51 protein-coding genes and 1 pseudogene (1 of these 52 running past the window's edge) are annotated in these 57,671 nt (G+C 52.3%); 39 read left to right on the top strand and 13 right to left on the bottom strand.

From position 1 onward, the window contains the following. The 3 genes from HMPREF9412_RS26505 to HMPREF9412_RS26495 form a co-directional block, all read left to right on the top strand. On the top strand, positions 1–627 hold the 3' portion of the coding sequence (locus tag HMPREF9412_RS26505) for a C40 family peptidase (RefSeq protein ID WP_254664119.1). It extends 81 nt beyond the left edge of the window; only the last 627 of its 708 coding nucleotides appear in the window; its start codon lies off the left edge, out of view; it ends in the stop codon at positions 625–627. Between the two features lie 189 nt (positions 628–816). Next, positions 817–1,014: a YwbE family protein gene (locus HMPREF9412_RS26500; protein ID WP_036673676.1), complete on the top strand. Its 198-nt coding sequence runs from the start codon at positions 817–819 to the stop codon at positions 1,012–1,014. 166 nt (positions 1,015–1,180) lie between these two features. Next, positions 1,181–1,786, top strand: coding sequence for a hypothetical protein (locus tag HMPREF9412_RS26495; RefSeq protein ID WP_036673675.1), 606 nt, complete (start codon positions 1,181–1,183; stop codon positions 1,784–1,786). 57 nt (positions 1,787–1,843) lie between these two features. On the opposite strand, the gene HMPREF9412_RS26490 is transcribed toward HMPREF9412_RS26495, so the two are convergent. Both HMPREF9412_RS26490 and HMPREF9412_RS26485 read right to left on the bottom strand, forming a co-directional pair. Then, the gene (locus HMPREF9412_RS26490) at positions 1,844–2,206 is read right to left on the bottom strand and encodes a hypothetical protein (RefSeq protein WP_036673673.1); all 363 of its coding nucleotides are present in this window, start codon (positions 2,204–2,206) and stop codon (positions 1,844–1,846) included. 75 nt (positions 2,207–2,281) lie between these two features. After that, positions 2,282–2,767, bottom strand: a complete 486-nt coding sequence (locus tag HMPREF9412_RS26485) for a GAF domain-containing protein (RefSeq protein ID WP_009594877.1) — start codon at positions 2,765–2,767, stop codon at positions 2,282–2,284. Positions 2,768–2,954: 187 nt separating this feature from the next. Here HMPREF9412_RS26485 and HMPREF9412_RS26480 point away from each other — a divergent pair, with 187 nt between their 5' ends. Further along, positions 2,955–3,260 carry a hypothetical protein gene (locus HMPREF9412_RS26480; protein ID WP_009594879.1) on the top strand — a complete coding sequence of 102 codons (306 nt, stop codon included), beginning with the start codon at positions 2,955–2,957 and terminating at the stop codon, positions 3,258–3,260. A gap of 84 nt (positions 3,261–3,344) precedes the next feature. Here HMPREF9412_RS26480 and HMPREF9412_RS26475 read toward each other — a convergent pair whose 3' ends face one another. Beyond that, on the bottom strand, positions 3,345–4,415 hold the full coding sequence (locus tag HMPREF9412_RS26475; protein ID WP_009594935.1) for an alpha/beta hydrolase: 1,071 nt from the start codon (positions 4,413–4,415) through the stop codon (positions 3,345–3,347). Positions 4,416–4,581: 166 nt separating this feature from the next. On the opposite strand from HMPREF9412_RS26475, the gene HMPREF9412_RS26470 reads away from it, so the two are divergent. From HMPREF9412_RS26470 to HMPREF9412_RS26415, 12 genes and pseudogenes are all read left to right on the top strand, one after another. Further along, a complete protein-coding gene (locus tag HMPREF9412_RS26470; protein WP_009594943.1) occupies positions 4,582–5,145 on the top strand; it encodes a GNAT family N-acetyltransferase in 564 nt (187 codons plus the stop codon). Between the two features lie 19 nt (positions 5,146–5,164). Beyond that, the gene (locus tag HMPREF9412_RS26465; protein WP_009594898.1) at positions 5,165–5,923 is read left to right on the top strand and encodes an energy-coupling factor transporter transmembrane component T family protein; all 759 of its coding nucleotides are present in this window, start codon (positions 5,165–5,167) and stop codon (positions 5,921–5,923) included. A gap of 125 nt (positions 5,924–6,048) precedes the next feature. Beyond that, positions 6,049–6,636, top strand: a complete 588-nt coding sequence (locus tag HMPREF9412_RS26460) for an ECF transporter S component (RefSeq protein WP_009594920.1) — start codon at positions 6,049–6,051, stop codon at positions 6,634–6,636. Positions 6,637–6,640: 4 nt separating this feature from the next. Beyond that, on the top strand, positions 6,641–8,275 hold the full coding sequence (locus HMPREF9412_RS26455; protein ID WP_009594917.1) for an ABC transporter ATP-binding protein: 1,635 nt from the start codon (positions 6,641–6,643) through the stop codon (positions 8,273–8,275). Between the two features lie 146 nt (positions 8,276–8,421). Further along, complete coding sequence (locus HMPREF9412_RS26450) at positions 8,422–9,936, top strand: MDR family MFS transporter (protein WP_009594909.1); 1,515 nt, start codon at positions 8,422–8,424, stop codon at positions 9,934–9,936. Positions 9,937–10,192: 256 nt separating this feature from the next. After that, positions 10,193–11,983: a sensor histidine kinase gene (locus HMPREF9412_RS26445; protein ID WP_009594938.1), complete on the top strand. Its 1,791-nt coding sequence runs from the start codon at positions 10,193–10,195 to the stop codon at positions 11,981–11,983. Beyond that, positions 11,964–13,601 (top strand): response regulator, encoded by a 1,638-nt coding sequence (locus tag HMPREF9412_RS26440; RefSeq protein ID WP_009594878.1) that lies wholly within the window; start codon positions 11,964–11,966, stop codon positions 13,599–13,601. Before HMPREF9412_RS26445 ends, HMPREF9412_RS26440 begins: the two co-directional genes overlap by 20 nt. 97 nt (positions 13,602–13,698) lie before the next feature. Then, complete coding sequence (locus tag HMPREF9412_RS26435) at positions 13,699–15,384, top strand: extracellular solute-binding protein (protein ID WP_009594933.1); 1,686 nt, start codon at positions 13,699–13,701, stop codon at positions 15,382–15,384. A gap of 173 nt (positions 15,385–15,557) precedes the next feature. Beyond that, positions 15,558–16,448: an ABC transporter permease gene (locus HMPREF9412_RS26430; protein WP_009594881.1), complete on the top strand. Its 891-nt coding sequence runs from the start codon at positions 15,558–15,560 to the stop codon at positions 16,446–16,448. Between the two features lie 21 nt (positions 16,449–16,469). Beyond that, positions 16,470–17,348 (top strand): carbohydrate ABC transporter permease, encoded by an 879-nt coding sequence (locus HMPREF9412_RS26425; protein ID WP_009594891.1) that lies wholly within the window; start codon positions 16,470–16,472, stop codon positions 17,346–17,348. A 40-nt stretch (positions 17,349–17,388) separates the two neighbouring features. Then, a complete protein-coding gene (locus tag HMPREF9412_RS26420; RefSeq protein WP_009594899.1) occupies positions 17,389–19,461 on the top strand; it encodes a beta-galactosidase in 2,073 nt (690 codons plus the stop codon). A 287-nt stretch (positions 19,462–19,748) separates the two neighbouring features. Next, positions 19,749–20,800: pseudogene (locus HMPREF9412_RS26415) on the top strand (glycoside hydrolase family 53 protein). A 73-nt stretch (positions 20,801–20,873) separates the two neighbouring features. On the opposite strand, the gene HMPREF9412_RS26410 reads toward HMPREF9412_RS26415, so the two are convergent. Further along, on the bottom strand, positions 20,874–21,344 hold the full coding sequence (locus HMPREF9412_RS26410) for a MarR family winged helix-turn-helix transcriptional regulator (RefSeq protein WP_009594890.1): 471 nt from the start codon (positions 21,342–21,344) through the stop codon (positions 20,874–20,876). Positions 21,345–21,556: 212 nt separating this feature from the next. Here HMPREF9412_RS26410 and HMPREF9412_RS26405 point away from each other — a divergent pair, with 212 nt between their 5' ends. From HMPREF9412_RS26405 to HMPREF9412_RS26395, 3 genes are read left to right on the top strand one after another with little or no spacing between them, the layout of a single operon-like run. Then, positions 21,557–21,745 carry a hypothetical protein gene (locus tag HMPREF9412_RS26405; RefSeq protein WP_009594888.1) on the top strand — a complete coding sequence of 63 codons (189 nt, stop codon included), beginning with the start codon at positions 21,557–21,559 and terminating at the stop codon, positions 21,743–21,745. Between the two features lie 34 nt (positions 21,746–21,779). Further along, complete coding sequence (locus HMPREF9412_RS26400; protein WP_009594934.1) at positions 21,780–22,511, top strand: ABC transporter ATP-binding protein; 732 nt, start codon at positions 21,780–21,782, stop codon at positions 22,509–22,511. 13 nt (positions 22,512–22,524) lie between these two features. Beyond that, positions 22,525–23,790, top strand: a complete 1,266-nt coding sequence (locus HMPREF9412_RS26395) for an ABC transporter permease (protein WP_036673670.1) — start codon at positions 22,525–22,527, stop codon at positions 23,788–23,790. 51 nt (positions 23,791–23,841) lie between these two features. On the opposite strand, the gene HMPREF9412_RS26390 is transcribed toward HMPREF9412_RS26395, so the two are convergent. Next, positions 23,842–25,119 (bottom strand): NAD(P)/FAD-dependent oxidoreductase, encoded by a 1,278-nt coding sequence (locus HMPREF9412_RS26390; protein ID WP_009594864.1) that lies wholly within the window; start codon positions 25,117–25,119, stop codon positions 23,842–23,844. A 210-nt stretch (positions 25,120–25,329) separates the two neighbouring features. On the opposite strand from HMPREF9412_RS26390, the gene HMPREF9412_RS26385 reads away from it, so the two are divergent. The 3 genes from HMPREF9412_RS26385 (at position 25,330) to nadE (ending at position 28,735) form a co-directional block, all read left to right on the top strand. After that, positions 25,330–27,054, top strand: coding sequence for a two-component system sensor histidine kinase NtrB (locus HMPREF9412_RS26385; RefSeq protein ID WP_009594865.1), 1,725 nt, complete (start codon positions 25,330–25,332; stop codon positions 27,052–27,054). A gap of 323 nt (positions 27,055–27,377) precedes the next feature. Beyond that, positions 27,378–27,812: a BrxA/BrxB family bacilliredoxin gene (locus HMPREF9412_RS26380; protein ID WP_009594942.1), complete on the top strand. Its 435-nt coding sequence runs from the start codon at positions 27,378–27,380 to the stop codon at positions 27,810–27,812. A 113-nt stretch (positions 27,813–27,925) separates the two neighbouring features. Beyond that, entirely contained in the window at positions 27,926–28,735 is an 810-nt protein-coding gene (gene nadE, locus HMPREF9412_RS26375; protein ID WP_009594931.1) for an ammonia-dependent NAD(+) synthetase, read from the top strand. 77 nt (positions 28,736–28,812) lie between these two features. Here nadE and HMPREF9412_RS26370 read toward each other — a convergent pair whose 3' ends face one another. Then, positions 28,813–29,364, bottom strand: coding sequence for a dihydrofolate reductase family protein (locus HMPREF9412_RS26370; RefSeq protein WP_009594901.1), 552 nt, complete (start codon positions 29,362–29,364; stop codon positions 28,813–28,815). 195 nt (positions 29,365–29,559) lie between these two features. Here HMPREF9412_RS26370 and acpS point away from each other — a divergent pair, with 195 nt between their 5' ends. The 3 genes from acpS (at position 29,560) to HMPREF9412_RS26355 (ending at position 32,426) form a co-directional block, all read left to right on the top strand. Next, a complete protein-coding gene (gene acpS, locus HMPREF9412_RS26365) occupies positions 29,560–29,955 on the top strand; it encodes a holo-ACP synthase (RefSeq protein WP_036673691.1) in 396 nt (131 codons plus the stop codon). Positions 29,956–29,980: 25 nt separating this feature from the next. Beyond that, on the top strand, positions 29,981–31,129 hold the full coding sequence (gene mutY / locus HMPREF9412_RS26360; protein WP_009594861.1) for an A/G-specific adenine glycosylase: 1,149 nt from the start codon (positions 29,981–29,983) through the stop codon (positions 31,127–31,129). Between the two features lie 61 nt (positions 31,130–31,190). After that, a complete protein-coding gene (locus tag HMPREF9412_RS26355; RefSeq protein WP_009594924.1) occupies positions 31,191–32,426 on the top strand; it encodes an MFS transporter in 1,236 nt (411 codons plus the stop codon). Between the two features lie 99 nt (positions 32,427–32,525). Here HMPREF9412_RS26355 and HMPREF9412_RS26350 read toward each other — a convergent pair whose 3' ends face one another. Beyond that, complete coding sequence (locus HMPREF9412_RS26350) at positions 32,526–33,134, bottom strand: superoxide dismutase (RefSeq protein ID WP_009594941.1); 609 nt, start codon at positions 33,132–33,134, stop codon at positions 32,526–32,528. 320 nt (positions 33,135–33,454) lie between these two features. Between HMPREF9412_RS26350 and HMPREF9412_RS26345 the strand changes: the two genes are divergently transcribed. From HMPREF9412_RS26345 to folE, 9 genes are all read left to right on the top strand, one after another. Continuing rightward, positions 33,455–36,022, top strand: coding sequence for a hypothetical protein (locus HMPREF9412_RS26345; RefSeq protein WP_009594937.1), 2,568 nt, complete (start codon positions 33,455–33,457; stop codon positions 36,020–36,022). 27 nt (positions 36,023–36,049) lie between these two features. Continuing rightward, the gene (locus tag HMPREF9412_RS26340) at positions 36,050–36,817 is read left to right on the top strand and encodes an ABC transporter ATP-binding protein (protein WP_009594875.1); all 768 of its coding nucleotides are present in this window, start codon (positions 36,050–36,052) and stop codon (positions 36,815–36,817) included. A gap of 50 nt (positions 36,818–36,867) precedes the next feature. After that, entirely contained in the window at positions 36,868–38,163 is a 1,296-nt protein-coding gene (locus tag HMPREF9412_RS26335; RefSeq protein ID WP_009594873.1) for an ABC transporter permease, read from the top strand. 33 nt (positions 38,164–38,196) lie between these two features. After that, positions 38,197–39,285, top strand: coding sequence for an efflux RND transporter periplasmic adaptor subunit (locus HMPREF9412_RS26330; protein WP_009594868.1), 1,089 nt, complete (start codon positions 38,197–38,199; stop codon positions 39,283–39,285). 446 nt (positions 39,286–39,731) lie between these two features. After that, complete coding sequence (locus HMPREF9412_RS26325; protein ID WP_012819018.1) at positions 39,732–40,154, top strand: GNAT family N-acetyltransferase; 423 nt, start codon at positions 39,732–39,734, stop codon at positions 40,152–40,154. A 206-nt stretch (positions 40,155–40,360) separates the two neighbouring features. Beyond that, entirely contained in the window at positions 40,361–40,963 is a 603-nt protein-coding gene (lepB, locus tag HMPREF9412_RS26315; RefSeq protein WP_009594926.1) for a signal peptidase I, read from the top strand. A gap of 41 nt (positions 40,964–41,004) precedes the next feature. Further along, entirely contained in the window at positions 41,005–42,849 is a 1,845-nt protein-coding gene (gene queG / locus HMPREF9412_RS26310) for a tRNA epoxyqueuosine(34) reductase QueG (RefSeq protein ID WP_009594918.1), read from the top strand. Between the two features lie 138 nt (positions 42,850–42,987). Then, positions 42,988–43,224, top strand: a complete 237-nt coding sequence (locus HMPREF9412_RS26305) for a YneF family protein (RefSeq protein ID WP_009594912.1) — start codon at positions 42,988–42,990, stop codon at positions 43,222–43,224. A gap of 124 nt (positions 43,225–43,348) precedes the next feature. Then, positions 43,349–43,942, top strand: a complete 594-nt coding sequence (gene folE / locus HMPREF9412_RS26300; RefSeq protein ID WP_009594904.1) for a GTP cyclohydrolase I FolE — start codon at positions 43,349–43,351, stop codon at positions 43,940–43,942. A gap of 97 nt (positions 43,943–44,039) precedes the next feature. Here folE and HMPREF9412_RS26295 read toward each other — a convergent pair whose 3' ends face one another. Further along, positions 44,040–44,942, bottom strand: a complete 903-nt coding sequence (locus HMPREF9412_RS26295; RefSeq protein ID WP_009594908.1) for an AraC family transcriptional regulator — start codon at positions 44,940–44,942, stop codon at positions 44,040–44,042. Between the two features lie 247 nt (positions 44,943–45,189). Between HMPREF9412_RS26295 and HMPREF9412_RS26290 the strand changes: the two genes are divergently transcribed. From HMPREF9412_RS26290 to HMPREF9412_RS26270, 5 genes are all read left to right on the top strand, one after another. Further along, the gene (locus HMPREF9412_RS26290) at positions 45,190–46,452 is read left to right on the top strand and encodes an ABC transporter substrate-binding protein (RefSeq protein ID WP_009594913.1); all 1,263 of its coding nucleotides are present in this window, start codon (positions 45,190–45,192) and stop codon (positions 46,450–46,452) included. Positions 46,453–46,550: 98 nt separating this feature from the next. Next, positions 46,551–47,399 (top strand): carbohydrate ABC transporter permease, encoded by an 849-nt coding sequence (locus HMPREF9412_RS26285; protein ID WP_009594893.1) that lies wholly within the window; start codon positions 46,551–46,553, stop codon positions 47,397–47,399. 7 nt (positions 47,400–47,406) lie between these two features. Continuing rightward, entirely contained in the window at positions 47,407–48,294 is an 888-nt protein-coding gene (locus tag HMPREF9412_RS26280; protein WP_254664117.1) for a carbohydrate ABC transporter permease, read from the top strand. A gap of 7 nt (positions 48,295–48,301) precedes the next feature. Further along, entirely contained in the window at positions 48,302–49,921 is a 1,620-nt protein-coding gene (locus HMPREF9412_RS26275) for a DUF4127 family protein (RefSeq protein WP_009594903.1), read from the top strand. A 194-nt stretch (positions 49,922–50,115) separates the two neighbouring features. After that, on the top strand, positions 50,116–52,728 hold the full coding sequence (locus HMPREF9412_RS26270) for a glycoside hydrolase family 10 protein (RefSeq protein ID WP_050802861.1): 2,613 nt from the start codon (positions 50,116–50,118) through the stop codon (positions 52,726–52,728). A 159-nt stretch (positions 52,729–52,887) separates the two neighbouring features. Here HMPREF9412_RS26270 and HMPREF9412_RS26265 read toward each other — a convergent pair whose 3' ends face one another. The 5 genes from HMPREF9412_RS26265 to HMPREF9412_RS26245 all read right to left on the bottom strand — a co-directional run bounded on the left by HMPREF9412_RS26265 (position 52,888) and on the right by HMPREF9412_RS26245 (position 57,588). Then, the gene (locus HMPREF9412_RS26265) at positions 52,888–53,160 is read right to left on the bottom strand and encodes a hypothetical protein (protein WP_009594866.1); all 273 of its coding nucleotides are present in this window, start codon (positions 53,158–53,160) and stop codon (positions 52,888–52,890) included. Between the two features lie 32 nt (positions 53,161–53,192). Beyond that, positions 53,193–54,473: a lipase family protein gene (locus HMPREF9412_RS26260; RefSeq protein ID WP_009594895.1), complete on the bottom strand. Its 1,281-nt coding sequence runs from the start codon at positions 54,471–54,473 to the stop codon at positions 53,193–53,195. Positions 54,474–54,544: 71 nt separating this feature from the next. Further along, entirely contained in the window at positions 54,545–54,829 is a 285-nt protein-coding gene (locus HMPREF9412_RS26255) for a hypothetical protein (protein WP_009594886.1), read from the bottom strand. Between the two features lie 424 nt (positions 54,830–55,253). Beyond that, the gene (locus HMPREF9412_RS26250; protein ID WP_009594876.1) at positions 55,254–56,432 is read right to left on the bottom strand and encodes a Fe-Mn family superoxide dismutase; all 1,179 of its coding nucleotides are present in this window, start codon (positions 56,430–56,432) and stop codon (positions 55,254–55,256) included. A 163-nt stretch (positions 56,433–56,595) separates the two neighbouring features. After that, a complete protein-coding gene (locus tag HMPREF9412_RS26245; RefSeq protein WP_009594930.1) occupies positions 56,596–57,588 on the bottom strand; it encodes an alpha/beta fold hydrolase in 993 nt (330 codons plus the stop codon). Positions 57,589–57,671: the final 83 nt, after the last annotated feature.

Below are 57,671 nucleotides of genomic sequence, written 5' to 3'. Positions count from 1 at the left end.
TCGACTTCGGGTAAAGTCGTTGACCGCGTGCATAAGGGTGAGCGCGTTCAAATTCTGGCTAAAAGCTCAAGCTGGTATAAGATCAAAACTTCGGACGGCAAGCAAGGATATGCTTCGTCTAAATATATTAACCAAAGCAGCGGATCTTCTAACACTTCCGGCAATTCGGGAAGCACGGCGCCTTCTGCGAGCGCAAGCGTTGAAAAAGTAATCAGTGCAGGCATGAAGTATCTGGGCACGCCGTACGAATTCGGTTCTAACCGCAATTCAACGAGCACCTTTGACTGCTCGGCATTTGTCCGCCGCGCATTCATGGACGGCGCTAACATTACGCTGCCAAGCGATTCCCGGAAGCAAGGGCAGTACGTCAAAGATAAAGGAACGGCTGTTTACAACGTCAATCAATTAAAGCGCGGGGATCTGGTATTCTTCATGAGTTACCGAGGTTCATCGGCATCCGCTTATGCCGGATTGGACAAGTCCAAACAGCGGATTACGCACGTAGCGATCTATCTGGGGGACAACAAGCTGCTGCATACGTACTCGAAACAATCGGGCGGCGTCCTCGTAGGTAACTTCGGCGATTCTTGGAAACACCGCTTCGTGCACGGCGGAAGCGTACTATAAAGCATCATTCCATGGATAAGATTGATCCATGCTTATTCTGAAAACAGAAGGACTGTCCGATTGGGAGATCTGAACGATCTTTAACGGGCAGTCCTTTGTGTTATGCGATTTGCATTTCGCTTTCGATTTCAGTAAGGTGGACAGTAGGAACGGGACAACAGCATGAAGATAGGAACAGGAGGGACGATGATGAACGGTGGGCAGCGTTCCAATATCAAACCGGGGCTTGAGGTTGATATCGTACTGAAGCAGGACCAGAGAACGGGCAAATTAACCCGCGGCGTGGTCAAAGATATTTTGACCAATTCGCCTAACCATCCGCACGGCATTAAAGTACGTCTTCAGGACGGCCAAGTGGGACGGGTAAAGAACATTTACGAGACATAACATTCGGGTGCAGTCCGAGACTGCGGCCATAGGCTGCGGGATATAGCAAACCATAAGCCGCATCCAAAACTTCGCAAATCTGAGGAGTTTTGGATGCGGCTTTTTTGCATTTCTATGCAACATTGCTCACAATCCATCCGTCTGGAGGTTGAGGTGAACAAAAAAGATGAGAAGATACCTTTATATGGGGTTTATCTTGGTGTTGATGTTAACGGGCTGCGCGAAGCAGGAGATGCAGGGGGCAGATCCGACTGGACCTTCATTGAATAAAGCTGCCAGGGGCAATCAGGCGGAAATGACCGACGGGGACTTCGTGTATCGACTCGTTAGCGAGAAAGAAGAGTATGAACAGGGAGATCAAGTTCAAGTATACGGGGAGCTGGAGTATATCGGCGAAGAGGATGAGATTACGATCGGCCATGCGGCCTCCGCTTTTTATTTCCCGATGAAAGAGCTCACAAGAGACTACAACATCAGTTATGCCATGAACGAGCCCTATATTACAACCAAGCTGAAAAAGGGCGAGCCGCTGCGCGAATATTACAAAATCGGCGGTGGATACGACAGTAGGGACGACAAGAAATTCAAAGATTTCATCCATTCGCTGAAGGATGGTTTTCCGGGCGGGCGCTACGTCGTCTACGGATCCGCGGATTTCGTGATTGATACCATGTCGCAGGACGCGAGTCATAGCGGCTCGAACGGGGAAGAGCCAAAGCGCTATAAGATACAAGCCGAGATCGAATTCGGCGTAAGCGAAGAGAAGAAATAAAACAAAAGGGGTAACCCGCAGATTCTATGAACCTGCGGGTTACCCCTCTTAGCATGCTTATTGGAAGCCTTGGCCTTGATGTGCGTTAGGAAAACCTTGTTGGCCGTAAGAAGGCTGAATATGCTGTGTTTGATTGTGGGCTTGTACGGAATACTCCACTTGTTTAACGATCTGGGAGATTTGCTGATACTGCTGCATCGCCTGTTGATGTCCTTGAAGGGCAGTTTGGATCATCTGCGCCGCTTGACGCTCACGCTGAGCGATTTCCTCGAGTCGGGCCGCATTTTGCTGCTCTTGCTGCATCAGCTGTTGGTACATAGCCGAACCCTGCTGCGTTTGCTGGGTCAGCTGCTGAAGAATTTGCTCGCACTGACGAATTTGCTGCGAAATTTGCGAGTTGTTGTTATTCATTGGATACATGGCGTGTATTCCTCCTAAGAATTGTGGTTTCAATCCTTGGTTAGTGTACGGAAGAATACGTCAAATCATCCTGAATTATAATGTGAGCTGGCCTTCCAATATATGGACAAATTCCTCCAAAAAGGCTTGATCCTCTTGGTCGAAGCGGTTCTTGAGCGGACTGTCGATATCCAGAACGCCATATAATGCGCCATCCACCATCATGGGCACCACAATCTCGCTGTTCGAAGCCGCATCGCAGGCAATGTGCCCCGGGAACTCATGTACGTCGGCTACAAGCAGTGTCTGCTGTTTAGCCGCAGCGGTTCCGCAAACTCCGCGATTCATGGGAATCCGGATGCAGGCGGGCAGTCCTTGGAATGGCCCGAGCACCAGCTCTTTGCCATCATAAAGATAGAAGCCGACCCAATTCGTATCGGACAGGAACTGCTTGAGCAGCGCAGATGCATTGGACAAGTTGGCAATGGCATTCGGCTCATCGTGGATAAGTGCTTTCAACTGATTCAGGACCTGGGCGTACTGCTCGCTCCTAGTGCCTTCATAGGGTGTGTTTTGAAACATTGGATATCCGCCCTTCCTTCATTTTTCGTTGATTCATTCACCTTAGTATAAGTATATGATATTCGTCAAGGGACAAGCCATGGGAAGAAAGGCTCCGGCGAATCCGGCTGATTCCTGACCATGTCGCAGGGGTAATGTATGACATGACCAGGTATCAATTCAATCAGGTGGAGGGAGAGAAGATCGAATGCGCGCAGACGTTCAGAATTTGTTTATCGGTATTCATATGCTCTATCACGCCCATGAGCGGGACCTTACGATCAGCGAGATGCAGCCCGAGCTGGAGCGTCATGGATATAAGGTCGGCGACCGGGAGGTTAAGCATGAACTCGAACGCTTGACCGAGGAGAACTTCCTGACGGCGCACGGTGAGGGGTACAGCCTCACGGGAGCCGGGATCGAGGAGTTCAAGGAAATCCAGATCAGGCTTAAGGAGCTTTGCGATGAAGTGCTTAAACCGGTGAACCCGAAAAAGGCCGATTCCATGGCGTAGGGCAGATAACAGCATAACAATTGAAAAAAGCCCCCGACTCACGCGGATTCAGCGTGCAGTTCGGGGGCTTTTTGAGCGGCCGTTCTATACTGTCTCAAGGGATCCGTCCAGCTCCAATTGGAAGGTGTTTTGGGCTGGCGCTGCTTCCGGCTGCGCTGCGCGGGCAGCTTCCGGCAGCGGTGCCTGGACGGGTTGATCTATATGTTCGCGAAGGAAAGAGTGCACGCCTTCCCGATATTGCTCGGGATCCACATGATAAGCGTTCGCATGGATTGCGCCTTCGATAAGAAGAAGTTTTTTCGGGTCCGGTTTGGCTTCGAACATCTCGATGCTCATTCGGGTAGGCACGTAATTATCCTTGGTGCCATGGATGAACATAACCGGAAGCATGCTGTTCCGAACAGCACGGATCGGGCTGACCTGATCGAGGCTGAACCCGGCTTTACGCCGAATTCTGGCGTTCACCCAGGACAGGAACGGCACGGAAGGGATTTTGTTGATGCGCGTGAGCTGATGCCGCATTAAATCCGTCAAATCGGAATACGGGCAATCCGCGATGACAAGCTTGACCTGCGGATCGGCAATGGATAAATACTCCAGCACGGTTCCGCCTCCCAGCGATTGTCCATGAAGCCCGATCGCCACGTCCTCGCCGTATTTGCGGGTAATCCAGCGCACCCACGCCTGCACGTCGTGTTTCTCATAATAACCGTAGGTGGTATAGCGACCTTCGCTTCGTCCATGCCGGCGCTGATCGATCAGTAGCACGTTGTAGCCCTCTTCCGTAAACAAATCAATGAATTGGGTGGATACGGCTCGCGAACCTGTATAGCCGTGGGCAAGAAGCATCCAGTGCTTGGAGCCGGGATTGTTTAGAATGGCTGCGCCGCACAGCTTCAACCCGTCAAAGCTGTTGATCGCCACCTCGTTCTTTTGAAGCGATTCATATTTCTCTCTGCTGTATAGTCCGGCTTTTTCCAGCACCGTGAACAGCTTGAGGTCATTCTTTACGCGCATCCGCGTAATCTGCAGATATCCGATTTGCGTAATGGCAGCGGCAATGACAACGACGGTGAACAGCAAGACAATCGCGATATACATACTCAGATGACTTCCTCCTTCTTCCGCACTGTACAAGGGAGCCGTGACAAGCATATTGACGGAAGCCTCCCGAATCCATCAATATATATACATCCAGCTCTAAGATGTTGATGGGGGACCAGGATACGGATTGATTTTCGCTATACTCTTTTATACACGCACATAGTATCACCGGAAACAGCCGATGCAAGTCAGTTTTTTTGCGAGGGGGTGGAATACCATGTTCAGATGCGAAGGAATCATTCCGGAAATGAAGGGGCGGCGGATCCGGCTGCGAAGGATGGAGACGGAGGATGCGGAAGCAATGCTGGGCTGTTGGTCCGATCCCGCCGTAACCGCCTTTCTGGATATGCCCGTCATGGATTCAGCCGAGGACGCAAAGGCACTGATTGAGTGGCTGCAACGGCTTGCCGAGCAGGACGAGGCCATTCGCTGGGGCATCGAGATCACCGAAACAGGCCAATTGATCGGCAGCTGCGGATTTAATATTTGGCAGCTGGAGGGTGCGTTCAAGGGCGAGTTTGGGTGTGAGCTGGCAAGCCGTTATTGGGGGAAGGGCTATATGACCGAGGCAGCCGAGCTGGTTGCGGCTTTCGGGTACGCGTCCATGGGACTAAACCGAATCGAGGCTTTCGTCGATTCGAGAAATGAGCGTGCATGCCGATGGTTTGCGATAAACGGTTATATGCGCGAAGGAGTGCTTCGCGATTATCGCCTTACGTCCGGCGGTTATGTCGATGCCGTCGTTTTTTCGCGATTGAGAAGAGATTGGAACACGCTATAAGAGAGGCAGTTGGTGGAATATGCTGATTCAATATGAGAAGGGCGGCACGCTTCTTCATCGATATGATCCTTTAAGCAAGTTGGTGATTCTGTTCTGTACAGCGGTAATCGCCATGCTGCTCGACCAAGCCTGGCAACAGGCATTGTTTCTCCTGTTATGCATCGGCCAAGCCCGATTCGCCGGCCGGGTGTCTTGCAAGCGTCTGTTGGGAGGGATCCGGCTCATTGCAATCGTTGCGGTACCCTACTTCATTCTGACCAGCTTGACGGTCCAAGGGGACACCGTATGGCTGCAGTGGGGGCCCATCACCCTGACGGTTGAGGCTCTGAACGCCGCGGGTGCCATGTCGCTCCGGATGTTTACGTTGTTTCTGACCTCGATGGCGTATATCTTGACGACGGATCCGAGAGAATTGGTTGCCGAGCTGACCAGACGTCTTCGAATCCCTTACCGGTTCGCGTTTGGCGTATCCGCTGCGCTGACCTTCATTCCGCTGTTGGAGGAGGAGGGTGCCCATATTCTGGCTGCCCAGCAGGTAAGGGGCCATCGACCGCCCAAGGGACTCGGAAGCCGCATCGGCTACGGATTGAAGTTTGTTTCGGCTGTCCTGCTTAATGCGCTGCGTCGTGTTCAGCAAACGGCGGGCGCAATGGAATCCAAAGGTTTTGGCGCATACCCGGACCGAACCTATCGCACAGAGGTTAACATTCCTTCATGGGCGGTCGCATCGGCAGTTATGTATGTACTGGCAACGGTTTTCGTGTGGTGGATTGCCTAAATTGTTAACCTAAATCAACAAGAAATGGGTTGACGTTATGAGCGGAAGTGTGCAAAATATGAAAAGAAGCGTTGACGAACGCTAGCACAGCCGCCGACGGCGGCTGGTATGAAGGAGGACTACCTTTGAATTCATCTACACAGAAAAAATGGTTTGCTTTTACGACCCAGGAGATTATCCTGATGGCAATGCTTGCTGCCGTTAATGCCGTTCTCACCGTATACATAGGGCCGGTTAACAAGCTGTTGAACAGTCTGGGCGGACCCATCGCCACTTCGACGACGACAGGAATCTACATGGTTTATGGACTCTTGGCTTACTACATCATTCGTAAACCGGGAACGGCGGTTGTCACGTTTGCCATCGGCGGCACGATTCAGGCTCTGACCGGTACGGTATACGGCATTGCTTCGTGTTTCGTGGCCGCAGGCTGCTACATGATCGTGGCGGAGACGATTTTCGCGATCTACCGATACAAAAAGTGGAGCGCCGGCGCTCTAATGCTGGTTGGCGGGGCGATGGTACCGCTCTGGTTCCTGTTCGCGGCCAACATGTTCGGGTATACGTCCTGGCCGATCGAAGTGCTTGGCATTGCGGTGGTGGTGCGTATTCTGAGCGGCGTTCTCCTCTGCGGCCTGTTAACCAAGGTTTTAGGAGAGGCGTTAGTGAAGACGGGCCTGCTTCGCCGTTTCGCCGTCGCCGTTAAGGGATAGCCCGATGTCGGGAACTAGGGTGTCATGCCGGGGACTGGGATTTTTATATGACGGAGAGGAACGTCCGGTTATCCACGATATGAATCTGGACATAGCGGAGAACGATTGGGTCGCGATTCTTGGTGCCAGCGGCAGCGGGAAGTCGACGCTGTGCCAGCTGCTATGCGGCCTTCTTCCGCGGAGCGGCGGAGGCGCAAGAACGGGGGAAGTGCTGCTGGACGGCATGGATCCTGCAGCGGCGCCGATAGCCGACGTAGCCGATGCGGTCGGGGTGCTGTTTCAGGATCCGGATGCCCAGCTCGTTCAAGGGATCGTCGAGGACGAAGCGGCCTTCGGTCCTGAAAATATGCGGGTTCCGCCCGCGGAAATCGAGGAGCGGGTGGTGCAGTCCCTTGCGGCGGTCGGGCTGCTTCACCGCCGGACCGATCCGGTGCGCAGCCTGTCTGGCGGACAGCGGCAGCGCACGGCCTTGGCCGCGGTGCTGGCGCTGCGCCCGCGGCTCTTCGTCTTCGACGACGCCTGCGCCAGCCTGGATGCCGCGGCGCAGGCGAACTTCCTGCAGCTGTGCCATAAGCTGCAGGCGGAGGGCCGGACGCTGATCACCGCGTCCGGCCGCTTTGACGATGTCGCGCGCGCCGCGGGGCGCGTCATCGTCCTGGACGGCGGGACCGTCGTGATCGACGGGCCGCCGGAGGAGCTGCTGCACCGCTGCGGGGAGCAGCTGGTGCAGCTGGGCTTGCTGCCTCGGCCCGCAGGCGAGGCAGCGGGTGCCGCCGCCGGGGACAAGCCTGTCCCGGCAACAATGCCCCCGCATCCGGCAGCGCGCCATGCGGAATTGCCGGTCCCCGCGGGTTCCGCGCCTGCGGCGGTATCCCATCATGCGGGCAAGCCGGTCCCTGCAGGTTCCGCGCCTGTGGCGGTCCCACCTGCGGAAGGCGCCAGGCTGTCTGCCGTCCCCCCGCTGCTCCGGATCGATTCGCTGACGTTTGCGTACCCCGGCGGCCGGGAGGCGCTGCGCGATATCGATGCGAAGATTGATCCCGGCGACTGGGTGCTCCTGACCGGCGAGAACGGGTCGGGCAAAACAACGCTCAGCCGCCTGATCATGGGCCTGCTGCCGGCTCCGGCAGGCAGCATACGCTGGCAAGGGGAGGATACGAAGGGAATGGCCGTCTACCGCAGGGCCGAGTTGATCGGCTACGTGTTCCAGCAGCCGGAATATATGTTTACGGCCCCGAATGTATGGGAGGAGCTGATCTACAGCCTCCATGGCGGGATGTCCGTGAAGAAGCGACCGGAGCTGACGGCCGGCCAGCAGCAGCGGGCGAGGTTTCTGTTAGAGATGGCGGGACTTACGGATCGGCTTCAAATGTCTCCTTATTTGCTTAGTCAGGGCGAGAAGCGTCTCTTAAGCATCATCAGCCAATTGATGCTGGAAAGACCGCTGTATATCCTGGACGAGCCGACCTCGGGAATGGACTATGCCGCCATCGATAAAGTAACCGAGCTGTGCCATTATGTCATCGGGGGAGGCTCGGCCGTCCTGATGATCACGCACGATCCCGAACTCATGAAGCGGCATGCCACTTCCCGTATTCATCTACGGAGCGGGAAAATGTCTGTGCAACCAACGCGGTAACCTTTATAATAGAAATGTTACATGATGTGAAAGCGCTCCTGGTATCGGGAGGCGCTTTTATGCTGTTGGCCCCGGTTTTATCCTAATAGGATCGGCAGGGACAGGAGTCATGCCGGGGCCGTCTAGAGTAAAGGGGACGAAGGAACGTGGGTGTATTAAGACAAGACAAACGCAGTTATATCCTGGTCGGTATTCTGTTATCCACCTTTATGGCTGCGATCGAGGGAACGGTTGTCGGCCCGGCGGGTCCGGCCATTATCAGCAGCTTCGGCAGCGTAAGCCTGATGAGCTGGATTTTTACGGCCTATCTGCTGACGATGGCCGTTACGACGCCGATATTCGGTAAAATAAGCGATTTATATGGACGCAAGCCCGTATTTTTATACGGCTCGCTGATCTTTCTCGTAGGCTCATTGCTGTGCGGGCTGTCGCAGAACATGACGCAGCTGATCATTTTCAGGGCAATCCAAGGGATCGGGGCCGGCGCGGTGATTCCGGTGACCTTCACGATTGTCGGAGACATTTACAATCTGGAGGAACGAGGGAAGATTCAGGGGATGATCAGCTCCGTTTGGGGAATTTCCTCGCTGATCGGACCGCTGCTTGGCGGGTATTTCGTGGATTACTTGTCCTGGCACTGGATCTTTGTTTTTAATGTTCCGTTCGGGCTGTTATCGATATGGCTGATTTTCCGTTATTTCAAAGAGGAGCGCACCGCCCGCGAAGTATCGATCGATTACGGGGGAGCGGCCCTGTTTACCGTGGGGATGACGGCGCTGCTGTTTGCGCTCGCGGTAGGCGGCGGAGAGGGCTATTCCTGGACTTCTCCGTTCATGCTCGGTCTGCTGATCGGTTCCGTGGTGCTGCTCGCAGCGTTCCTGGTGGTGGAGGGCAGGGTGAAGGAGCCGATGCTGCCGCTCCATCTGTTCAAGATCCGGGATATTACGGTATCGACGGTAGCCAATATTCTGGTAAGTGCGCTTATCATCGGGTTGACCACGTATTTGCCGCTGTGGATCCAAGGCGTTCGTGGCGGCAACGCCACCTTGTCGGGCTTGACGCTGGCCCCGATGTCGATCGGATGGCTGATCGGATCGATCATCAGCGGTCGCCTGATCGTTAAATCCGGTTCCCGGAAAACGGCGATGATCGGCGTCGTGCTCCTCATAATCGGAGCGGTGGGATTGGCGTTCATGCATAAGGATACGGCGCTGGGCGTGCTGCTGGTCTTTACGTTCATTTATGGCGTCGGCTTCGGTTACATCTCCACCTTGTTTCAGATCATTGCGCAATCCTCGGTCGGCTATGAGGTTCGCGGAGCTTCCACGGCGCTGAACTCCTTCATCCGGACGTTTGGTCAAACCGTGGGCGTAGCGGTGTTCGGATTATGGGTCAATGCGGGAATCGCGGGCAGGCTTGCTGCTGAGCCGGAAGCGGCCGGCATTACCAGCGACGACATTAACAAGTTGCTCTCCCCGCATGGAATGGCCGAATTGCCGGAAGGGTCAGGCAGCCTGCTGAGCGGAATACTGGAGGGAAGCCTCAATTCCCTGTTCGTGGTAATGACCGTGATGGCGGTGATCTGTATGTTGATCGTGGCCGCCTTCCGCAATGCGCCCCCTGAACCGGAGGCGGGAGAGGAAAAACCTTCAGGCCATTGATCGCTGGACTCATGTAAGACATATATTTCATAATAAAAATTTAACAGGACCACGGTCTCTTTGAGGCCGTGATCCTGTTTTTTGTTGGTTGCGCTCTATGTGGGCTGCGCAAACGTCCAATGTCGTAGCAATCCCTTCGAAAGTGCCCGAAATCTTGTCTTTATGCCCTACACGGCACAGGGCAAACTCCGATATAATAAACATATTTCGCTATAAATGATATCTCACACTACATAAACCAAGGGGCTGCCGATGTATGTCCAAATTTAATCTGTTCCGAAAAATCGTCCTGTTCATTTTTCTGATGTTGATTCCGATTGTCGGCCTCTATTTCTATTCGAACCAAACCACGACGAACGTGCTCAGCAAGGAGCTCAGCCAATCGAATACGAACCAGCTTGTCTTTTTTCAGAATCAGGTGAATACCAATATCGATATTTTGGCATCGTGGCCGAATTTGCTCCTGCATGACCCGGACATCTCAAGCTTTCGGGATATCTATTTGCAGGATAAGTATCTGAACCTGGACGCGATTAACCTGGTGAAGCAAATTCAGACAAAGCTGAGCATTCAGGAGAGCTCTTCGAACTGGCGCAGCCATTTGGCCATTTATTCTCCGTCCCTCGGGCGGGTGGTCACCGAAAGCGATGCCGGTTTTTATTCGCCCGAGGAGCTTGCGGAGGACGTGAAGCCGGGCTGGCAGGTCACTCCTTATTACGAGGGGAGCGACCGGCGCTTCCTGTTTGTCTGGTATTCGGTGGCCCCGTATTCCACCCAGCATCATACGCGCAAGTCGAATACCGTGATCAAGGTTGAATTCGACAGCACCAACATCCAGGATATGCTGGACCGCTTTAAGAGCGACGGAAGGAGCGATCCGTTCTACTATAAACCGGATTCGGGCGTGATCTATAACCGTACCGCGGACCGGGAACTGATTAACCATATGATGGCGGAGCTGGATCGGGAGCCGCTCGAAGACGTGGAGAATCGCGTGAAGGAAGTGGACGGCAAAACCTATTCGGTCAGCATTGCGTTATCGGAAACGACCGGATGGTATTTGATCGACTATATTCCGCTATCGGACATTATGAAGCCGATCCATACGTCGAACAGGCTCTTTTATATTTCGATCGCCGCATTGCTCCTGATGAGCTGCCTCGCCGCATACCTGCTGTATTCCCAGGTTCAGGTTCCGATCAAGCAGCTGGTTTATGTGTTCCGAAGGCTGCAAGCCGGAGATTACGGGGTGAGGATGAAGGTAGCGGGCCGTAACGAGTTCAGTTTTCTGGCCACGAGATTCAATTCGATGGTGGAGCAGATTCAGGAGCTGTTCGAGCATGTTTACATGGAGAAGATCCATGTCAGGGAAGCGAAGCTGAAGCAGCTGCAGTCCCAGATCAATCCCCATTTCTTCTACAATTGCTTCTCGTTTATTACCAGCATGGCGAAGCTTCGGAAATACGAAGCCGTTGTGGCGATGTCGCACAGCTTGTCCCGGTATTTCCGCTATACCACGCGTCAGGAACGAGAACTGGTTCCCTTATCGGACGAGATGGAGTTCGTTACGCATTATCTGGAAATCCAGCAGATGCGGATGAGGCGTCTCCAATATCATCTCGATTTGACGGAGGAAGCGGAAGGCATGGAGATCCCACCGCTGGTTATTCAGCCCTTGGTGGAGAATGCCGTGCTCCATGGCATTGAACCTCACTCGGGCGACGGTGAAATCAGGGTAACCTTCCGGATTGTGAACGGTCTGGCCTGCATTCAAGTGGATGATAACGGGATCGGCATGAACGGGCAGAAGCTGGCCGAGCTGGAGGCCCGGCTGAACAGGCCGATGGATCAGGAGATGGGCTGCGGCGTCTGGAATGTTCACCAGCGCATGCGGCTGCGTTATGGCGAAGAAGCCGGCCTGCGGTTTGCGGCATCTCCGCAAGGCGGCGTACGGGCTGTACTTTACTGGCCATTGCCGGAACGCTTGGGAAGAATCAATCAAAGTCAGCGAAGGGGGCACAGAGTCGATGAATATCTTATTGGTTGATGACGAGAGTTATGTGACGGAAAGTTTATATCAGACCATACCATGGCGAGAGCTGGATATTGAAGAAGTGTATCAGGCTTCGTCCGCCCTGGAGGCGATCGACCTGCTGGAGGAGCAGGACATCGATGTGGTGGTTACGGATGTTCGGATGCCAGTGATGACCGGTCTGGAGCTGATGGAGACCATAACCGAGCGTTGGACGCATATCCGCTGCATTTTACTTACGGGTTATTCGGATTTTGAATATGCCAAGCAGGCGGTTCGGCTGCAGGCATCCGATTACATTTTGAAGCCGGTGGACGATGGTGAATTCATGCGGAGCGTGAGCTCCGCCTTGGCGTCGATCAAGGAGGAGCGGAAGGAGCTCGGGCACTACCATCAGCTGATGTACAGCCGCAAATCGGATCTCGGCATTCTGCGAAACAGCCTCATGCATGATCTATTGCTCGGACGCGAGATGCCGCGACATTCGCTTGATCATAAGCTTCATGAATATGAAATTCCGCTCCGAACAGACCAGCGGACGATCATGCTGCTGATCCAGCTAGGGCAGAGGTTTACGGGAATGGACGACTATTCGATGGGCCTGATGGAATATGCCATCGGCAACATTGCTGAGGAGGTATTTGCCGAGCTACTTCATGTGTGGTCCTGCAAAACGCCGCATCATTGTTTGATTCTATTGGCTCAGCCCAAGAGAGTGCCGAACGCTGGAAATATGGAAGCATTCGCGGATTCCCGCGAAATGAAACGGTACATAACCCAGTTTCAACAGGATGTGGGCAGTTATTTGAAGGGAAGCATTTCAGTTTTCGTGTCAGGCTCGTTTGATTTTCCGGGGGAACTGGGATCCGTTTACCGGTCGGGATTAAGCTCGCTTTACCTCTGGGGAAACGGAGATCATGAAGCTGTCCGGTTCGCCGAGGACCATGATGACCGGCTGCATGAGCCTGTATGGGACGTTACCCAGGCGTTTGCAAAGCCGCCCAGCCTGCTGCATCTGCTGGAAACAAGGCAGTGGGATGCCGCCCGGGACAAAATAGAACAAGTCTTTACAGAAGTTGAAACCGCATTCATTGGGCAGACGGCTTTGTATGAAATATTTTTATCGGTTGCGAATGCCTATATGTACGTTGCTCACAAGCAGGGGCATTACATTCATCAGCTGGACCAGGCCGGCTGGGACCCCTTATATATTCAGAAGGTGGTTCAGTCGGCTGCCAAGCTGCGCTCCTGGTCGCTTGATATGCTGAATAAACTTCAGAATATCTCGTCCGAACAGGAGACAACGAGCAAGAGCCATATCATCAAACAGGTCCAGGAGATGGTGACTGCCGATTCGGGTCACGACCTGTCCGTCAAGACGATTGCGGACAAGGTATTCCTGCATCCGGTATATTTATCCAAGATTTATAAGAGCGAAACCGGAGAGGGACTCGGCGATTATATCATCCGCAAGCGAATGGAGCGGGCTTTATATCTGCTGAAGCATACGAACAAGAAGATTTATGAAATTACCGCTGAGCTCGGATACCAGAATCCGCAGTATTTCAGCAAGATGTTCCGGAAGCACTACGGAATGACCCCGAACGAATACAGAGACCAAGGATGTTGCTAAAGGTGCAGAAATCTTCGATTCGTGACATAGGATGCGGCTGCCGGCCCCTCTATAATTAAACATGTAATCCATAAGGTGGTAGAAGGGGGATATAACGATGACCGCTAGAAGAAAGAAATGGTTTCCGATCCTGGCCGCGTCCTTGCTCCTGGCCGGATCCTTGGCCGGATGCTCCGGCGGCGAGCCGAAACCGGAAGCGGCGCAGCAGCCGGCCGAATCCAAAACTGAAAACGTCTACAAAGAGAAATACGATCCGGAAGTTACGATAACGACGGTGTGGGGCGTCGATCCGACGCTGCAATTCAAGAATGGAGAAACGATCGAGAACAACGTGGCTACGAAGTGGGCCAAGGAGAAGTTTGGCATCAACATCAAATCGCTGTGGTCCATTACGGATACCAACGGCGCTTTTGCAACCAAGCTGCGGCTGGCCATGTCCTCCGGTCAGGAGATGCCGGATATCGTCACGCTCGGCACCGAAAATCAGCAGCTGGCCCAGGATTTGATCGATTCCGGCATGTTTGCCGAGGTCGGCACGCTGTTTGACCAGTATGCATCGGAAACGTGGAAGAACGCGATGAATCTGGATCCCAATGTGTGGAATCAGTACAGCCGGGACGGTAAGCGAATGGGGCTTCCGGTACTGGATTTTGCCTACAATCACGACTATGTATTATGGATCCGGCAGGATTGGCTGGACAAGCTGGGGATGAACGCGCCGAAGACGATGGATGAGCTTGAGCAGGTGATGGATGCTTTCAAGAACCAGAACCCGTCCGGTCTTGCTCCAGATAAAGTCACGCCGCTGAGCATCGGCTTCAAAACGTCCATGAGCACCTGGATGGGCGATCCGTCGTGGATATTCGGCGCTTATGGAACGCTGCCGCAGCAGTGGAACGTCGCTGAGGACGGGAGCCTGGAATACGGCTCGGTCCATGCGGGCATGAAGCAGGGCTTGGTGAAGCTGAACGAGTGGATGAATAAAGGATACATTCCGAAGGAAGCCGCACTGTGGGATGAGAACAAAACCGCGGAGCCGGCTGTAGCCGGAACGGCCGGCATCATTCCGGGGCCTTACTGGATGAGCGGCTGGCCGCTGATCGATACCGTGAAGAATGCGCCGGAAGCCGTCTGGAAGCCTGTGCAGATTCCCTCTGGCCCTGACGGCATTGCGATGCGCCATGGAACGCAGTATACGAACGGCGTTACCCTGATCCATAAAGATATGGAGCATCCTGAAGCCTTCTTCACGTATCAAAACTACCTGTTCGATAACTTTGCCGTATCCAAGGAAGGCGGCGAATTTGCCAACGGGCTGTTCGAGGGCTACGACTTCGAGCTCGATGCCAATGGCGAAATGGTGCCCAACGATCAGATCCAAGGCGGTTACGTCAATGTCGTCCGTTACTTGCTGGTCCGCGACGGTGCCCGCATTCCGGACGAGCAGATGAAAGCGCTGCTGAAGCTGGCGAAAGGCGGGAAGCCGGAGAGCCGCCTCGAAAAGGACGTGGCGGTCAACTATGGCAAGGATACGCCTGCCGCTGCGGAAGTGCTGCTCTCCCAAGAGGAGATCTCCAAGAAGAACATGTTTACGGGACCTGTAACCGCCACCATGAAATCGAAGTGGGACTATCTCCTCAAGATTGAGAACCAAACCCTGAACGAGATCATTTATGGCAAACAGCCCGTTGAATCGTTTGATACGTTTGTGGAAACTTGGAAAGCCGGAGGCGGGGAACAGATCACCAAAGAGGTTAACGAATGGTATCAAAGCGTGAAGTAGTTGTGGTTACCGAGTAATGAAGGGCGGCCTGTCTAGGGCCGTCCTTTTTGTTCCATGAGAGACGCTGCAAATTGATTGCTATCGTGCCATGAATATTGGTTTTGTGGGCTACTGCGCCCTAGGGGACGGGTCCTATAATCAAGAGGTAGATTGATTTAACAGGAGGATCTTGGATGAAGAGGATGAAAAAAACATGGCCTTTCCACGTCATGCTGCTGCCGGCCCTTATCTGTCTGTTCTTGTTCAGTTATTTGCCGATGGGCGGCATCATTATGGCTTTTCAGGACTATAAGCCGTGGGAGGGCGTTGGCGGCTCCGCATGGGTGGGCTTGGACAATTTCCGATACTTGTTTGAAAGGCAGGACAGCATGCAGGTCATATGGAACACCTTTGTCATCGCGGTGATGAAAATCGTGTTCAATCTGCTGATTCCGTTCGTGTTTGCCATTCTGCTGAATGAAATCCGAAAAACGGCGCTTCAGCGGAGCATCCAAACGATGGTGTATTTGCCGCACTTTTTGTCCTGGGTCATCCTGGGCGGAATTTTGATCGAAATGCTTGCCGTGGACGGCTTTGTCAACCGAATTCTGGGGGCTGTCGGCATCGATCCGATCTTTTTTCTCGGTGACAATAACTGGTTCCGGTTCACGGTGATCGTATCCGACGTTTGGAAGGAGTTTGGCTACAATACGATTGTATTTCTGGCTGCACTGGCCGGCGTTAGCCCGACCCTGTACGAAGCCGCGGAAATCGATGGAGCGGGACGCCTGAAACAAACGCTTCATATCACGATTCCTTCCATGATTCCCATCACGATCGTTGTCGGGACATTGGCGCTCGGCAACATCCTGAATGCCGGGTTTGACCAAATCTTCAACCTGTACAATCCGCTGGTATACGAGAAAGGCGATATCATCGATACCTTTGTATACCGAACAGCGATCCTGAATGGCGAGATGGGGTTCGGAACGGCCATCGGCTTGTTCAAATCCGTGATCAGCATGGTCCTTATTCTCGTATCCTATCGGCTGGCCTACAAGTGGGCGGGCTACCGTATATTCTAGCAGAGCGAAAGAGGGAGAGCCATGTACCATAAAACGATGGAATACCGCATATTTAACGTGTTTAATACCTGCTTGCTTGTCGCGCTGGCCATTCTCTGCATCATACCGCTGCTTCATGTGCTGGCGATTTCGTTCAGCTCCAAAGCCGCTGCCGACGCCAGTCTGGTGGGATTATGGCCGGTCGATTTTTCGCTGGAAGCTTACAAGAAAACGATCAATAACCCGGCATTTCTACACTCGATCTGGATTTCGATTGCACGTACCGTACTGGGAACGGCTTTGACGCTTGCCGTGACGTTTCTGGCCGCATATCCGCTGTCCAAAGAGAACCGCGTCTTCCGCAGCCGCAGTGTTTATTCCTGGCTGTTTGTGTTCAGCATGGTGTTCAATGGCGGCCTGGTGCCGTTCTATATCGTGATTCAGAAGCTGGGCCTGATTAACTCCTTCTGGGTGCTGGTGATTCCCGGCACGGTGAATACCTTTTTGGTGATCCTGATGCTGAACTTCTTCAGGGGAATTCCGAAAGAACTGGAGGAAGCGGCTTTCATCGATGGAGCCGGACATTTCAAAACGCTGTTTAAGATTTATTTGCCGATCTCGCTGCCCTCGATTGCCACGATTGCGCTGTTCAGCATGGTATTCCACTGGAACTCATGGTTTGACGGGCTGCTGTATCTGAACAATGCCAAGGATTTCCCGCTGGCGACCTTTCTGCAGACGGTCATTATCCAGCGGGACATGAGCTCGATGAGCATGAGCCCGAAGGAGATGGAGCTGTTGTCCCAGACGACGGTGAATGCCGCACAGATCTTTATCGGCGCGGCGCCCATCCTGCTGGTTTATCCTTTTTTGCAGCGTTTTTTCGTTAAAGGGATGACGCTGGGTTCTGTCAAAGAATAAGACATGCGATTCTATCAGGAAACAGGAGGTTTAACTTACTATGAAACGAACGTTTAATCCGATTAGCTCGCGCGTTCCGCACATGCTGCATGGCGCCGATTATAATCCGGAGCAATGGCTCCGTTATCCCGAAGTGCTCGAAGAGGATATCCGGCTGATGAAGCTGGCGAATTGCAACGTGATGTCCGTCGGCATATTTTCATGGGTTTCATTGGAGCCCGAGGAAGGGGTATTCACCTTCGATTGGCTTGACGGCGTATTGGACCGCTTTGCCGCCAATGGCATTTATGCTTTTCTGGCTACGCCAAGCGGCGCAAGACCGGCCTGGATGTCGGAGAAGTATCCCGAGGTGCTGCGCGTAAGCGAGAGGCGCGTCCGTAACCTGCACGGCTTCCGTCATAATCACTGTTATACTTCGCCGGTCTATCGGGAGAAGGTCCATACGATCAACAGGAAGCTTGCGGAGCGGTACGGCAACCATCCGGCCGTGATCGGCTGGCATATCTCGAACGAGTTTGGCGGCGATTGCCACTGCGACTACTGTCAGGACGCATTCCGGTCTTGGCTGCAGGCGAAGTACGCCACGCTAGATGACCTCAACCATGCCTGGTGGACCGCATTCTGGAGTCATACGATTACGAATTGGAGCCAGGTTGAATCTCCGTCGCCACACGGGGAGACGCAGGTACATGGAATGAACCTGGATTGGAGACGGTTCGTAACCGATCAGACGGCGGATTTCATCCGGCATGAAATAGAACCTCTCCGCAGGGTCAATCCATCCCTTCCGGTTACGACCAACCTGATGGAATATTTTGAAGGACTGAATTATTGGAAATTTGCCGATCTGCTGGACGTGGTGTCGTGGGACAGCTATCCGACCTGGCATGACCAGGGCGGGGATGAGGCCGTGCAGGCAGCCCGCGTTGCCATGATGCACGATATCATCCGTTCGATCAAAGGCGGACAGCCTTGGATGCTGATGGAGAGCACGCCAAGTCTGACGAACTGGCAGCCAGTAAGCAAGCTGAAGCGTCCGGGTATGCATTTGCTGTCTTCCATGCAAGCCGTTGCCCATGGTTCGGATACGGTGCAGTATTTTCAATGGCGCAAGAGCAGGGGATCGAGCGAGAAGCTGCACGGCGCCGTCGTTGATCATGTCGGTCATGAACGCACCCGGGTGTTCGGCGATGTGGCTGAGGTCGGGGACTATCTCAAGAGGATGGATGCCGTTGTAGGCACGGGCATTCCGGCGGAAGCGGCCGTCATTTTTGATTGGGAGAACCGCTGGGCCATCAACGATGCGCAAGGTCCGCGGAACAAGGGAGTCAAGTATGAGGAGACCGTGCAGGAGCATTACCGTGCTTTATGGAAGCAGGGAGTCCCGATCGATGTCATCGATATGGAGCAGGACTTCTCCGGATATAAACTTTTGGTCGCACCCATGCTGTATATGGTGCGCCCAGGCGTGGGCGAACGGATTCAACAATTTGTGGAAGCGGGCGGTACGTTTGTTGCAACGTATTGGTCGGGAATCGCCGACGAGTTTGACCTTTGCTTCCTTGGCGGATTTCCGGGTCCCCTGCGTAAGACGCTCGGCATATGGTCGGAGGAAATCGATGCTCTCCATGATCACGATGTCAATGGGATCGTAACGAATGACGCAGGGGGGCTTGGCTTGGCGAAAGCCTATGAAGCCGTTGAGCTGTGCGACCTTATTCATCTGGAGACGGCGGAGGCGCTGGCCGTTTACCGGTCCGATTTCTATGCGGGACGGCCAGCATTGACGGTCAATCAGCTTGGGAAGGGCCGAGCCTATTATATCGCCTCCCGGAACAAGGAGCCTTTTCATTCCGATTTTTACAGGAAGCTCGTTGAACAGACAGGCGTCCGCCGGGCGCTGCCGGTGGAGCTGCCTTCGGGCGTAAGCTCATCCCTTCGTACGGATGGAGAGTCAGATTACATTTTTGTGATGAACTTCTCTGGCGAAGCGAAGCGGGTCACGCTGGACGGGGCCGAGTACCGTGATTTAATCTCGGGCGAAGCCCTAGGGGCAGAGCTAGGGTTGGCGCCTTACGGAGTGAAGGTGATCAAAAAAGGGGCGAGTGCGTAAGCCGGCTCAGCCTTCCATGTTCCGATTCGTTTCAAAACATGCCTCTTCCAGGGACAGGTGCCTTCGTGCGATGCCTGTCCCTTCATCATGCACCGCGCCGCTCATTTGCCTATTCCATGTGAGCATCCTTTCCGCACCGGATCTGACATTTCGGCCCTTGCGCCCGGGTTCATTTTGCTTGGAAAAGAACCGGAAATGTTGGCATTATGCCCTGTGGCTTCATATGGAAAACGCTTACAATTAGAGTGTCACTTGCGCAGTGAACGAAAAACCAAGGAGGTATCGTAATGACTGGAGTCGCGAAAGGAGTTTGGTGCAGGTTGTTTCTTTGCGTGTCAATGCTTGCGTTAACGTTTGGCTTTTCGGGTAACGGCGCCGCCGAGGCGGCGCCTGCCTTTGCAAAAGGAGCGGACATCAGCTGGGTTCCCGGTATGGAAGCTCAAGGGTATAAGTGGAAGGACAAGACAGGGGTTCAGCGCGATATTCTGGACATTCTGAAGAACGATTACCAGATCAATTCGGCAAGGATCCGTGTCTGGGTCAATCCCAACATGAATGATTACTGAACGGTTATCTGAATGCGGAAAAAGCCGCCGATCTGGCCCAGCGTGCCAAGAATAAAGGCATGAGCATTATGCTTACGCTCCATTACAGCGATTCTTGGGCGGACCCGGGACAGCAGAACAAGCCCTATGCTTGGCGTAATTTTTCTTTTCAGCAGCTGATGGATGCGGTCTATTCCCATACCGTCTATGTGATGAACACCATGAAGAACAAAGGCGTGACTCCGGATTGGGTACAGGTCGGCAACGAAACCAACAACGGAATGCTGTGGGAGGACGGCAAGGCCTCAGTGAACATGAAGAATTACGCATGGCTCGTCAATACGGGGCATAACGCGGTGAAGTCCGTCAACAGCCAGGCCAAGACGATCGTTCATTTATCGAATGGCTACGACAATGAATTGTTCAAGTGGAATATTGGCGGCTTGATCAGCAACGGCGCGAACTTCGATATTATCGGCATGTCGCTGTACCCGGAAGCGGGCGATTGGTCATCGAAGGTCGATCAGACGATAGCCAATGCCAAAGACATGACCGCCAGATATGGAAAAAGCATCATGATCAGCGAAATCGGCATGGATTACAATCAGCCGGCGGCAGCCAAGAGCTTTATCCAGAGCATCAAGACCAACGTGAGAGGCTTAGCGGGAGGTACCGGGCTGGGTGTGTTCTACTGGGAGCCTGAAGCCACACCGGGCTACAATGCGGGATACAACAAGGGAGCCTGGCAGGCGGACGGGAAGCCGACCATTGCCTTGGAAGGCTTTAAAGACTGAGCGTTTCTAACCAGTACATTGAGCAAGAAGAACCCTGTTCCCGAGAAGGAGGAAGGGTTCTTCTCTTTGCTTTTCAGCCCTGCTGGCGTACGATCTGCACCAGTTCCGCATGTTTTCCCATTTTGCCCAGCAGTCCGATCAGCTGGCGCTTCTCTTCCTCGTCCAATCCCCCCAAGGCATGCTGGATGTGTTGTTCATGCAGCGGGTACAGCTTCTGCATCAATTGCTCTCCGGACGGAGTCAGCTCGGCATAGATCACTCGTCTGTCCTCGGGACAGGGTCTGCGGCGCACGTAGCCTTTTTCAACCAGCTTATCGACCACGTAAGTTACGTTTCCGCTCTGCAGGAGCAGTTGTGCCCCGATCTGCTGGATGGGCTGGCGGCCTTTATAGAACAGTACTTCCATTACGGCAAAAGAGGTTGGATTAAAGCCTTCGATTTTACTGCCATTCACGACATGTTCGTTGACGCTCTTGAATGACTTGGCAAACACCCGATACAGGTGCATCGCAAGCTGTGTATCGCGTTCATGTGACACCTTCATACATTCTCCCGCCTTTGGTATGGACTCATGTCCTGAATTACTTCAAATCTAAGATTACGCTGAAATATACAAATGCAACATGTGATTTGTCACAATGCAGACGAAACATTTTTCATTCTCCGGCTCCGGCAGCCACGACGCCTCCAGCCCGATACGCCCTCCGTGCGTCGATCCTATAATGAAATTCAAATGGGAAGAAAAGGGTGGGGGACATGAAACAAGCACAAACCGCAGATTCCGTTGGGTTCAAACCGCTGCTGCCGTACAAAGGCAGAATCGAAAGGAAGGATGATGCCGCTGCAGCAGGGAAAGGTATCCATAGGGTCACTGAAACTGAAACGACTACGATAGAATGCAAGAATGTTTCGCTAAATGCAACGAATCCCTGCCCTGCTGCGTAATACTGGGAATAGAGACAACGGATGGGGTGTTAGGATGCATAAGATTCAAGAGAATGGACTTGAGCCTGAACCGGTGCTGAAGGTGGATATTCAGGAGGCAGGATACGAGCCAAGCCGCCCGCGCATACGGGATATATCGTTTCAAGTGGTGCCCGGCGAGCTTCTGGGTTTGATCGGACCGAACGGAGCGGGGAAGAGCACGACCATTAAGACGGTGCTGGGGCTTCTAAAAGATAGCAAAGCCGATGTCTATATTGCGGGCAACCCTCCGCGATATGCTTACGTTCCCGAGCAGCCCGTGTTTTACGAGGACTTGACGCTGTGGGAGCATTTGGATCTGGCAGCTGCTGCTTTTGGAATGGACGATCAGCAATTTGAGGAGCAGGCCGCCCAACTGCTTCGGCAGTTCGGCATGGAGTCGGTACGCCATGAACTGCCGGGAGGCTTCTCCAAAGGAATGAAGCAGAAGATGATGCTGATGATCGGCTTTCTCTCCAAACCCGACGTTTATATCGTGGACGAGCCGTTTATCGGTTTGGATCCCCGGGCAACGCGCGACTTCCTGAATTTGCTGCTCGAGGAGAGGCGCCGTGGCGCAGGTGTATTGATGTCTACCCATGTGCTGGACACCGCGGAAAAAATTTGCGATCGATTTGTGCTCATATCCGGAGGGCGGATTGCCTCGGAGGGCACGCTGGACCAAATCCGGCAGTCCGCTGAACTTCCCGGCGCATCGTTGTTTGACTGCTTCGATGCGCTGACATAGGGGGATGATGGATATGGAACGATCACATCACTTCAGACATCCGGCCGCCCTCTTATGGCGAAGGGTGACCGCTCATTGGAAGAATCAGCGCGACAATCTGGCGACCGTGGTCGACTGGGTCGTAATGCTCTACATTATTGTCCCGGGCCTTCTCTTGGGAGGCGGGTTATACCGCGAGTTATGGACGAGCCCGCTTCCCGGATGGGTACACTTCCTGCCGCTGCAAGCGGTGGTAGGGATCCTGCTCTTCATGTTTTCCGGCAGAGTGCTGCTATTCTTTGAAGAGGCCGACACGTTGTTTCTTCGCCAGAAGCGGGAATGGATGAAGGGATTAATGATCGGAGGCATGGCGTACAGTCATGCGGTTTCAACGATCAAGGGATTGATCATCTCGGTGCTTGCGCTGCCGATTCTCGTCAGGGAACATGAAATTACCGGAACTGCCCTGATGACATTACTGGCAGTTACAGTCGTTTGCGCCTGGTGCGCCAATCTATGGACGGCCATGATCCGTTCCCGTTATAAAGGATGGCGGAAGCATCTGATGACGTATGTTGTACGCTGGCTATCATTCGGATTGCTGACGCTGCTTGTTACGTTTTGGCTTCATTCCTATGTTGTTATATGGGCGGCGGTCTTGCTTCTGCTCATGCTGCTTTTTTTTCTCAGCCGAAAGCGTCTGGCCATGCAGGGGACCTTCCTGGCCGATGCGCGCGAGGATGCAAAGACTCGGGTGCAGCTGACGGAGAAGCTGCTGGTTCAAGCCGTCGGGAAACCGCCCAGCATACGAAGCAAAACCTGGTTTATGCGGAAGTCCGGCCGATTGTTCAAAGGCACGGCAGAGAAAAGGCTCGCCGATGCGGGGCTTAAAGCGATTTTGCGCCAACCTGAGAGCTTGTTATTGTACGTTCAGATTACGCTGGTCGGCATCCCGGCCGTCTGGCTGCCGCCGCTGATCATCAAAATCATCGTTTATGCTGCCCTTGTCTTGATGATGTCGTATTGGCTGAACACAAGATGGGCGTTGTTTGCCAAAGCCGAATTCATGCATGTGCTTCCGTTTACGAATCAACAGCATCGAGCCGCCGGCATTGTTGCGGTACGAGCTTTGCTCGCCGTTCCCGCATTTCTTTATTCGCTCGTGGCAGGATTAACGCTTTTTCAGGGCGTAACGGGATGGCTCGCCGTGCTTGCATTGACCGTGCTTGCTCTCATGGTCGCGCCATCGCTCATGTCTTGGCCGGTATACAAGGAGGAGAAACGCCAACCTCAGGAATAATCAAAGCGCGCCGGAATGATCCCATAACACAGGGCATTCCGGCGCGCTTTTTTAATCGGCTATGTGCGATACGGACTCGGCGGCATGCTTGCCTGCCGTATATCCGGTCGCAAAGGCGGCCGTGATGTTGTAGCCGCCGGTGTATCCATGTATATCCATAACCTCGCCGCAGAAGAAGAGGCCGGGCATCAGCTTCGATTCCATGCTTTTGGGCTGGATTTCCTTGAGGCTGACGCCGCCGCCCGTCACGAAGGCCTCCTTCAGCGAACGGGTGCCTGAAGCGCGGAACGTGAACTTTTTAAGAACGGAGGCCAGGTTTTCCTGCGCGGCTTTGGATATGCCGCTGCAGATCATGTCGCTATCGATGGACGATTTGGATAACAGCAGCGGGATCATCCGTTCCGGCAGTATGCCCTTAAGCACGTTCTTGATGCTCTTTCGCGGCTCATCCTCCAATCGCCCTTTGAGCTCGGCCGCAAGCTCCGTTTGAGAGCGCTCGGGGAACATGTCGATGGCCATGTCCACGTTGACGACATCGAATTTCCGCTGCACCTGGCGGATGAACTGACTGCAGCGAAGCGCGATCGGTCCGGACACCCCGAAATGGGTAAACAGCATATCTCCCCGGTGGGCAATCACTTTTTTTCCTTTCGGATTCCAGACGGACAGCTCCACCTCCCGCAGTGACAAGCCCTGCAGCTCTTTAGAGGCAATAAAAGGCTCGGTAGACACGATAGGCACTTCGGTCGGATACAGCTCCGTTATCGTATGGCCTGCGGCTTCAGCCCATGGGTAACCGTCTCCCGTCGAACCGGTCTGGGGCACGGATTGCCCGCCGGTGGCAATGATCACGCAGGAAGATTGGATCACTTCCCCGGATTTCAGCTCGACCCCGGACGTCCGGCCGTTCTCATAGAGAACGCGGTTCACCGGGCTATTCGTCCGTATATCGGTACCGAGCTCCTTCACTTTGCCGATCAGGGCATTCACCACGCTGGAGGCTTTGTCCGTAACAGGGAACATGCGCCCGTTGTCTTCCTCTTTCAACCGGATGCCAAGCCCCTCGAAGAAGGTCATGATATCCCTGTTGTTCCAATGCTGAAAAGCGCTGTATAAAAAGCGTCCGTTCCCCGGGATGTTGGCAATCAATTCATCCTGTTCTTTGGCATTCGTGACATTGCATCTTCCGCCGCCCGAGATGCCAAGCTTTCGGCCCAGCTTGTCCCCTTTGTCGATCAAGAGAACGGAAGCTCCTCTTTCCCCTGCAGCCACGCAGGACATCAATCCGGAAGGTCCGCCGCCGACGACGATAATATCATAATCAAGCATGTTTGCTCATAGCTCCTTTGGGGGTATATCAATTAATAGATGGATCTTATTATATAGGATATTCACGAATTATCCCAAACCTCATGAATAGGACATAAGACGGAGGACTCCGTCGCCGCTGCAGGAATTTACAAGATATTGTAATATGATGTCGCCTGTGCTTTAATCAGAAATATTAGATGCGTTGTCCAATTGAGGTGATGGATCACTGTGCTGAGCCTATGGAAAGATATTTTGCTGCAAGTTTTGCTGTCTGGTACACTCATCTTTCATCTGCCGCTTCTCCTCGACAGACATCTAAAGTGCCTGAACAAGAAGAATCCGGATGATCTGCTTCGATTTCGCAAGCATATTGTCATTGCCAGCGGAATCAGCACTGTATTGTGCGTCTTGATTTCTGCAATGAGCGATTATTACGTTCCGATCCATCTTGGCGTGATCCCGTTATTTTTAGGCATATTATATGGAAGCAGGAGTTCAGGGCTATGTCTTGCAGTAATTTATGTCATAAGCCATGGGCTGATTAACGGCTGGTCAACGACCGGCCTCGTTCTGAATTTGCTTGTCTTGGGATACTCGCTATTACCTAGGGTATCCTCCAATTTCAAGAAAGGCTCCATGACCGAAAAGATTTATTGGCTCTGGAGCGCGCTCGTTCCGGCTATGCTGATTATTGTAGCCTGCCACGCGATGGAAGGAAAGGCTAGGAATGACGATCTGAATCCGGACACGATTCTGGTGACCATTCTGTATATGCTGATCGGCATTTTTTATTCGGGACTGATCGTGTATTGGATCGAATTAACCTCTGGGCGTCTGGCTTCGGGCCAGTACGACGTGAAGGACGGAGAGATTGCTTCATTAACGAAAATGATGGAGATGATTCCTTTAGGGATGGTTGCGGTGGATCGCAGCGGCAATATCATCGCCTTTAATCAACCGCTTATCCGCAGCTTTCGAAACGTGTTTCCCAATCTGACCACCAAGGATGTCATCGGCAGGCCGTTGTTCGACTTGTTGGAGGGCATGATTCAAAAGGAACATCTGCGCAGCCGATTTCAGAGAGCCATAAACGGTGTCGAAAGCACCGGAGAAGTTATGCGCAGCGCTACTAGAGTGTACTCTACCGGCATTTATCCGCTTATACATAATGGGAACGGCGACATCATGGGTGCGGTAGGCATTATGGAAGACATTACGGAGCTTGAGAAGCTCCGCACGGAATTTATTAATGTAGAACGGTTAAGCTTGGTCGGCCAAATGGCGGCAAGCATCACCCACGAGATTCGCAACCCGATGGCTGTCGTGCGCGGATTCCTGCAGCTTATGAAAGAGAAGAGTCCGGATACGCTGGATCATTATTACCGGATCGTCATGGAAGAGCTCGATCGGGCCAATGGCATCATCAGCGACTTTTTGTCCCTGGCCCAGAACCGGGCAGCCGAGAAAGAAGAATGCCACCTTCATGACATTATCCATGAGCTCAGCCCGCTCTTGTGGGCGGACGCTAATTTGCGCGGACAGAACATCGAGCTGAAACTGGGAACCGGCATTCCCGAACTGTATCTGAATGCCAAGGAGATGAAGCAGCTCATTCTGAACTTGTGCCGCAATGGGATGGAGGCCATGGATGACAAGGGGACGCTGACGATCGAAACCCGGCTGGAAGGGGACCTCGCCCAGCTGTATGTGGCAGATACCGGAATCGGCATACCGGAGAATGAGCTGGAGCGCTTGTTTGAACCTTTCTTTACCACGAAGAGCAAGGGGACGGGGCTTGGACTCGCCCTGTGCATGAGCATTATACAGCGTCATCATGGAACGATAGACGTAAAATCCCACCTAGGCAAGGGTACGGTGTTCATCATTTCTTTTCCTGTCCGCTCGTACCCGCACGGCCTGTCGGAATCCCAGAGCGCTGCCGCTTCCGAATAAACGGTCTGTTATTTACGCATCATAAGGCAGAGCTCAGGGTAAAGGAGGGATTCGGATGAGTAAGAACGATTCCAAGCAACAGGAGCGGCAGGAGCGTGAAAACAAAGATCGCCGTGGCGAGCCCATCGTTGACAAGAAAAAGGACGGGGTAAACTATCCTGCTACCTAGTATGATGAATGAAGCAAGAAGACGGGCGGTATCCCATTTTGTGATGCTGCTCGTTTTGTATTTTCTTGCTTTCACTCTTTAGGATTGTATAATATAGATATCGATGAGCTGTTATAATTCGAACAATCTTGTTTATATAAGGAGTGAAGCAGTTATGGGTATGTCTTTTGACCGATATATGCGCGATATGGTTCAACCGATGCGGGATGAACTGACCAGTTTGGGAATCAAGGAGCTCACAACACCTGAAGAGGTGGAAGAAGTGCTTCCGGAGGCGAAAGGCACAACGCTGGTCGTTGTAAACTCCGTATGCGGATGCGCAGCAGGGCAAGCACGTCCTGGTGTAGCCATTGCGCTTGAGAACCAGGTGAAGCCGGATCATTTGTATACCGTGTTCGCCGGACAGGATAAGGAAGCAACGGCGAAAGCCCGTGAGTATTTTGCTCCGTATCCTCCATCCTCCCCATCGATTGCGCTGCTGAAGGACGGGGAATTGGTGCACTTTATTGAGCGTCATCAAGTGGAGAACCGTTCCGCCGAGGAAATCGCCGCAGATTTGACCGACGCATTCAATCGCTACTGCCAGTAATTCGGCAGTTACATAGGCCCCGAAGCATTCGGCATATTCCGAAGCCGCGGGGCTTTTGTTGTATGAATGAAGTACTTAGGTTAGAGAGAACATACTGAAAGGAGTCATCTATCATGAGCCTGCAAGAACAAATTATCGCTGAACTGGGTGTCAAACCTACGATTAACGTGGAGGAAGAGGTACGCAAACGCGTGGATTTCCTGAAAAACTACGTGAAGAACTCCGGCACTTCCGGACTGCTGATCGCCATTAGCGGCGGGATCGATTCGGCCGTGGCCGCCGGCCTGTGCAAGCGGGCTACAGACGAGCTCACGGAGGAGAACGGCAAGGAATACAAGACGCTCGGGGTGTTCCAGCCATACGGCGAACAGGCCGATATTTCCGACAGCTACGCAACGGCGAAGGCCTTCGATTTGAAATATACCGTCGAGACCAATATCGAGGAGGCGGTGAACGAGGTTGCTTTGGAAGTGGAGCATGGCCTGAAGAATATCGGCGTCCATCAACATATGAGTATCCCCGGCAAAGGCAACGTGAAGGCCAGAGTGCGTATGGTGGTACAATATGCGTTGGCATTCGAGCAGAATTTGATTGTTGTCGGCACGGACCATGCATCCGAGGCGATTACCGGCTTCTATACCAAGTGGGGGGACGGCGCAGTGGACATTACGCCGCTGAGTTCCCTGAACAAGCGTCAGGTTCGCATGCTTGCATCCTATTTGGGGGTACCGCAATCGATTCTGGACAAAGCGCCTTCTGCCGGACTTTGGGAAGGACAGACGGACGAGAAAGAGCTCGGAATCAGCTATGATGATAACAGCGACTATCTGGAAGGCAAAACGATCAATCCCGAGGTTCAGCAGAAGCTTGAGAGCTATTACGTCAAAACGGCGCACAAGCGCAATACGATTCCAGGCATCTAACATAACCATACCCCAAGCGAAACAAGCCTTTCGGAGGATCATCCATCCCCGGAAGGCTTTATATTTTTTATGAGAGACTAGGTATATATTATGTTGTAGGTCGGTTTGAGAACGCCGTTGGCATATTGCTTCATATCGATCAAATCGAACTTCAACCTGGGTTTTACACTCCCGAATAACGGAACACCGTCACCAACCATCACTGGATTAATTTTTAAAACCAGCTGATCGATTAGTTTATGCTGGAGCAGGCTTCCTGCCAATTCTCCGCCGCCGCACAGCCACAGCTTGCCGTCTGCCTGCTCTTTGAGATGACGGATGAAGGGGGTGGCGTCCTCCTTGATCAATTCAACCTCATCGTTGGATTCGAATTCTAACGAACGTGAGAATATATAATGCTTAAGACCTTTGTAACCTGGCTCCCCCGGCTTAGCCCCCATCTTAAAACCAAACGCATACGTTTTTCCGCCCATGAGGACCGCCTCATAGTCCTGGATTTCCGCTAGAAAGTCCGGAACATGTTCCCCATCGAATAAAAAAAGGGTCTGATCGATTCTTCCCTCCATCATGGCCTGATCTGCGATAAAATAGTCAAGCGAAACGGCAACGTGATAAATTAATGTACCCAAAACATGATTCCTCCTTCGATCTATATGCTGTTTTGTTCAGTTTATATGGATAAAATTTGAAATACAACAAATGTAATTAATTCATGCTGTTGTAACACCGTAGTCTCGCGTTGGCGGACATCGACTGCTACAATAAGTAGGAGTGTTTATTTTTTGGAACAGGAAGACTGGATCAACGAAGGGGAGCAGACGATTGTGATCTACGGAATCGGGCATGATGTGCTGGACATGAAGCGAATGGAGACGTTGATGACAGGCCCGCATGGAGAGAAGTTCATGCAGCGCGTGCTTACGCAGCAAGAGCAGGCCGTTGCCGCTAAGAAGGGGGCAAGACGGACGGAGTTTGTTGCCGGGCGTTTTGCTGCCAAGGAGGCGATATCCAAGGCATTTGGCTGCGGAATCGGCCGCCTGATCGGATTCCATGACATGGAAGTAATGCCGGGTGCTCTCGGCAGGCCGGAAGCCAGTCTGTCCAAGGAAGCCTGGGACCGTCTGGGCTTGGGGGGCCCCGCCCATTATGCGATTCATTTGACGATTTCCCATCAGGCCACGCTGGCTTCCGCTTTCGCCGTGGTGGAGAAGATCAAGTAAGGAAGACGGAGGAGATTACGTATAGATGCATAACACGGAACACAAACGATACTTCAGCCTAGAGCTGCTGGATTGGTATGAAATCAATAAACGGGATCTGCCATGGCGCAGGCATCGCGATCCTTATTATATATGGGTATCTGAAATTATGCTGCAGCAGACCCGGGTAGACACGGTGATCCCGTATTTCCATCGGTTTATCGAGCGGTTTCCGACGATCCAATCGCTTGCGGACGCGCCGGAGGACGATGTATTGAAATGCTGGGAGGGTCTGGGCTATTATTCCCGCGCACGCAACCTACAGGCTGCCGCTAGACAAGTGACCGAGCAGTACGATGGCGTGATGCCCAGCGGCAAAGACGAAGTGTCGGGTCTGAAAGGGATAGGTCCCTATACCTCGGGCGCCATTCGCAGCATCGCGTTCAACATTCCGGCCGCGGCCGTGGACGGCAACGTGATGCGCGTGCTTTCCCGTTATTTTTTGATCGAGGAAGATATCATGAAAGTGAAAACCCGTACCAAGATGGAGGAGCTTGTGCTGACGCTGGTTCCGGATGGACGGGCCTCGGATTTCACCCAGGCGCTGATGGAGCTGGGAGCCTTGATCTGTACGCCGAAGTCGCCCAAATGCCTGGTATGTCCGGTCATGGAGCATTGTTCGGCCCGGCTGGAGGGCAAAGAGGAATCGCTTCCTATTAAAACGAAGGCCAAGCCGCCGCGTCCTGAATACCGTCTTACCGCGATAGTAGAGGGTACCGGCGTGCACGAAGGAAAGATCCTGATCCGCAAGCGTCCAGCCGCCGGTTTATTGGCCGGGATGTGGGAGCTGCCGCATGTGATCGTACCGGCCGATGGGAGCAGCGTACCGGCCGCAATGCCCGAGGAGACGGCGATGGTCCGCTTGCGCGATGCCTTGCTGGAAGAAGGGGTCCCGGTCCAGCCGATCGGCCATGTGATGGACGCGGAGCATACCTTTAGCCATATTCAATGGAATATGGGCGTATACCGCTGTAAGTGGCAGGATGTGCCGCCGGCAGCCCTGCAAGCAGCGGAAAGCGCGGCTGCATATGAGACGGGCGAAGAGAATTTCCGGTGGATTCACGTTCAGGATATGGAGCGCTACGCATTTCCCAATGTATTCATCCGGATTCTGAATGCCTATTTCTCATCTTGAAGCCGCTTTTGCCTTGTTCATTAGGTAATGCAGGAGAGGTTTGTAAGGAGTCGTGAAGCCTTTGCATAGTTGGAAGAATGCGTTGTTGTACATTTTTGGCATCGGGATCTCCAATCTCGGGAACTGGATCTATCTGGTTGCCATCAATTTGCTCGTGCTCCACATGACGGGGTCTCCCGCGGCAGTGGCCGGATTGTTCATCATCCGGCCGCTCGCTACCCTGTTGACCAACTCCTGGGCGGGCAGCATCATCGACAGGGCGAACAAGCGCAGGCTGATGATCATCACCGATGTGATCCGGGGGGCTTTGATCGCCCTGATTCCCTTCATGTCCTCGGTGTGGGGCATCTATGGCATCATGTTTCTGATTAACGTGGCGGGCTCTTTCTTCGGGCCTACGTCCATGACGTACGTAACGAAGCTGATTCCGGCTGAGGAACGAAAGCGGTTCAACGCATGGTCCAGCTTTACGACTTCCGGCGCGGTGCTGCTTGGACCCGCCATATCCGGCCTATTGATCGCTTACACGGATATTCGGGTCAGCATCGTCATCAATGCGGTATCCTTCCTGATCTGTGCGCTTGTCATCTACTTCCTTCCCGATGTGGATGGAGAGGAGGCGGCAGGCAGCAAGCGGGAGGCCATGACGATGAGGATGCTGCTGCGGGACTGGGCCGCGGTGATCGATTTCGGAAAGGCCGCGAAGTATTTTATGCTCGTATACGTGCTGTTTCAATCCGCCACGCTGCTCGGTTTTGCGCTCGATTCCCAGGAGGCCACGTTCATTAAGCAGGTGCTGCTCCTCGGCGACGAGGATTACGGATTGCTGGTCAGCGTTGCGGGAGCAGGGTATCTGGCAGGCTCGATGGCTGCGTCTTTATCCGTTAAAAGGCTGTCGCTGCGTATGTTTATCGGCGCAGGGATGCTCCTGTCGAGCATCGGCTATATGATCTTCTATGCCGCATCGGGTCTCATGACGGCCGTAATCGGTTTTATCGTGTTTGGTTTCTTCTCTTCGTATGCCAACGCGGGCTATACCACCTTTTTTCAAAACCAGGTACCCGTTGACCTCATGGGACGCTTTACGAGCGTGACCCGACTGCTGGAAGGGATGCTGCAGATTCTCTTCACGCTCCTGCTCGGTTTTGCCGCCGATGCCTCGTCGCTGCAGGCCGTATGCCTGATCGGGGCAGGCGCAGCGGTACTGTCCTCGGTCATGCTGCTGGCGGTCATCTACTCGCCGTCTAAAGCGCGCTACTATGAATCCGGCCCTGCGGCAGCGGCAAACGATGCTTAGGGGAATTATGAATATGAAAAGGCTGCTTTCGCGATAGACAGGGTCTACGGCGGAAAGCAGCCTTTTTTGTGATATGAGATCGGTTGTAGTCAGGCGATATTACTTCGCGTTGTCGTAACGCTTGCCGACTTCTTCCCAGTTGACTACATTCCAGAATGCGGAGATGTAGTCCGGGCGTTTGTTTTGATATTTCAGGTAGTAAGCATGCTCCCAAACGTCCAGGCCGAGGAGAGGAGTTTGACCTTCCATGATCGGGCTGTCTTGGTTAGGAGTGCTGGTTACTGCCAGTTTGCCGTCTTTAACAACGAGCCAAGCCCAGCCGCTGCCGAAACGAGTTGTAGCCGCTTTGGCGAAATCTTCCTTGAATTTATCGAAGCCGCCGAGCTCGCTGTTGATGGCATCAGCCAAAGCACCGGTTGGTTGTCCGCCGCCGTTTGGTCCGATTACTTCCCAGAACAGGGAGTGGTTAGCATGGCCGCCGCCGTTGTTGCGAACCGCTGTGCGGATGCTTTCCGGTACGGCATCAAGGTTGCCGATCAGATCCTCAAGGGATTTGCCTTGAAGCTCAGGAGCGTTCTCAAGAGCAGCGTTCAGGTTGGTTACGTAGGTATTATGGTGGCGATCATGGTGGATCTCCATCGTTTGTGCGTCGATGTGAGGCTCGAGCGCGTCGTTTGCGTAAGGAAGTGCTGGTAATTGAAATGCCATAGTAAAAACCTCCTGTAAATTTAGTTTTTGGTTATGATGAAAGGCCTTCCTTCATCAGGAAGTCTTTATCATCCCGGAGCAATGGAATATGTAATCCGGCTACACTACATATATTAAACCGTTTTGGGTGATTAAATCAACTTTTATGTTTGAAAAGTCCGCGAGAGCCGATTTAAGGGCTAAAGAATGTTGTTTCGCCGCAATGGAAAATGATGAAAAACTTTCCTGGGAAAGTTGTCGTTATATATATAGCCTTGAAGAAATCTGTACTTATAGATGGAGCATGAAAGGGATAGATCGAGGTAGAAAGGAGTCGTAACATGAATAGTACAAAGTTCAGAGTGACGGCCATTTTGATGGCTGCGATTCTGGCTGCGGCACCGCAAGTGGAAGCTGCTGCATCTAAGACGGAGACATCGCAGATCGCGAAGTCGGCCGCGCAAAAAAATGCAAATTTGGCCTGGAGCGTGAAGCTGGGCAGCAACGTCACGGCGAAGCTCGACCATGCCGACGTATGGCAGCAAAACGGGTCGCATGCGGCGGTATTTACCCTGACTTATAAAAATGGGGGCAAGAGCGCAGCGCGCCTGGTATCTTATTTTCCCAAGGTGGTCCTTCCCGGCGGTTCCGTGAGCGCGGCCAATCCCATTTCCAAGGACCTGGCCAAGAAGAAGGTAGAGCCCGGGCAAAGCGTGAGCGTCACCTACTATGCAAAGACCGACAGCAGCTCTTTGGCCGGCATGAAGCTGGTCATGGACGTATGGAATCCGCAGGTCAAAGGCTACCTGCAGCGCGTCGGAACGTACAGAATGCCCGCCAATTATTCCGCTGCCGTCCCAACGGGCTCAAGCACCAAGCTGAAGCTGGGCGGAACGCCGGTTACCGTACAGGCGGAATCGCTGGAGATCATCAAGTACGACGGCAAAGTCATCGCCAAAGTCGGGATGTATATGACCAATCATGGCGGCAAGGTATGGAACGATCGGGGATTCGAGCCGCATTTGGTAACGGCAAGCGGCAACTCGTTCCCTCTGCGTCATGAGGCGGGGGCGGAGGGGGTGCCAGTCCAGCCGAAAGAAAAGAAACTGGTTTACTACATAACGGAAGTTCCCTCTTACCTGAAGACGGCCGGCCTGCGTTTCTTATGGACCGAAAACGATGACACGCTGAAGCTGTCACTGCCTGTCGCCTCATTCAAGCTGCCGGCTGCAACTGCTCCGAAGTGGGACGTCAAGGCGGGCGAAGCCAAGAAGTTGACCATCCGGGGGATTCCGGTCGATGTCAGAATCCGCCAGTCTTCGCTGCGTGCCTCCGGCGGACAGGGCATATGGACCATCGAGATGGCCTTCAAGAACAAAGGAAAAAAATCGGTGGAGGTTCCGGCCTACGAGTTCGCGATTAAAGCGTCCGAAGGCTCCTTCCATCCTTATACGCCGGACGGCAAAACGGGCTTGACGCTCCGCCCCGGGGAAGAGAAAACGATGGTGATGGAAATCACGCTTCCGCTTGATCTCAAGCAGGACCGGCTGAAGCTGCAAATGATCGGGGCATCAGGCACGGCCGGCGCATCCAAACCGCCCGCGAATCCGGGTGAGTCGGGCAGCGAGCCGACCTCCGAGGTTCAGGAGCCGTTGACCCTGCCGATTGCATACTTTGCCATCCCGTACCAAACGGAACGCAAGTCATCCATCGGCGTGGAATACGGCGCGCAGTCGGCCAAAGGCTTTGCGTACACGCTGGAATCCATCCAGCGCCTGCCGTGGCAGGACCAGGACCTGATCGTGGCGAAGCTGCGGCTGCGGAATACCCAGGAATCCAAATCGCTGCCGCTGCCTGATCTTAAAGCGAACGTCACGGCGGATGAAAAAACAGGCTTGGCCGGCCCGGAGGTCATCGCCGAGGAGCAGGGCTCCCTGATAGCGCCGGGGGCATCAACCGAGGTGTACGTCATGGCGCGAATCCCGTATACGAAGGATATCCGTTCGCTCCGTTTCGAGCTGTTTACGCAACAGGAGGCGGCCAAAACGTCGTTCCTGACCATGACCACGTCCGGGATGATGCAGTCGATCGGCGTTCTGGAGAAAGGGAAGCCCTATACGGTCACGGCTGCGGGTAAACGTGCGGAGGCACAAGAACGGCGGACGGTCATCTATGAAGGAGCAGACTCCGATATCGTCTATTCGGAGTTCGTGCTGACCAGCAATGAACAGCGCCGCGTTCAAGCCGCAGTGCTGAAGGGGTACTTCCAAAGCACGGACGGCAGGATTTATGAAGCGGAGACCATTCAGCCGGAAGCGGCCCTTCAGCCGGGATCCAGGCAGTCGATCGTCTTTTGGGCCCGAGTGCCGAAAGGGGCTGCCAGCGAATTGGGCCTGGCTCTCGGCACGGCGATGTCCGGAGGCAAGCTTGCGGAAACGGGCAAGGACGCTACGGGTGTGCTGGGCGTGAAAAAATTAATGCTGAATCCGGCCAGACCTGCGGCAAGCTCCGGCCTGACGCAGCTCGATTGGTATCCTTACAGCGTTTCGGTCACGAAAGCGGCTGGACATTTACAGGAGGGCAGTTCCACCATATCGCTTAATGCCACGTTGGATGTGAAACGCAGCGAGAGCATTGCGGCCGCGGATTCCGGCCGCAAGCTGATACTAATCATCAAGGACAGCCTCGGACAAACACAGGAGCGGACGCTTACGCCAGGCACCGATATCCAAGTGCCGGGCACCCGGTCGATATCGATGGAGCTGACGGACGAGCAGTACAAAAAGCTCCGCGGCGGCTGGTTTAACTTGACCCTTGTGGACGAATTCCAGAACGAGCGGATCACGCTGGGCAGCCAAAGCTACAACCTGACGTTCCAGCCCCTTCTGGACCCGAACGAGGAGAGATAGACTAAGAACCGGAAAGGAATAGCGAACATGCTGCGTTTGGAAAATGTATCGCACAGCTTTAAGAACGGCAACGAAGTGTTAAAGGTGCTTCATAACATCCAGTTCGAAGTCCAGAAGGGCGAGATGATTGCGCTGCTCGGCAGCTCCGGATCGGGCAAGTCCACGCTGCTCAACCTGATGGCCGGGCTGATGAAACCGACCGAAGGCCATATTTATATTGCGGATCAGGATATAGTCAAATACGGGGAAAACAAGCTTGCCGTTTTTCGGCGCAAGCATATCGGATTTATTTTTCAGGCTTACGAATTGATTCCGACACTCACGGTTCGGGAGAACGTGGAGCTTCCGCTTGTTTTTCAATCCGTCTCTCCGTCCAAGCGCCGCAAGAAAGCGATGGAGCTTCTGGAGATGACGGGGATCGGCGATAAGGCTTCGCTGTACCCGTCCCAGCTGTCCGGCGGACAGCAGCAGCGCGTCAGTATTGCCCGCTCGTTGATTACCGAGCCTTCCGTCATTTTTGCGGACGAGCCGACGGGCAACCTGGACACCAAAACGGAAGAGGAAATTATCCGAATCATGATGTCGCTGAACGAGTCCATGAAAACGACGTTTGTCATCGTTACCCATGAGATGGAAGTCGCCGCCCAAATGAAAAAAACGATTATGCTCCGCGACGGTTATTTGGTTCAGCCGGAGAACTACGCGACTTCCACGGGAGGGCAGCGGGGGCCGAGCGCCCCTTCGCCCCTGTCCGGGGTTCTGGTTCATTCGGAGGAGGCAGGTGAGGTCAGCTGAGATTTTTAGACAGCATACGGCTGGCATGGGGACAGATCAAACGCCGTAAAGTGGTAACGGCCCTGTGCATGACCGGCATCTCGATCGGATGTGCGGCTATTATCGTAGCGATCAGCATCGGCAACGGAGCCCAGAGTTATTTGGAGACGGAAATCATAGGCGGCATGAAACTTGACGAGATTACGGTGACTCCCCAGAGCACAGGCGGGCCAGGGGAAGGCGGCGGCCAATCGGCGGGAGGAGAACGGGGATTGCTTACGGATGATAAGGTTCAGGTCATTCAGGGCTTCAATCACGTCAAATCCGTTGTAGCCACCAAGCAGCTCGGTTATTTCCGGACCATTTCGTCCGACAACCTGATCCATGAAGGCATCAACATCGTGGCCGTGGACCTGTCCAAGCTTCAAGAGCAGGGGAACCGGTTCAAGGAAGGCGGCCCGCTGGAGCAGATCGGTGCCGTGGTGCTGAATTACGGAGCGACAACCGGATGGAAGGACGCGGAGACGAGCGAAAGATTGAACAATATGATGAATTCCGATCCCAACAATCCGCAGCTATGGGAAGAGTTCCAGAAGTATGAGAGCACCGTTTCGGAAATGATCGGAAAGAACGTACAGCTGGAGCAGATGGACAACGACAAGAAATTGCTCAGCCCGCAGCTCTACGTCGGGGGCGTGCTGGATGTGCCCAAGGGGCGGGATGCCCAGTTTGCATTCTATGACCGTCAGGCCTACATATCCTTTGACACGGCAGATTGGCTGACGGACAGCTTAAATCTGCAAAAAGGGCCAACTTCGAAACAGCGGGTTTACGATAATCTAACGGTCAAAGTGGAGGATCTGCAATATATTAAACCGCTCGAGGACCTGATCTCCAAGCTTGCGCTGAATGCGAGCGACAATCTGGCCATGCGGGATCAGGTTGCATCCCAATTGGACACCTTCAAGGCGATCGCTCTCGGCATTGGCGTATTTATCCTGTTGCTGGCCTCGATTTCGATCATCGTCGCCATGACGATGTCGACGCATCAGCGCCGCCGGCAAATCGGCATCATGAAGGTTCTGGGAGCGAATATGCCGCAAATCCGGAACATGTTCATCGTAGAGGCCAGCCTGCTCGGTTTGCTTGGCGGGTTGCTTGGCATCGTATTCGCGTATTTGATCATCAAAGGGCTTAATTCATTCATCATGGCTTCGGCAGGCATGTCGGGACTGCAGATCGCCGTTACACCGGAGACGCTGCCGATCGGCATTGCTTTCGCCGTCATGACGGGCATATTCTCGGGGATTTACCCGGCGATCAGCGCAGCAAGAACGAATGCGCTGCTGGCCATCAAGCGGGATTAGGATCATGAGTTTCGGAAAGGAAGCTAAATCGGTATGATAAAAAAAATCATAAAATGGACGGTTATCGCTGCTGTGCTGGGTCTGGTGGGATATTGGGGATATGGGCAGGTGAAACCCAAGGAGCCTGAGATTCCCATGATGGAAGAGCCGCAGGTCATCTCATTCCCCGTAACAGAGGAAACGATTCTATCGACCGTGCAGGTCAAGGGAACGTCCGAATACGGAAAGGAAACGAACGTATACGCCCCTTTTGAAGCGAAGGTGGAGTCCTGGAACGTCGAGAACGGCCAGCAGATCAAAAAAGGCGACGCCCTTTTCAAATTGGAGCAAAAGGCGATTCGCCAGCAGCTCCAGCAGAAGGAGGCGGAGCTGCAGAAGCGGAAGCTGGAGCAGGAGCTGAAGGAGTTTACGCTGAATCAGGATCTCGACAACGCGCCTGTAGGCGCAACGGAGGCGGAGCGCCTGAAAATGCTGGCAGACCAGGAAAATGCGCGGCTGAGCAGTCAGCTGGACGAGGTGAACAACGATATCGAACGCCAAACGCTTGCCGATTTGAATGACAGGCTGAGGCAATCGACATACGTATCTCCGGCAGCAGGCCTGTTCCTGTTCGACCCGACCCAGCAGCGGCCGCAATCGGTGACGGCTAACCAGTATATCGGCAAAATCGTCGACCTGGATTCCCTGCGGTTAGTGGCATACGTCGGGGAAAACGACATCTTCAGCATTCAGCCGGACATGGCGGTAGAGGTCAAGCTGCCGTCCATCAAGGATTTGAAGCTAAAGGGCAAGGTGCTGGAAGTGGCCAAATTCGCCGAGGCGACGGCTCAGGAGAAGCAGACGTCCCAGACGCCGCAGTTCAAGGTCATCATCTCGCTGCCGAAGAACGATCGCTTGATCGGCGGATTGACGCTGAACGGAGAGATCGTGACCAAACGGAAGAACAAGGCGGTTGTCGTTCCCAAGCTGGCCGTCATGACGGAGGGAGATAGCTCTTATGTCATGGTGGACAAGGGAGGCGGCCAGATCGAGCGGCAGGATATTGAGACGGGGATGCAGACGCTTGATAAAATCGAGGTTTTGTCAGGGCTGAAAGCGGGAGATACCGTCGTTCTTCAGTAAACATGGATGTACGAAAGCAGCGTTCCTCCAAAGGCACATGGCCGGGGGAGCGCTGTTTTTTTTCATCAAGCTCCCTCATTACAGCATGTATCGCCACAGGAAAGGTAGCCCGGTGATTTCAAAAATAAATAGAGACAATGATGTAAACTCATTGGTAATTAATGGGGCGATTTTTACCGTGAGCTAATGGTTTAACGGCAGGAAACGAATCGATCATTCAACAAAAATATGGAATTTTATCCATCAAAAATAATGAAAACGCTTCATATAAAGCGCTTTCAGAAGAAAACTCGTGAATTTACGAGAAAGATGTGGTTTAATGGACAAGGAAACAGGATTTTCGGGTTTTTTGTAGTAAACTTAAATGTCAGGTTTGCGTTAACGGAATACTAGATCTTTGTAAACCGGGTAAACCGCATCATGCTAACGAAAAGGGAGATTTTGAAATGCATGTTCGTTCCTTTCAGTTGAGTGACTGTAACCCCGTAACCGAGCTATTACAGATTGCTTTATCGGAAGAATGCTACGAAAACACGATGGAGCCTTTCTCCAGGCAGCTCGCTTGGGACTCCGATCTGATTATGGTGGCAGAAGAAAACGGTGAAATCGTTGGTGCCTTAATCGGTACGATCGAGCGCAATCATGGCTGTTATTACCGCATCGCCATTCATCCCGACTATCGCAGGAAAGGGATTGGCAAAGCCTTGATATCAGCGATGGAACAGCGTTTTCAATCACGGAAAGTCAGTCGGATCATGGTAGCCGGAGATGAGCACAACGCCGCAGCCATGCCATTTTATGAAGCCATGGGATACGGTGCCAGCCAAATCCTGCGGTCGTTCCAGAAGCTCAGTATCCTTGGTCAATAGCTGCAGCGACTACAGCGGTACATACGAGCAGCGCAAAACGGCGGCCTTAAGCTTCGACAGAGATAAGAAACGACATTTTTTCGATATGAAGCATATCTTTCAGCCGTTGCAAATGGGTGGGAGATATGCTTTTCTATTAATGTACCTGTTTTTGAAGGTGCCACCCTCGATGCTCGAAGGTGAAATCGAAGTAAAGTAGGTGTAGCATGGGACAAGTGATTCCTCCGGATTCGACTGAGCATGGCGAGAACAACGGGCCTCAGAATCAACCGGCCAAGAAGAACGGCTGGGCCGCCGAGCTGTGGGATTGGGTAAAGACGATTGCGATTGCATTTGTTATTATGGTGCTTCTAAATATGTTTGTGTTTAACCTGTCTATGGTTAAGGGCGAATCCATGCAGCCGACGCTGGTGGCATCGGAGCGGCTCTTTATTAATAAAGTGGTCTATCGCTTTTCGGAACCGAGCCACGGCGACGTCATTGTGCTTAAGGATCCGAGCGACGGCCCGGACAAGAAGGAGTTTCTTGTTAAGCGTGTCGTCGGCGTACCCGGGGATACCATTGAGGTAAAGGATCAGAAGCTCTACGTGAATGGCGTGGCCCAAGAGGAAGGGTATACCGATGTCCCGATCGAGGATCCTGGCTTTGAGCCCGTTACCCTGGAAGCGGGAAGGTATTTTGTTATGGGGGATAACCGCCACCTCGGAAAGAGCAAGGACAGCCGCATGTTCGGCAGCGTGAAGGAAAGCGACATCGTGGGCAGGGCCGAATTTATTTTCTGGCCGTTGTCCGAGATCAAAAAGCTGTAGCTTAAGACAGAACATCATCCCAGAAAAGGAGGCGCTGGAGAATGACCTACACACTCGGCTCGTACGCTCCTCCGCCTTCGGTATGGGAGGAGCTCAAGCAGGAGCTAAAAGCCGTTGCACCTGAGCTCGGCATTGATGATATCGGCTTCGCCTCGGCGGAGCCGTTCCAATCCCTGAAGGGGATTTTGCAATCCCATCGGGATAAGGGATATGAGTCCGGGTTCGAGGAGCCGGACCTGGATAAGCGGGTGACTCCCGCACTCCCCGGCACCGAGCCGAAGTCCCTGATCGCCATCGCGATAACGTACCACTCCAAGATGGAGAACCCGCCGAAATCGGAGCCTGGCAAGTACAGGGGCATCATGGCGCGATCCGCTTGGGGAAGGGATTATCACCATGTGCTCCGGGAGGCGATGAGCCGCCTGGAGGCGTACATCAAGGAACGCGTGCCGGATGCAAAGCTTGAAAGCATGGTGGACACCGGCGCGCTTGTCGACCGGGCCGTCTCGCAGCGGGCCGGCATCGGTTTCAGTGCCAAGAACTGCTCCATCATTTCTCCGAAGTTCGGTTCCTGGATATTCCTTGGCGAAATGGTAACCAATATCCCGTTTCCGCCGGATTCGCCGGTAACCGAGGATTGCGGAGAGTGCACCAAATGCATCGATGCATGCCCAACCGGCGCCCTTGTCGGTCCCGGGCAGCTGAATGCCCAGCGCTGCGTTTCTTTTCTGACCCAGACCAAAGGATTTCTGGACGAAGAAGCCATGCGCAAGATCGGCAACCGGCTGTATGGATGCGATACCTGTCAAATTGTTTGTCCGAAGAACCGGGGCAAGAGCTGGACTCATCAAGAGGACTTCAAGCCCGATCCTGAAAAAGCCAAGCCGCTGCTCCTGCCCATTCTGGATATGAGCAACCGGGAATTCAAGGAGACCTTCGGAGATACGTCCGCCGCTTGGCGCGGCCGTAAGCCGATTCAGCGCAATGCCGTCATCGCGCTCGGCAATTTTAAAGATATTTCAGCCGTACCGAAGCTGAGCGAAGTACTGCTGAAGGACCCGCGCCCGGAGCTGCGGGGAACCGCTGCATGGGCTCTGGGCCGTATTGGAGGCGAAGAAGCGTTGAACAACTTAGAGAAAAGCATGAAATCAGAAGGGGATTCCCGAGTACGAGATATGCTGCAGCAAGCCTTGAATAAACTAAAGCCTGAACCGGCTGGAAATGAAGCAACTGCCGAAGCGCAAGCCGCGGCCGAAGTTTCATCCGCCGGGGTTCCGGGTTCCTCGAATGGGGGCAATCCGGAGCAGGAGGGTTCTGTCATTCAGGGGGTCGAGCCGATGGCCATCCCTGAAGGAGGACCGGAAATGCTGTATTATGATGAAGTTCAATCTCCCATCGGACCGCTGACGGTCTGCGCCACGGAGAAGGGGCTTTGTCTCATTGAATTCGGCAGCTTCTATGTGAAGGAAGCGGTCATCCAGCAGTGGTCGCGGACTTGGGCCGGCAACGGCGGCTACCAACGGGACGAGGCTAGACTAGCCCCCGTGATCACGCAGTTGAAGCAGTACTTTGCCGGGGAACTGAAGGCTTTCGACGTACAGCTGGACATGCGCGGAACCTCATTCCAACTGCAGGTATGGGAAGCGCTGAAATCCATTCCCTATGGAACGGTTTGCTCCTATAAGGATGTAGCCGAATCCATCGGACGTCCGAAAGCGGTTCGAGCCGTAGGCGGAGCGAACAATAAGAACCCCGTTCCGATCATCGTGCCGTGCCACCGGGTGGTAGGAGCCGACGGAGCGTTGATCGGCTATGCCGGCGGCCCGGAAATCAAACGCACCTTGTTGACGATCGAAGGAGCCATGCCGGACCGCAAAGGATCGTAGTTGACCAAGGCGTAATCATCGATAGCTGCCTGCTGCCAAGCATCCGTTATTTTCATTTGCTGTGACGAAAAGGACATGCTATGATAGGTTCGTGTATGCGCCATGAAATGGCAGATATTAGTAGAAGGTGGTCAAGTGATGGATATTGTCATTCCGATTATTACATTGATCGTGGGTCTGGTCGGCGGATTCTTCATCGGCGTATTCTATCTGCGCAAGCAATTGGAGAAGATGCAGAACGATCCGCAAATGCTGCAGAAGATGGCAAAACAAATGGGGTATAACATGAACAGCAAGCAGATGCAGCGTGCACAGCAAATGATGAAAAATCAGCCTATGCCGGGTAAAGGGCAAGGCCGCAAACGCAAATCATAATGCAAGAAAGCCCACTCCCGTCTAAATGGAACGACGGAGGGGCATTTCTATTTAAAAAGACCGCTAACAGCGGCTATAAGTTAACCGTTTGCTTTTTCTTTGGAACGGAAAGGGGGATTGTACTGTGGCGGGCGTAAAGGACTATGTGAACCATAAAGTAGGCCAAAACCGGGAGCAGATCGAGTACCATGTTGAGCAAATATTGAAGCTGATCGGTGAAGATCCCAAGCGTGAGGGTCTGCTTGAGACACCGGCCCGCGTGACGCGGATGTACGAAGAGATCTTTGCGGGATATGAAGTCGATCCCAAGGAGGTTCTCGGGGTTACCTTCGACGAGAATCACGAGGAACTGGTCATCGTGAAGGATATCGTGTACTACAGCCAGTGTGAGCACCATATGGCGCCGTTCTTCGGCAAAGTCCATATCGGATATGTCCCGAGCGGCAAAATCGCCGGCTTGAGCAAGCTGGCACGCTTGGTAGAGGCGGTAACTCGCCGTCTTCAGGTGCAGGAGCGCATCACTTCGCAAATCGCCGATATCATGGTGGAGGCGCTGCAGCCAAACGGCGTTATGGTCGTTGTGGAAGGCGAGCATCTGTGCATGTGCGCACGCGGCGTGAAGAAGCCGGGCAGCAAGACGGTAACGTCGGCTGTACGCGGTACGTTCCAGAGCGATTCTGCGCAGCGCTCGGAGTTTCTGTCCTTGATTAAAGACTAAAGCAGGATCCTATAATATAAGCCAAAAGCCTCGCCCATTCAGGGCGAGGCTTTTTTCTGAATTTCCTGCATTTTGACCTCAAGGCCGGTTTTTTGGTTTACTCTTGGGCCTTAACCAACGGGATGTACGGGTCTGGGCGCAGCTTGGCGGTATACTCCTTAGGTTTGCAGCCGGTATATCTTTTGAATAGTTCGTAAAAATGCGCCATATTTTCGATTCCGACTGCCTCAGCAATTTCTGTCACCTTCATGTTTTGAGTAAGCAGGAGGCGCTCCGCCTTCTGGATCTTTCTGCGATTTACGTAATCGGTAAAGGAAATTCCCAACATTTTTTTAAAATACTTAGAGAAGTAGGAGTAACTCATGTTCGCCAGCTTGCACACCTGCTTCAGCTCGATTTTCTCCCCAATATGAGCGTTGATATAAGAAATGACCTCTTTCAGCAGTGGGATATCCCTGGAACCTTCTTGATTCAGTGTTCCACGGTCATCATTTCGAAACAGTGTCAGCAGAAGTTTGATGACCAGCATGCTGGTCGCAATCTCAAAGCCGCTCCTCTTCTCCTGCATCTCATCGTGCATTTCTCCCATAATGCCTGCGATTTCCCTTTTGGCATCTGTATTCTCTTCGAGGATATAGTTTAGTCGGTCCAACGGCTGGTCAATCTCCGTAAATTGACGGTAATACATTTGAATGGCCGGATTGAAATAGGCGTGCAAATCGATATGAAGCACCATGTATACCAATCTTTCGGTGCCGATCTTGCGTCCAAAATGAAGCTGGGATGAGCCGATTACACAGCTGTCTCCCGCTTTCAGCCTGTAAACTTTATCCGGTGTATGTACATCGAGTATTCCTTGCTCAACCGTAAGAAATTCAACCTCCTTGTGATAATGCCATATCCACTCGATGGGATACTCCAGGCCATCGTTGACTAATTTCCATATTTTGATACATAGGAGAGGGTCCTGGTATTCAATCGGTTCTTGGATAATTTGCATGCAGCCAAAACCTCCTACAAAATCATCATGTCTAAATTGGATACAAACAGGGTAAATGCCGTCATATACACTTCATATGAAAATCAGTAATGTTGTATTTGTACCAATTATACAACAAGGAAGAAAATAAGGGGTTATGCGAGTTTTGTGCTTTGCCTCAATTGATTCGATTCCCCGCCTTTTTATGAAAGGGTTTTCAGTTGTATGGTTTTTAGACTAAATAGAACTTAAAAGGGAGGCGTTTGGTTTGAAAAGATCTAAAAGAATGGTCGCTTTACTGCTTACATGCATGATGTTTATGGTGGCAGCCTGCTCCAGTGGAGGGAGCGATACCGCTGGTAAGTCCGAAGGTTCTTCAGAAATCAAGTTTTGGACAATCTCGCTGAGCCCGACTTTCGATGATTACATCAATGGCATGATTGATACGTTTGAACAAGCCAATCCAGGGGTGACCGTGAAGTGGGAAGATATCCCGATCGACGCGGTTGAGCAGAAGACGTTGACAGGCAGCGCTTCAGGCAATATGGCGGATGTCGTTAACCTGAACACCGAATTCTTGAAGAAGCTTGCTGCACTCGGGGCACTGGCTAATATGGACGAGCTTGCCGCAGATGTCAAAGATGACTTCTACGAAGGTGTATGGAGAGCGGGCGAATATAAAGGATCAACCTATGCGCTTCCTTGGTACTTGGCAAACGATATTGTGCTCTACAACAAGGAATTGCTGAAAGAAGCAGGTTATGATGCCCCTCCAACAACGGTGGATGAAGCCTGGGAGATGACAAAAGCCATTAAGGAAAAGACAGGCGCTTATGGGCATTCCCTGACATCGATCCGAGACGAGCTGCTGTACAGCGGAATCCCAATTCTGAATGAAGATTATACAAAGGCTGCATTTAATGTACCACAAACAGTTGAAATTTTCGCTAAGTATAAGCAGCGTAACCAAGAAGGGCTGATTCCGGAAGAAATTTTGCTGGAAATGGCAAAGCCGCAAGAATGGTATGCACAGGAAAAGCTTGCTTGGTGGCAAACAGGGCCGAACCTGTTCCGTCAAGTCAACGATTTGTCCCCGGCGGTTTACGAAAAATCGGATGCAGCCAGTGCATTTGCTTTCAGCAGCGGTAATATTCCGGTTAATACAATGAACATCGCTGTATCGGAGAAGAGTAAGAACAAAGACGCAGCGGTTAAATTTGCGAAGTTTGTGACGAATGCAGAGAACCAGCTTGAGTTGAGCAAGTTATCCTCCGTGCTGCCTTCCGTGAAGAAAGCTGCAGAGGATGAATTCTTCGCAGCAGGCAAGGACGCAACGGATCCTGTAGATAAAGGCCGTTACCTGGCTGTACAACAGCTTGAGAAATCACTGGATTTACTGCCTCCGGTTGAGAATCTGGCGGATATCAACAGAGCCCTTAACGAAGAATTCAGACGTATGCTGGCAGATGATTTAGAGCCTGCGGATGCCGTAGCAGCTGCGGAAGCTGCCGTTAATGAATTGCTTCAATAAAGAGTTAGGCGTGGAACCATCTTCTTCAGCCCCGCGCTCGTGCGGCTGAAGAAGATTTATTGGCATCGATGGTGCTGTAACGAAGGAGGCTCGCATCTATGTATAAAAAGTCACATGCCTGGCTGTTTCTCGCCCCGGCTGGTTTGCTGCTGCTGGTTTTTAGCGTAATCCCTGCCTTTGCTGCCTTGTTCCTGAGTTTTACGAAATATGATGTGATCAACCCCGCCGAATGGGTCGGTCTGGCTAATTACAAGGATCTAATGGGTAATAACCTATTCTGGAAAGCAATGCGCAACACGGCTTATTACTGGATTTTAGTTACACCTGCTTTGGTGGTTCTGCCGGTGTTTTTGGCTGTGCTTGTGAATCGGGGATTAGCTGGGGTTAAGGCATTCCGGCTTATTTATTATTTTCCGACACTTGTGTCCGTTGTTGTTACAGCCTTTTTGTGGAGTTGGATGTTCCAGAGCGATGGGGTGCTTAACTACATCTTGAGTCTGTTCGGAGCAGAGCCGTTAAAGTGGCTCACAAGTAAACATATGGTTCTTCCGAGTCTTGCGCTTGTAACCGTATGGCAGGGCCTTGGTTATTACATGCTGTTCTATTTATCAGGACTTCAATCCGTGCCGGAGGATTTGTATGAAGCAGCTGATTTGGACGGTGCCGGATTCTGGCGCAAGCAGATGGTCATCACATTCCCGATGCTGCGTCCGGTTATATTCTTTGTGGCCGTTGTATCCACAATGGGGGCGTTTAAAGAGTTTACCCTCATGATGACCATGACCCAGGGCGGGCCGCTGAAATCATCCACGACGGTCGTATATTTGGTCTTCGACGAGGCGTTCACCAAGCTGCACATGGGTGGTGCAAGCGCAATGTCCTTTGTGCTGTTCCTGGCGATCTTGCTGCTGACGGTCATTAATAAACGATACTTGGACAGAGAGTGAGGGATGAATGATGGCAGATCAAGCTACAGGCGCTCAAGTAAAACATTCGTCCGGAATGAAACGGTGGAACAAACGGAAAGTCATCAACAATACGCTCTCCTACGTATTGATGATACTCATCGCTTTTGCCATGATTATGCCTTTTCTGTGGACGCTTTCAACGTCACTTAAGGGACAGAACGAGGCCATTTACACCATGCCTCCGAGCTTTATTCCGGAGCAGTGGACGCTTGAAAATTATGTAACCGTATGGAATTCGCTTCCGATACCGGTTTACTTCTGGAACAGCATTATTTTATCTTTCTTTGGCGTGGCACTGCCATTGATATTCGCGTCCTTGGCTGCATTTCCCCTAGCAAGAATGCAGTTCAAAGGAAGACAGGCCATTTTTCTCTTGATTATGGCTACGATGATGATCCCGGCAGAAGTGACGATGATTCCGATTTATTTGATTCTAAACGAAATGAATCTTCTGGGCACCTTGACGGGGGTTATTGTACCCGGCGCCGTTTCCGCGTATGGCATTTTTCTGATGCGGCAAGGGATGATTTCCGTTCCGAAGGAGATTGAAGAGTCGGCAGTCATTGATGGTGCGGGCGTATGGCGCATATGGCAGAACATTATGATGCCGATGGTGAAGCCTACACTGGCCACACTCGGAATTTTGAGCTTTATCGGAGCATGGAACAACTTTTTGTGGCCATTCCTCGTACTTGATGACAGCTCAAAATACCCGTTAACTGTGGGTCTTTACAAGCTGAAAGGAACCTTTGTATCCAACACACGCCTGGTTGCAGCCGGATCCATGATTTCGCTCATTCCGATTGCGATTGTATTCATTTCATTTCAGAAATACTTCATCAAGGGTGTAAACGCTGGCGCTGTGAAAGGATAATTACTTCATGAACGGAACATTTTCTAACGAGAAAATTATATACCTGCCGCTCGACGAGCGGCCTTGCAACTATCATTACCCTGTGCAGCTTGCTTCCATGACTGACCTGGTGCTTATTGTGCCGCCACTGTCCCTGCTGGGGATGAAGAAGCAGCCAGCTCAGTACGAGTCGCTGAGGCAGTGGCTGGAGAAGGAAGTCGTAGATGCGACGAGGTTGATTGTTTCGCTCGATTTGCTTTTGTACGGGGGAATCGTCCCTTCCAGACTTCATCATCTAACGAATAAGGAATGTGAGGACCGACTAGAATTGCTGAAGCATCTCAAGGCCATCAATCCATCCCTGAAAATTTACGCCAATAACCTGATTTTGCGGGTTCCGTTTGATGACAATGATGATGAAGAACCGTCTTATTGTGCCCAGCATGGCAGAAAGCTATATGAATATAAACGGATGCTGGATAAGGGCGAGCGGGAGAATCTTTCTGAATTCGAAATGAATTCGCTTACGAAGCTGACGATGAAAATTCCTTCTAACGTGTTGACTGACTTCACAGACCGTAGGGCTACCAATGCTTACGTCAACCGGATGGCTATACGTTATGCGGACGAGGGAATCATCGATAAATTGGTCATTCCACTGGATGGCAATGGGAGGGATGGATACTCGGCTAAAGAGCATCATGAGCTGTTGTTTATGGTGGACAAAAGCAATCTGGTAGATCGCGTGATGCTCTATCCGGGGGCAGACGAGATAGGCTGTACGCTTTTGGCCGGCGTATTTTGTGAGATTAAAAATTACTTTCCTGAAGCCTATGTCCGTTATTCGTCAACACAAGGTCCGTTTATGATTCCGAGGTATGAGGATCGGAGCTTGAATGAAAGCATTAAATCGCACATGACGGCTGCAGGTGTATTCATGGCTGATTCCTCTACGGAATCGGATTTTGTGCTCATGGTAAATGCTCCGCCGTTAAGTCAATCAGAGACGAATGAATCCTACCAAAACTCCCAGAAGTGTAGCTGCTCTTATCATTCCGAGATTCATTTGAATGAGTTCAGACAGGCACTTCGGGCATATTCCAAAAAAGGATTGTTTATCGCTCTTGCTGACGTGGCGGTCTGTAGTGGCGCAGACCATAAACTGATGAAGCTGCTCAGCAAAGGCAATGAACTGAATTTGCTGGGTGCTTATGCCGCATGGAATACTTCTGGCAATACGCTGGGGACCGTTATCGCTCATGCCGTGATCGCTTCTTATTACAGTAAGGAGACCCCGCAGGAAACCATTGCAGTCTGGAGGGAGAGAAGCAAGTCCTTCATGCTGCGCAGGCTGATTGAGGATTGGGGCTATCAAACAGTTGTCCGCAGTGAAGTCATAGCGGAGGTTCTGCCGGAGTTAGACGTGACGCCTATGGATCTCGGATCAAGGGGAGACGAGCTTCGTGGGGTGATCAAGGAAGGGCTGAATGAGTTTTGCAGCACCTATTTAATGGGGATGACCGGTGGGAAGCCGCAGGTTGCGGATGTTAAACTCCCTTGGCATCGGATGTTTGAGGTGGACTTTACACTGGTTGGCGATGAATCAGTACAAGCAGGAACAAATGATCTTGATGGCGCCCTAGCATAGGGTGCCTTTAAGGAGGTGATAACAGAGCGTTTACCAATGCCATTGTATATCCATTTTGCTGGTACAGAATTAGTATATAACCCGGAGGTGTAATGATGAACTTTAGAAAATGGTTTTCAGTGCTTATGTGTTGTGCCCTCATTTTTTCGCTCATGTCGATCTCTCCTGAGAAAGCCAGGGCCCAGGAAGGGGGAATGGGAGCAAGCCCATCCATTACGCTGCCTGACGGCACCAAACTTGTGGTTGACGCGGTGAATGCCGAACGCAGCGAAAACGGGATTACCGTGTATACCAGAGATTATAGCGCTCCATTTACAGTACCGTTTGAGAACGATGCCGTCGTTGAATATATTGTTTCAGGAGGAATCGTACTTGAGAAAAATACGAACGGTTCCAAAGGGACCTATATCCCCCTGCACAATGTGGTGATATCGGCTTCCGGCACAGCCAAGGAAGAAATGAAAGCGATTGCCATCGGAGATGCGCTGATACTGAATGGGGTTGCGGTTCCGGAACAGATGAACCGTTTTGCCGTCGTGAAGGGTGCCGAAATAGCGATTAACAAAATAAATGCATATCGCGACGAGAATGATGTCGTGCTGTATGATGCCGGTTATGGAGCAACGACCAATACGAATCAATGGGGACTTGAGCTTATCATTGAGAATGGCATCATTACGGGCATGGCTAAGCCGGATGGCAAAACGTATAACAATTCCCGTATTCCAAGCCAAGGCCATGTATTATCTGTACAAGCCGGGTCTTCTTATTACAATGATCTGAATGCAAAGATAGCGAGCGGCGAAATCAAAACGGGTAACCCTGTGGAGATCATCGTACATGAAGAGACGCATCTAGCGAGTCGGATTGCTTATGATGCTGTGGATCCGAAGTCGAAGGAAGATAATCCGGGAGGCTGGGATTCAGCTAACGACAAGCCTTTCGACGGATTCCGCGGGGGTGACCAGCTCATTGTGTACACCAGTGATTATGGAAAAGAAACAACAGGCACCAATGCCTGGGGTTATGAGGTCATCGTTGATGAGAATCATAGAGTCATATCCGTTGGTGGCAATAACTCTCCGATTCCGGACAAAGGCTATGTCCTGTCTGGCCACGGTGTGAAGGCGGATTGGCTCAAGAACTACGCTAAGCTAAGCGCGACCGTAAATATGAATCGCACCGCTAAAGAGATGGTTGTTATGCTGACGCCGCAATCCTCCCTGGATCGAGCCGATTACCGTATCGGGACTTCGACAGCGCTGCTGCAGAAGTCGAAGGATATGTACATGGATGTTCCTTATTCAAAGATCGAGCAGAAAATGGCGGAGGCCAAAGCCATCCGCGGAGAGATCGTCAAGCTGATTGAGCAGCAGGCATACGACGAGATGACTTTGAAATCAGCAGCGCTCGACAGCCTGATGGATGAGGTCATTAACTTGAACATGGAATCCCGCAAGGTCGACCATCGTGCGATCTGGATGCGTCCATTAGAGACGAATATGGATGAAGTGCGCCAGCATCTGAAGCTCATTGCGGATGCAAATTTGAATCAGGTGTATGTGGAAACTTGGTGGGATGGCTACACGATTTACCCTTCGGACAATCCGCTTGCGCCTCACAATCCGATGTACAAAGGGTTTGACGTCCTTCAGGCGTATATGGATGTGGGCGATGAACTCGGTCTCGAGATCCATGCATGGGTGGAAAACGCATTTCTTGAGGGAAACAAGATGGAGCAAAAACCGGAATGGTCGATGATCCGGCGGGATGGAGCCGACTATTGGGAAGTAGACGGCCATACTTTTTACTGGCTGAATCCTGCACTGCCGGAAGTCCGGAATTTCATTACCGACCTCTATGTCGACCTGGTGACCAGATACCCGGTTGCCGGACTGCATCTGGATTACATCCGTTACCCCGATAACTACGGGACGGAAATCGATTATGGTTATGACGCTTATACCCGTGAGCAGTTTATGAAGACATTTAAAACAGACGTAGATCCGGTGAATTTGTATCCGGGCGATAAGCTGTGGCCGGAATGGCAGCAGTTCCGCATGGATATCATTACGGGATTTGTTAAAGAGCTTGTACCGGCATTAAAAAAGATTTCACCGAAACTTTCGATCAGTGCAGCGGTTTATTCCGATTTCTACACCAATCCGTATTACAAGCTGCAGGAGGCAGGGCTGTGGTTGCAAAATGGTTATCTGGACAACGTATTCCCAATGTCCTATAAGTTGGATGCCCAAGCGGTTGTGCATGATGCGGAAGAGACATTAAAGCTTGCCGGTGACCTCTCTTACGTGACGATGGGGCTCGGGCCACAGGCCAAAGTATCTCGGCCGGTGCTCGTCGAGCAGGCCTATGAGACGCAGAAAAAAGGAACATCAGGCAGCGCGTACTTCGAATTCCTGTCTTACTTCGGCGATCAATATAACGTGCCGCTTAAGCAGGGGATGTACCGGAATAAGGCCATCGTTCCATTCAGTAACCCAGGGTTGTCCGTGAAGACCATCTTGATGGAAATGGACCGGAAGATCGATGAGATTTATGTACCGAATGAAGGAATGGCTGATGCGAAGAGTTATAAAAAGGACTTGAAGGTGCTTGTCAACCAATTGAACGAAAATAAAACAATCGACAAGAGAGCAGCCAAGCTCGGTAGAGATTTGGGGCAGCTTATGAACAAACTGAGCAAGGATTCCTCCGTACATGCTCAGGTGAAGGAGCGAATGATATTCGATTTGAAGTATGCGGATCATATCATTAAAATCTACAACAACAAAAACTACAACGATTAACGATAAAACAAGACCGTCCACATCCTTAATTGGTCAAGAGCCCATTATAGACACTGAAAAATAACGCTAGGTATAAGCTGCTTCCGGTATTCAACCGGAGCAGCTTATTTATCCTTGTTGCGGCCGATGCTTATGGTACACTCGATTCTTCGTGGATCATCAAGATGCGCCATCGACTTGTTTCATATATTGCACATACTGGACGAGGGCGCTCTTTTGCTCCTCGATCTCCCGGATTCGACGAGACATCTCCATGAAAAAGACTTCGATCTGGTCTCTCAGCACATTGGCCGATTGTCCCTTCCAATCCTGAAGGCGGGCATACATGCCCCGCGCCTCTTGTTCGTCGGCCCGAAGGGCTGCAAGCAGCCCCGTCAGCTCGCGTTCGGCTTGAAGCAAATCATCAAGCTCCAGCAGAATCTCTCGACTCATCCCCATTCCTCCCGGTGGTTGCTAATAGATGTTTACCCGCTGTTATCTGTACGTTCAAACAGATCCGCCTTAAATTTAATGTACTGCACGATGTCGGTGGTATGCTGCAGATGCCACTGACTCATCGACATGATGGATGTATCCAGCTGCTGGACGATCGGCTGCAGACGCCGGCTGTGGCTGGAGAACATGTATTTGGAGAGACGCTGCCGGATTCCCTGCATTTCGGCATCGCTCTGATGGGCGTGAGCTCGCCATTTCTCAGCTACGCTTCGCAGCTCGGCTGGGGTGACCTGGATGGTGCCGGAGGAGCCTCCTGCGGAGCCGGCCAGGGCTCCCATTGAGCCGCCCAAACCTAGACCTAAGCCCAAGTTGCTCAACGGCCCGCCAAGACCAAACAAGAGACCGCTATGGGAAGGAATTCTGGGCGAATCCACGGATTTACCGGTAGCACCGTCATACAGACGGTTCGAAATGTAACCATTCTCGAATTGATAGCGGTCCAGCTGGTGATAGTTGGGGCCTCCCAGCGTATTATCGATTTTTTCTTTGATGCTGAGCCCGTCATTGGCATCCTTGTAACTGGAGTCTATGTAATAGGTAGAGCCGACGTGACCGTCGTAACCTCCGAGCGCGCCGCTGGCAATAATGTCGCCGGGATGGGCGAAATTAATGATCTGGGAGTCGAATTCCCCATTCTCGGCTTTTCTTCTGGCTTCAGGGGAGAGGCTCCCGATGACGGACGGGGCGCTGAAGGTGACTGCCGACATGCCCGTATAAGCTGCAGCATATTGCGCGTTGGCTCCGCCCAGCGAATGACCGGTAAGGGAAAAATCAACGCCCTTGTACTTCTCCTTCATTTCCAGCGCGTAATCCTCGGCTTGATACAACTGATTGGTGCCCAAGATATCCGTTTTCTTATCGATTTTCCTCGATTGTTCGCCGAACCAATCCGTGACATCGTTAATGCCCGTCACTTCTTTGACCTTGTCTACATGGTCGGCCCAAGGAGCCCGAAACTCCGGGATTTTTCGTTTGATCTCTTCAATGCCAATATCCGCGTCGGCCAGATAATCGGGGAGAGCATGGGATAAATCTCTGCCTGCTTCGGTGCCGCGGTATGCGATAACGGCCTGGTTCGTTTCCTTGTTGTAGAAAGTTACCGCGTCAAAACCGGATATGCTGTTGCTCTTATAGTCCTCAAGCACCTCCCATCCCGGCAGGTCCTCAACGGTATCTTCTTTTTTCAGATCGAGGTAAGCCGCTTCCGACATGAGTCGGTATGTCTCGTCATCCACTTGCGGTGAACTCAAATATATTCCCTCCTTAACGTGATCTATCAGGTTCAGAGCCTATGGTTATTGCAAAGAGAAACATAGGCCCGTCACTCGCCCTTAATAGCTTTTCTAAGCTCCGGGTTCATCACGAAATTGGACGTTTCGCCTGTGTTGAAATCTACGGATATCTTAAAGGTTTGTTCAGGATGATCCACGACAAACCCTTCGAGGTTGACCTTGTCCGCTACGATCGAAGGCATCATCTCTTCTTTGGTAATCTCCACATCCAAATTGTATTTTTCCTTAAAATGCTGAACGGCCGTGGTTTTCGCCTTTGTTATAACCTCGTCCGAGCTGCCGTTTGCAGTGGCTTCGTTTTGATTATGGTTCACGGGCTGGCATCCTCCAACAATTAGAATAATGAATACAAAAGCAAAAATGAAAATACGCGATTTGAACCTACTGTTCACACTGACCCATCCCTTCAGTCGTGATGTCCTGCTCCCACAGGCACGCCGGATCTTTCGGTTGTTGCCTTAGACCAATGCTGAGGCTGCGTACCAAGCTTACTGTCATATCATAATCCAGCATATGGTAGCGTTCAACCGAATAAATAACCAGATATGTGGTAAAAAAGACCTAACAATAAGGTTGGGTTACTCCTTAACTTGAATAATCCTGCTCGAATCCGGGCTCATGACCAAGTACCCCCCTGAACAGGGAAGCCCTCCCTAAACTCCATAAAGGAAGTAAGGAGGGCTATAGACTTCATACCCAATATTAACCAATCCGAAGCAGCTAATGCCGGAGTGCGAGTTAAAACGGTTTCCATTTCAGCTTGCTGGCATGCTTGAAACGCTCTGCGACTTCCGGCCAGTAGACCACGTTCCACCAATCGTTGATGTAATCCTTGCGTTTATTTTGATGTTTAAGGTAATATGCATGCTCCCATACATCCAGGGCGAGGAGAGGGACGACGTCCCACTGAGAGAGATTTTGATGTTTCTCGGCCTGCAAAATCTCAAGCCGATGGCTGCGCGGACTCCAGACGAGGATCGCCCAGCCGCCGCCTTCCACTTTGTCTGCTGCTTCGGTAAAATGCTTCTTGAATCGATCGAAGCTTCCAAAATCCTTCTTGATCTGCTGTGCAAGCTCTCCGCCCGGTTCGCCGCCGCCCCGCGGGTTCATGATGTTCCAGAAGATCGTATGCAGATAGTGCCCGGCACCGTGGAACGCAAGCTCGCGTTCCCAATGCTTCACGAGCTCGAAATCGCCGCTTTTTCGGGCCTCCTCCAATTTCTTCTCCGCCTTGTTCAAGCCGTCGACATAGCTTTGGTGATGGATGTCGTGGTGAATCCGCATGGTTTTCTCGTCGATATAAGGCTCGAGCGCATTATAAGCGTAAGGCAGTGGGGGGAGGCGGTGCCCGCCAATCGGCACAGCCTTGCCGCCGTTGTCTCCCATGCCTTGAATGGACAGCTCGGCTTCGGGAGTAGACGGCGGAGGAGACGTGGCCTCGTGCAGCGTCATCGACTGCAGCGGCATATCCACATCCATGAATCTCTCCAGCGCTCCGGCGGCGTTCAGTGTTTCGAGTGCATTCAGGAAATATTCGGACTCCCGAATCACATGGTGCAGGACCGTACCGGCAAGCGGTACTTTCTGAACGGCCTCACTGTTCTCTTTTAAGCTGTGCAGCTGGCGAATGAACTCCCTGGACTGCTCGCAGGAAGCGCGCAAGAGCTGCTCGACCTGGGCCAGCATTTGAGGCGTGGGAGAAGCATTATAACTTAGAATATGGCGCAGAAGTTCGTCTGCCGCCTTCTCCGTGTCGGAGAACACGATGGCCCATTGATCCAGCATCTTCACGTAGACCGGCTCCAGATCGGGCACCACGGCTTTGATCAGCGCGAGGTGTTTTCTTTCCTGATGCTTCCAAAAGCGAATTTCCTCCAGTAATCGTACCGGGAGCTTCGCTCCATAATGAAATAACATGTCCGTTCCCTCCAGTATCAGGTTCACTAAACACACTATATTCATTTGGCGGCCTGTATTATGAAGGAAAAATAAAAACCCCCCGCTGCATCAGGCAGCAGGGGAGCAGAATCGTATCATGAAAAGCACGGCCTCTTCGCTATATAAACAACTGATGAAAACCTCAGGATTCGTCCGGCGTTTCGAGTTTGCCGAGGAAGGTCGACACTTTGCGCAGATATTCCTTAGGGTGCTCGCGGAAGATAAGCTCATGATGGGCATCCTCTACAATCCAGGAATCGGAATCCGCATGCGTCTGGTTGGAAGCGATTTTCTCGGCGATCGGGTAAGGAGCCTTATCGTCTTTCGTTCCGTGGATAAACAAGGTCGGGAACGGGTAATCGTGCTTCTTCACTTCATTGTACGGGATCTGGTCCAGACTTGTGCCGTTAAGCACAGGGAAGAGCAGCTCCAGAATCTCCAGCGATGGATGACGGGGGAGATCAATCTGGTTGTGGATATTGTGGTAAAGCGTGTCCGGCTCCAATAAAAAGGCGCTGTCCAGAATCATGGCATCCACGTCCTTGGTCTCAAGCCCTGCCTGCAGCGCGGTGCCGGCCCCCATGGAGAATCCCCAGACGACAATTTGCTTCGCCCCGCGCTGCTTCACATGCTCAATGGCTCCAAGAAGCTGGCGTTTCTCCTCCTTGCCGCCGGTCGCCACTTCCTTGCTGGTCTGGGAGGCAAAACCGTAATCAAACATGAGCACATTGAAATTCATATTGTGCGCGTAGTGGGCGATATCGTACATCGGTACCCAGGTTTCCTCCCGGTTGGCGCCGTAACCATGGCTGAGCACGATGGTTTTCGAGGAATTCTCGGCCGGGATATACCATCCATTGATATTTCGTTTCCCGTCAATCGAGTGGAACGTGACGTTCTCGTAATTCATATCTTTCGCAAGCTTGGGATTGGAATAGAGCGGAGCCACCGTCGGATTCGACAAAACCCAAGCGATATAGGCATGAAGCGCAATAAAACAGAAAACGAGGAAAAAAACGACAGATAATAGCAGCGCTAATATAATATGCTTTAGACGGACCAAGCCCGTGGACAGCTCGGCCGGCGCGTCATTCAATTGGGAGAGTGGGGCATTACTACCAGTCGTAGTGCTCATAAGTGGCCCCTCCTTACCATATAGTCTGAGTGCGTTTCGTGAACATGAAAAAGTTGAAATTATAATAATCGTATGCCCGGATG

The sequence above is a fragment of the Paenibacillus sp. HGF5 genome (assembly GCF_000204455.1).
Classification (GTDB): Bacteria; Bacillota; Bacilli; order Paenibacillales; family Paenibacillaceae; genus Paenibacillus_AQ; species Paenibacillus_AQ lautus_A.
Note: the sequence above shows the minus strand (reverse complement) of the source record. Positions and strands in the feature narration are given on the sequence as shown.

Excerpts from the sequence above, each read along its gene's own strand:
- HMPREF9412_RS26350 (WP_009594941.1), bottom strand. The coding sequence starts at position 33,134 with ATGGCATTTCAATTACCAGCACTTCCTTACGCAAACGACGCGCTCGAG.
- HMPREF9412_RS26380 (WP_009594942.1), top strand. The coding sequence starts at position 27,378 with ATGGGTATGTCTTTTGACCGATATATGCGCGATATGGTTCAACCGATG.
- HMPREF9412_RS26250 (WP_009594876.1), bottom strand. The coding sequence starts at position 56,432 with ATGTTATTTCATTATGGAGCGAAGCTCCCGGTACGATTACTGGAGGAA.
- HMPREF9412_RS26465 (WP_009594898.1), top strand. The coding sequence starts at position 5,165 with ATGCTGATTCAATATGAGAAGGGCGGCACGCTTCTTCATCGATATGAT.
- HMPREF9412_RS26420 (WP_009594899.1), top strand. The coding sequence starts at position 17,389 with ATGAAACGAACGTTTAATCCGATTAGCTCGCGCGTTCCGCACATGCTG.
- HMPREF9412_RS26280 (WP_254664117.1), top strand. The coding sequence starts at position 47,407 with ATGATGGCAGATCAAGCTACAGGCGCTCAAGTAAAACATTCGTCCGGA.
- HMPREF9412_RS26445 (WP_009594938.1), top strand. The coding sequence starts at position 10,193 with ATGTCCAAATTTAATCTGTTCCGAAAAATCGTCCTGTTCATTTTTCTG.
- HMPREF9412_RS26325 (WP_012819018.1), top strand. The coding sequence starts at position 39,732 with ATGCATGTTCGTTCCTTTCAGTTGAGTGACTGTAACCCCGTAACCGAG.
- HMPREF9412_RS26295 (WP_009594908.1), bottom strand. The coding sequence starts at position 44,942 with ATGCAAATTATCCAAGAACCGATTGAATACCAGGACCCTCTCCTATGT.
- nadE (WP_009594931.1), top strand. The coding sequence starts at position 27,926 with ATGAGCCTGCAAGAACAAATTATCGCTGAACTGGGTGTCAAACCTACG.
- HMPREF9412_RS26275 (WP_009594903.1), top strand. The coding sequence starts at position 48,302 with ATGAACGGAACATTTTCTAACGAGAAAATTATATACCTGCCGCTCGAC.
- HMPREF9412_RS26390 (WP_009594864.1), bottom strand. The coding sequence starts at position 25,119 with ATGCTTGATTATGATATTATCGTCGTCGGCGGCGGACCTTCCGGATTG.
- lepB (WP_009594926.1), top strand. The coding sequence starts at position 40,361 with ATGGGACAAGTGATTCCTCCGGATTCGACTGAGCATGGCGAGAACAAC.
- HMPREF9412_RS26495 (WP_036673675.1), top strand. The coding sequence starts at position 1,181 with ATGAGAAGATACCTTTATATGGGGTTTATCTTGGTGTTGATGTTAACG.
- HMPREF9412_RS26345 (WP_009594937.1), top strand. The coding sequence starts at position 33,455 with ATGAATAGTACAAAGTTCAGAGTGACGGCCATTTTGATGGCTGCGATT.
- HMPREF9412_RS26485 (WP_009594877.1), bottom strand. The coding sequence starts at position 2,767 with ATGTTTCAAAACACACCCTATGAAGGCACTAGGAGCGAGCAGTACGCC.
- HMPREF9412_RS26475 (WP_009594935.1), bottom strand. The coding sequence starts at position 4,415 with ATGCTTGTCACGGCTCCCTTGTACAGTGCGGAAGAAGGAGGAAGTCAT.
- HMPREF9412_RS26470 (WP_009594943.1), top strand. The coding sequence starts at position 4,582 with ATGTTCAGATGCGAAGGAATCATTCCGGAAATGAAGGGGCGGCGGATC.
- HMPREF9412_RS26500 (WP_036673676.1), top strand. The coding sequence starts at position 817 with ATGAACGGTGGGCAGCGTTCCAATATCAAACCGGGGCTTGAGGTTGAT.
- HMPREF9412_RS26400 (WP_009594934.1), top strand. The coding sequence starts at position 21,780 with ATGCATAAGATTCAAGAGAATGGACTTGAGCCTGAACCGGTGCTGAAG.
- HMPREF9412_RS26270 (WP_050802861.1), top strand. The coding sequence starts at position 50,116 with ATGGGAGCAAGCCCATCCATTACGCTGCCTGACGGCACCAAACTTGTG.
- HMPREF9412_RS26305 (WP_009594912.1), top strand. The coding sequence starts at position 42,988 with ATGGATATTGTCATTCCGATTATTACATTGATCGTGGGTCTGGTCGGC.
- queG (WP_009594918.1), top strand. The coding sequence starts at position 41,005 with ATGACCTACACACTCGGCTCGTACGCTCCTCCGCCTTCGGTATGGGAG.
- HMPREF9412_RS26340 (WP_009594875.1), top strand. The coding sequence starts at position 36,050 with ATGCTGCGTTTGGAAAATGTATCGCACAGCTTTAAGAACGGCAACGAA.
- HMPREF9412_RS26410 (WP_009594890.1), bottom strand. The coding sequence starts at position 21,344 with ATGAAGGTGTCACATGAACGCGATACACAGCTTGCGATGCACCTGTAT.
- HMPREF9412_RS26440 (WP_009594878.1), top strand. The coding sequence starts at position 11,964 with ATGAATATCTTATTGGTTGATGACGAGAGTTATGTGACGGAAAGTTTA.
- HMPREF9412_RS26430 (WP_009594881.1), top strand. The coding sequence starts at position 15,558 with ATGAAGAGGATGAAAAAAACATGGCCTTTCCACGTCATGCTGCTGCCG.
- HMPREF9412_RS26395 (WP_036673670.1), top strand. The coding sequence starts at position 22,525 with ATGGAACGATCACATCACTTCAGACATCCGGCCGCCCTCTTATGGCGA.
- HMPREF9412_RS26245 (WP_009594930.1), bottom strand. The coding sequence starts at position 57,588 with ATGAGCACTACGACTGGTAGTAATGCCCCACTCTCCCAATTGAATGAC.
- HMPREF9412_RS26490 (WP_036673673.1), bottom strand. The coding sequence starts at position 2,206 with ATGTATCCAATGAATAACAACAACTCGCAAATTTCGCAGCAAATTCGT.
- HMPREF9412_RS26405 (WP_009594888.1), top strand. The coding sequence starts at position 21,557 with ATGAAACAAGCACAAACCGCAGATTCCGTTGGGTTCAAACCGCTGCTG.
- HMPREF9412_RS26455 (WP_009594917.1), top strand. The coding sequence starts at position 6,641 with ATGTCGGGAACTAGGGTGTCATGCCGGGGACTGGGATTTTTATATGAC.
- HMPREF9412_RS26265 (WP_009594866.1), bottom strand. The coding sequence starts at position 53,160 with ATGAGTCGAGAGATTCTGCTGGAGCTTGATGATTTGCTTCAAGCCGAA.
- HMPREF9412_RS26480 (WP_009594879.1), top strand. The coding sequence starts at position 2,955 with ATGCGCGCAGACGTTCAGAATTTGTTTATCGGTATTCATATGCTCTAT.
- mutY (WP_009594861.1), top strand. The coding sequence starts at position 29,981 with ATGCATAACACGGAACACAAACGATACTTCAGCCTAGAGCTGCTGGAT.
- HMPREF9412_RS26330 (WP_009594868.1), top strand. The coding sequence starts at position 38,197 with ATGATAAAAAAAATCATAAAATGGACGGTTATCGCTGCTGTGCTGGGT.
- HMPREF9412_RS26435 (WP_009594933.1), top strand. The coding sequence starts at position 13,699 with ATGACCGCTAGAAGAAAGAAATGGTTTCCGATCCTGGCCGCGTCCTTG.
- HMPREF9412_RS26285 (WP_009594893.1), top strand. The coding sequence starts at position 46,551 with ATGTATAAAAAGTCACATGCCTGGCTGTTTCTCGCCCCGGCTGGTTTG.
- HMPREF9412_RS26425 (WP_009594891.1), top strand. The coding sequence starts at position 16,470 with ATGTACCATAAAACGATGGAATACCGCATATTTAACGTGTTTAATACC.